The 55563-nt window shown below is 72.6% G+C and carries 53 protein-coding genes and 3 pseudogenes (2 of these 56 running past the window's edge); 26 read left to right on the top strand and 30 right to left on the bottom strand.

Annotated elements, in window-relative coordinates; genetic code table 11:
• Both VE614_RS08665 and VE614_RS08660 read right to left on the bottom strand, forming a co-directional pair.
• A protein-coding gene (locus tag VE614_RS08665; protein ID WP_324934348.1) for a DUF4232 domain-containing protein crosses the window boundary here: on the bottom strand, positions 1 to 620 show its 5' portion. Its footprint begins 352 nt before the window's first position; 620 of the gene's 972 nt are visible here — the first part of the coding sequence; it begins with the start codon at positions 618 to 620; its stop codon lies off the left edge, out of view.
• A 109-nt stretch (positions 621 to 729) separates the two neighbouring features.
• Positions 730 to 858, bottom strand: a complete 129-nt coding sequence (locus VE614_RS08660; protein ID WP_324934346.1) for a hypothetical protein — start codon at positions 856 to 858, stop codon at positions 730 to 732.
• A gap of 151 nt (positions 859 to 1009) precedes the next feature.
• Between VE614_RS08660 and VE614_RS08655 the strand changes: the two genes are divergently transcribed.
• From VE614_RS08655 to VE614_RS08645, 3 genes and pseudogenes are all read left to right on the top strand, one after another.
• Positions 1010 to 2092, top strand: a complete 1083-nt coding sequence (locus tag VE614_RS08655) for a TerC family protein (protein WP_324934344.1) — start codon at positions 1010 to 1012, stop codon at positions 2090 to 2092.
• Positions 2093 to 2143: 51 nt separating this feature from the next.
• Positions 2144 to 2374, top strand: a complete 231-nt coding sequence (locus VE614_RS08650) for a hypothetical protein (protein ID WP_324934342.1) — start codon at positions 2144 to 2146, stop codon at positions 2372 to 2374.
• A gap of 136 nt (positions 2375 to 2510) precedes the next feature.
• A pseudogene (locus VE614_RS08645) lies at positions 2511 to 2603 on the top strand (IS5/IS1182 family transposase); the annotation flags it as partial.
• Positions 2604 to 2620: 17 nt separating this feature from the next.
• Here the strand turns inward: VE614_RS08645 and VE614_RS33700 are convergent.
• Together VE614_RS33700 and VE614_RS08640 are read right to left on the bottom strand one after the other, a co-directional pair.
• A pseudogene (locus VE614_RS33700) lies at positions 2621 to 2861 on the bottom strand (hypothetical protein); the annotation flags it as partial.
• Between the two features lie 170 nt (positions 2862 to 3031).
• The gene (locus VE614_RS08640; protein WP_324934339.1) at positions 3032 to 4267 is read right to left on the bottom strand and encodes an epoxide hydrolase; all 1236 of its coding nucleotides are present in this window, start codon (positions 4265 to 4267) and stop codon (positions 3032 to 3034) included.
• Positions 4268 to 5101: 834 nt separating this feature from the next.
• On the opposite strand from VE614_RS08640, the gene VE614_RS08635 reads away from it, so the two are divergent.
• Positions 5102 to 5632, top strand: coding sequence for a hypothetical protein (locus tag VE614_RS08635; protein ID WP_324934337.1), 531 nt, complete (start codon positions 5102 to 5104; stop codon positions 5630 to 5632).
• Positions 5633 to 5640: 8 nt separating this feature from the next.
• On the opposite strand, the gene VE614_RS08630 is transcribed toward VE614_RS08635, so the two are convergent.
• The 3 genes from VE614_RS08630 to VE614_RS08620 form a co-directional block, all read right to left on the bottom strand.
• On the bottom strand, positions 5641 to 6162 hold the full coding sequence (locus tag VE614_RS08630) for a hypothetical protein (protein ID WP_324934335.1): 522 nt from the start codon (positions 6160 to 6162) through the stop codon (positions 5641 to 5643).
• A gap of 295 nt (positions 6163 to 6457) precedes the next feature.
• The gene (locus tag VE614_RS08625) at positions 6458 to 6706 is read right to left on the bottom strand and encodes a hypothetical protein (RefSeq protein WP_324934333.1); all 249 of its coding nucleotides are present in this window, start codon (positions 6704 to 6706) and stop codon (positions 6458 to 6460) included.
• A 259-nt stretch (positions 6707 to 6965) separates the two neighbouring features.
• Complete coding sequence (locus VE614_RS08620) at positions 6966 to 7352, bottom strand: DUF3662 domain-containing protein (protein ID WP_324934331.1); 387 nt, start codon at positions 7350 to 7352, stop codon at positions 6966 to 6968.
• A 415-nt stretch (positions 7353 to 7767) separates the two neighbouring features.
• Between VE614_RS08620 and dhaK the strand changes: the two genes are divergently transcribed.
• From dhaK to dhaM, 3 genes are read left to right on the top strand one after another with little or no spacing between them, the layout of a single operon-like run.
• A complete protein-coding gene (gene dhaK, locus VE614_RS08615) occupies positions 7768 to 8760 on the top strand; it encodes a dihydroxyacetone kinase subunit DhaK (protein WP_324934329.1) in 993 nt (330 codons plus the stop codon).
• Between the two features lie 46 nt (positions 8761 to 8806).
• Positions 8807 to 9406: a dihydroxyacetone kinase subunit DhaL gene (gene dhaL, locus VE614_RS08610; protein ID WP_324934327.1), complete on the top strand. Its 600-nt coding sequence runs from the start codon at positions 8807 to 8809 to the stop codon at positions 9404 to 9406.
• Between the two features lies 1 nt (position 9407).
• On the top strand, positions 9408 to 9818 hold the full coding sequence (gene dhaM / locus VE614_RS08605) for a dihydroxyacetone kinase phosphoryl donor subunit DhaM (protein WP_324934365.1): 411 nt from the start codon (positions 9408 to 9410) through the stop codon (positions 9816 to 9818).
• 134 nt (positions 9819 to 9952) lie between these two features.
• On the opposite strand, the gene VE614_RS08600 is transcribed toward dhaM, so the two are convergent.
• Entirely contained in the window at positions 9953 to 10750 is a 798-nt protein-coding gene (locus VE614_RS08600) for a glycoside hydrolase family 75 protein (RefSeq protein ID WP_324934325.1), read from the bottom strand.
• 368 nt (positions 10751 to 11118) lie between these two features.
• On the opposite strand from VE614_RS08600, the gene VE614_RS08595 reads away from it, so the two are divergent.
• Complete coding sequence (locus VE614_RS08595) at positions 11119 to 12090, top strand: fibronectin type III domain-containing protein (protein WP_324934323.1); 972 nt, start codon at positions 11119 to 11121, stop codon at positions 12088 to 12090.
• A 205-nt stretch (positions 12091 to 12295) separates the two neighbouring features.
• Complete coding sequence (locus tag VE614_RS08590) at positions 12296 to 12832, top strand: hypothetical protein (protein WP_324934321.1); 537 nt, start codon at positions 12296 to 12298, stop codon at positions 12830 to 12832.
• Here VE614_RS08590 and VE614_RS08585 read toward each other — a convergent pair.
• From VE614_RS08585 to VE614_RS08575, 3 genes are all read right to left on the bottom strand, one after another.
• Entirely contained in the window at positions 12820 to 13371 is a 552-nt protein-coding gene (locus tag VE614_RS08585) for a PadR family transcriptional regulator (protein WP_324934319.1), read from the bottom strand. The genes VE614_RS08590 and VE614_RS08585 overlap by 13 nt on opposite strands.
• Before the next feature lie 33 nt (positions 13372 to 13404).
• Positions 13405 to 15420, bottom strand: a complete 2016-nt coding sequence (locus VE614_RS08580) for an NADPH-dependent 2,4-dienoyl-CoA reductase (RefSeq protein ID WP_324934317.1) — start codon at positions 15418 to 15420, stop codon at positions 13405 to 13407.
• Between the two features lie 242 nt (positions 15421 to 15662).
• Positions 15663 to 16031, bottom strand: a complete 369-nt coding sequence (locus tag VE614_RS08575; RefSeq protein WP_324934315.1) for a hypothetical protein — start codon at positions 16029 to 16031, stop codon at positions 15663 to 15665.
• A 305-nt stretch (positions 16032 to 16336) separates the two neighbouring features.
• On the opposite strand from VE614_RS08575, the gene VE614_RS08570 reads away from it, so the two are divergent.
• Complete coding sequence (locus VE614_RS08570) at positions 16337 to 18445, top strand: SpoIIE family protein phosphatase (RefSeq protein ID WP_324934313.1); 2109 nt, start codon at positions 16337 to 16339, stop codon at positions 18443 to 18445.
• Positions 18446 to 18954: 509 nt separating this feature from the next.
• On the opposite strand, the gene VE614_RS08565 is transcribed toward VE614_RS08570, so the two are convergent.
• Both VE614_RS08565 and VE614_RS08560 read right to left on the bottom strand, forming a co-directional pair.
• A complete protein-coding gene (locus VE614_RS08565) occupies positions 18955 to 19749 on the bottom strand; it encodes a putative protein N(5)-glutamine methyltransferase (RefSeq protein ID WP_324934311.1) in 795 nt (264 codons plus the stop codon).
• Positions 19750 to 19928: 179 nt separating this feature from the next.
• Positions 19929 to 20948 (bottom strand): hypothetical protein, encoded by a 1020-nt coding sequence (locus VE614_RS08560; protein WP_324934309.1) that lies wholly within the window; start codon positions 20946 to 20948, stop codon positions 19929 to 19931.
• A gap of 105 nt (positions 20949 to 21053) precedes the next feature.
• On the opposite strand from VE614_RS08560, the gene VE614_RS08555 reads away from it, so the two are divergent.
• The 7 genes and pseudogenes from VE614_RS08555 (at position 21054) to VE614_RS08525 (ending at position 26539) form a co-directional block, all read left to right on the top strand.
• A complete protein-coding gene (locus tag VE614_RS08555) occupies positions 21054 to 21500 on the top strand; it encodes a MarR family winged helix-turn-helix transcriptional regulator (protein ID WP_324934307.1) in 447 nt (148 codons plus the stop codon).
• Positions 21501 to 21554: 54 nt separating this feature from the next.
• The gene (locus VE614_RS08550; protein WP_324934305.1) at positions 21555 to 22160 is read left to right on the top strand and encodes a sulfite oxidase-like oxidoreductase; all 606 of its coding nucleotides are present in this window, start codon (positions 21555 to 21557) and stop codon (positions 22158 to 22160) included.
• Positions 22153 to 22908, top strand: a complete 756-nt coding sequence (locus VE614_RS08545; protein WP_324934303.1) for a ferredoxin reductase — start codon at positions 22153 to 22155, stop codon at positions 22906 to 22908. The genes VE614_RS08550 and VE614_RS08545 overlap by 8 nt, the downstream gene beginning before the upstream one ends.
• A 101-nt stretch (positions 22909 to 23009) precedes the next feature.
• Positions 23010 to 23594 (top strand): DUF3592 domain-containing protein, encoded by a 585-nt coding sequence (locus tag VE614_RS08540; protein WP_324934301.1) that lies wholly within the window; start codon positions 23010 to 23012, stop codon positions 23592 to 23594.
• 140 nt (positions 23595 to 23734) lie between these two features.
• On the top strand, positions 23735 to 24703 hold the full coding sequence (locus tag VE614_RS08535) for an acetylxylan esterase (protein ID WP_324934299.1): 969 nt from the start codon (positions 23735 to 23737) through the stop codon (positions 24701 to 24703).
• A gap of 175 nt (positions 24704 to 24878) precedes the next feature.
• Positions 24879 to 25605: pseudogene (locus tag VE614_RS08530) on the top strand (serine hydrolase); the annotation flags it as partial.
• Between the two features lie 163 nt (positions 25606 to 25768).
• Positions 25769 to 26539, top strand: a complete 771-nt coding sequence (locus VE614_RS08525) for a GntR family transcriptional regulator (protein ID WP_324934297.1) — start codon at positions 25769 to 25771, stop codon at positions 26537 to 26539.
• 16 nt (positions 26540 to 26555) lie between these two features.
• Here VE614_RS08525 and VE614_RS08520 read toward each other — a convergent pair whose 3' ends face one another.
• Both VE614_RS08520 and VE614_RS08515 read right to left on the bottom strand, forming a co-directional pair.
• Positions 26556 to 27287 carry a class I SAM-dependent methyltransferase gene (locus VE614_RS08520; RefSeq protein ID WP_324934295.1) on the bottom strand — a complete coding sequence of 244 codons (732 nt, stop codon included), beginning with the start codon at positions 27285 to 27287 and terminating at the stop codon, positions 26556 to 26558.
• A 24-nt stretch (positions 27288 to 27311) separates the two neighbouring features.
• Complete coding sequence (locus tag VE614_RS08515) at positions 27312 to 27854, bottom strand: GNAT family N-acetyltransferase (RefSeq protein ID WP_324934293.1); 543 nt, start codon at positions 27852 to 27854, stop codon at positions 27312 to 27314.
• Positions 27855 to 28066: 212 nt separating this feature from the next.
• On the opposite strand from VE614_RS08515, the gene rho reads away from it, so the two are divergent.
• Both rho and VE614_RS08505 read left to right on the top strand, forming a co-directional pair.
• On the top strand, positions 28067 to 29365 hold the full coding sequence (rho, locus tag VE614_RS08510; protein ID WP_414719547.1) for a transcription termination factor Rho: 1299 nt from the start codon (positions 28067 to 28069) through the stop codon (positions 29363 to 29365).
• An 87-nt stretch (positions 29366 to 29452) separates the two neighbouring features.
• Positions 29453 to 30631: a serine hydrolase gene (locus VE614_RS08505; RefSeq protein WP_324934289.1), complete on the top strand. Its 1179-nt coding sequence runs from the start codon at positions 29453 to 29455 to the stop codon at positions 30629 to 30631.
• A 215-nt stretch (positions 30632 to 30846) separates the two neighbouring features.
• On the opposite strand, the gene aspA is transcribed toward VE614_RS08505, so the two are convergent.
• From aspA to VE614_RS08450, 11 genes are all read right to left on the bottom strand, one after another.
• Positions 30847 to 32256, bottom strand: coding sequence for an aspartate ammonia-lyase (gene aspA, locus VE614_RS08500; RefSeq protein WP_324934287.1), 1410 nt, complete (start codon positions 32254 to 32256; stop codon positions 30847 to 30849).
• 280 nt (positions 32257 to 32536) lie between these two features.
• On the bottom strand, positions 32537 to 33547 hold the full coding sequence (locus tag VE614_RS08495; RefSeq protein ID WP_324934284.1) for an asparaginase: 1011 nt from the start codon (positions 33545 to 33547) through the stop codon (positions 32537 to 32539).
• A gap of 44 nt (positions 33548 to 33591) precedes the next feature.
• On the bottom strand, positions 33592 to 35028 hold the full coding sequence (locus tag VE614_RS08490) for an amino acid permease (RefSeq protein ID WP_324934282.1): 1437 nt from the start codon (positions 35026 to 35028) through the stop codon (positions 33592 to 33594).
• On the bottom strand, positions 35025 to 35702 hold the full coding sequence (locus tag VE614_RS08485; RefSeq protein WP_324934363.1) for a FadR/GntR family transcriptional regulator: 678 nt from the start codon (positions 35700 to 35702) through the stop codon (positions 35025 to 35027). Before VE614_RS08485 ends, VE614_RS08490 begins: the two co-directional genes overlap by 4 nt.
• 388 nt (positions 35703 to 36090) lie before the next feature.
• Positions 36091 to 36465, bottom strand: a complete 375-nt coding sequence (crcB, locus tag VE614_RS08480) for a fluoride efflux transporter CrcB (protein WP_324934280.1) — start codon at positions 36463 to 36465, stop codon at positions 36091 to 36093.
• Complete coding sequence (locus tag VE614_RS08475; protein WP_324934278.1) at positions 36462 to 36809, bottom strand: DUF190 domain-containing protein; 348 nt, start codon at positions 36807 to 36809, stop codon at positions 36462 to 36464. Before VE614_RS08475 ends, crcB (VE614_RS08480) begins: the two co-directional genes overlap by 4 nt.
• On the bottom strand, positions 36806 to 37267 hold the full coding sequence (crcB, locus tag VE614_RS08470) for a fluoride efflux transporter CrcB (RefSeq protein WP_324934276.1): 462 nt from the start codon (positions 37265 to 37267) through the stop codon (positions 36806 to 36808). The genes VE614_RS08475 and crcB (VE614_RS08470) overlap by 4 nt, the downstream gene beginning before the upstream one ends.
• A 163-nt stretch (positions 37268 to 37430) precedes the next feature.
• Positions 37431 to 37691: a hypothetical protein gene (locus VE614_RS08465; protein ID WP_324934274.1), complete on the bottom strand. Its 261-nt coding sequence runs from the start codon at positions 37689 to 37691 to the stop codon at positions 37431 to 37433.
• A gap of 70 nt (positions 37692 to 37761) precedes the next feature.
• A complete protein-coding gene (locus VE614_RS08460; protein WP_324934272.1) occupies positions 37762 to 38049 on the bottom strand; it encodes an ArsR family transcriptional regulator in 288 nt (95 codons plus the stop codon).
• Between the two features lie 229 nt (positions 38050 to 38278).
• On the bottom strand, positions 38279 to 39838 hold the full coding sequence (locus tag VE614_RS08455) for an arabinogalactan endo-1,4-beta-galactosidase (RefSeq protein WP_324934270.1): 1560 nt from the start codon (positions 39836 to 39838) through the stop codon (positions 38279 to 38281).
• Between the two features lie 199 nt (positions 39839 to 40037).
• Positions 40038 to 42062, bottom strand: coding sequence for a beta-galactosidase (locus tag VE614_RS08450; RefSeq protein WP_324934268.1), 2025 nt, complete (start codon positions 42060 to 42062; stop codon positions 40038 to 40040).
• A gap of 183 nt (positions 42063 to 42245) precedes the next feature.
• On the opposite strand from VE614_RS08450, the gene VE614_RS08445 reads away from it, so the two are divergent.
• The 5 genes from VE614_RS08445 (at position 42246) to VE614_RS08425 (ending at position 47589) form a co-directional block, all read left to right on the top strand.
• A complete protein-coding gene (locus VE614_RS08445; RefSeq protein ID WP_324934266.1) occupies positions 42246 to 43574 on the top strand; it encodes an extracellular solute-binding protein in 1329 nt (442 codons plus the stop codon).
• The gene (locus VE614_RS08440) at positions 43571 to 44494 is read left to right on the top strand and encodes a sugar ABC transporter permease (protein WP_324934264.1); all 924 of its coding nucleotides are present in this window, start codon (positions 43571 to 43573) and stop codon (positions 44492 to 44494) included. Before VE614_RS08445 ends, VE614_RS08440 begins: the two co-directional genes overlap by 4 nt.
• Positions 44491 to 45396 carry a carbohydrate ABC transporter permease gene (locus VE614_RS08435; RefSeq protein ID WP_324934262.1) on the top strand — a complete coding sequence of 302 codons (906 nt, stop codon included), beginning with the start codon at positions 44491 to 44493 and terminating at the stop codon, positions 45394 to 45396. The genes VE614_RS08440 and VE614_RS08435 overlap by 4 nt, the downstream gene beginning before the upstream one ends.
• Positions 45393 to 46421: a LacI family DNA-binding transcriptional regulator gene (locus VE614_RS08430; protein WP_324934260.1), complete on the top strand. Its 1029-nt coding sequence runs from the start codon at positions 45393 to 45395 to the stop codon at positions 46419 to 46421. The genes VE614_RS08435 and VE614_RS08430 overlap by 4 nt, the downstream gene beginning before the upstream one ends.
• 334 nt (positions 46422 to 46755) lie before the next feature.
• A complete protein-coding gene (locus VE614_RS08425; RefSeq protein WP_324934258.1) occupies positions 46756 to 47589 on the top strand; it encodes an arylamine N-acetyltransferase family protein in 834 nt (277 codons plus the stop codon).
• Positions 47590 to 47604: 15 nt separating this feature from the next.
• On the opposite strand, the gene VE614_RS08420 is transcribed toward VE614_RS08425, so the two are convergent.
• The 4 genes from VE614_RS08420 to VE614_RS08405 form a co-directional block, all read right to left on the bottom strand.
• On the bottom strand, positions 47605 to 48003 hold the full coding sequence (locus VE614_RS08420) for an SseB family protein (protein ID WP_324934256.1): 399 nt from the start codon (positions 48001 to 48003) through the stop codon (positions 47605 to 47607).
• A 177-nt stretch (positions 48004 to 48180) separates the two neighbouring features.
• On the bottom strand, positions 48181 to 50403 hold the full coding sequence (gene katG / locus VE614_RS08415) for a catalase/peroxidase HPI (RefSeq protein WP_324934254.1): 2223 nt from the start codon (positions 50401 to 50403) through the stop codon (positions 48181 to 48183).
• A gap of 31 nt (positions 50404 to 50434) precedes the next feature.
• Complete coding sequence (locus VE614_RS08410) at positions 50435 to 50872, bottom strand: Fur family transcriptional regulator (protein ID WP_324934252.1); 438 nt, start codon at positions 50870 to 50872, stop codon at positions 50435 to 50437.
• A 133-nt stretch (positions 50873 to 51005) separates the two neighbouring features.
• Positions 51006 to 53066 carry a discoidin domain-containing protein gene (locus VE614_RS08405; RefSeq protein ID WP_324934250.1) on the bottom strand — a complete coding sequence of 687 codons (2061 nt, stop codon included), beginning with the start codon at positions 53064 to 53066 and terminating at the stop codon, positions 51006 to 51008.
• A 426-nt stretch (positions 53067 to 53492) separates the two neighbouring features.
• Between VE614_RS08405 and VE614_RS08400 the strand changes: the two genes are divergently transcribed.
• Both VE614_RS08400 and VE614_RS08395 read left to right on the top strand, forming a co-directional pair.
• On the top strand, positions 53493 to 54971 hold the full coding sequence (locus tag VE614_RS08400) for an alanine racemase (RefSeq protein ID WP_324934248.1): 1479 nt from the start codon (positions 53493 to 53495) through the stop codon (positions 54969 to 54971).
• A protein-coding gene (locus VE614_RS08395; RefSeq protein WP_324934246.1) for a pyridoxal-phosphate dependent enzyme crosses the window boundary here: on the top strand, positions 54968 to 55563 show its start. Its footprint extends 733 nt past the window's final position; 596 of the gene's 1329 nt are visible here — the first part of the coding sequence; its start codon is at positions 54968 to 54970; its stop codon lies beyond the right edge, outside the window. Before VE614_RS08400 ends, VE614_RS08395 begins: the two co-directional genes overlap by 4 nt.

Below are 55563 nucleotides of genomic sequence, written 5' to 3'. Positions count from 1 at the left end.
TTGTCGAGGTGCAGGCCCACGACGCGCAGACCCATGGCCGCGTCGCCCTGGTCGGCGCTGATCCGGATCCCGGAGGCGGGGCACGTGTCGGGTTCGGCCGGCGCCTCGCCCGCGGGGACCTTGGTCACTTCGAGCACCTCGACCTGGGTCACCCGCGGCGCGGCGGGTGGCAGTTCCCCGGCTCGGACCGTGCCCCGCACGCTCTGTCCAGGGCCGACGTCGCGCACGGTCTCGGTCTGGCTGGTCACGGCTCCGCCGTCACCGCTCATGAAGGTGAAGACGACCGAGTAGGTCAGGGTCTCGGTGCCCTCGTTGGTGACCTCGTAGGCGGCGGAGACCCCCGAGTCCGCGCCCATGGTGAGCTTGTCGGCGGAGACGGAGTGGCTGCGGGTGGGCGAGGGGGAGGCCGACGGGAGGGTCAGGGAGATGATCCGTACGCCGTCCTTGCCCGGATCGTCGCTCCGCGTGCCGTGCTGCGACGTGGCCGTGGCGGCGTCGGTGCCCCCGGCACCCGCGCGCTCCGCCCCACAGGCCGTGAGCAGCAGCGCCGTCGCGGCGAGAGCCGACAGCAAGGGAACGGTCGCGGCGGAAGCCGGGCGGAGGCCGGCGGGTCTGCTCATCCGGTCATCTCATCAGGGTGTGTATCCGGTGGGTGCGACGGAGGTCACAGTTCCGGTCACAGGGGTGTCACAGGTGGGGCAGGGAGGAAGCGGGCAGACGCGGCTCAGATCACCGCGCCGGCGGGGCATGGCTGCGCGTCGCCAGGTGCATCGGCGCCCCCTCGTACTGCCACTCGCGCAGTACGTCCACCGTCTCGCTCAGCCCGCCGGCTTCCGGCTCGCTCCATACGATCGCCATACGTCCGATCACACACCACCGCGCGACAGCCCGCGCCCGGTTTCCAAGGAGCGGGCGGGCAGGCCGCCGGGCAGCGAAGGGGCGACAACCTGTGAGATGCCCCAGACTCTAAGAAAGGGGGGCGATCGTTCGCGCGTGAGGGGTCGGACCCATGCATGACGTACCGCTGTGGCTGTGGCTCGTGTTCGCTGTCGCCGTGCTGGTGTCCCTGGCGGTCGATCTTCTGGCGCACCGCCAGACGCACGTCATCGGCTTTCGCGAGGCCGCCGCCTGGAGCGGAGTCTGGGTGGGCCTGGCCGTGGCCTTCGGCGTCGCCGTCTTCCTCGTGGTCGGCACGACCGCCGGGGTGGAATACACCACTGCCTGGCTGCTGGAGAAGAGCCTGTCCGTGGACAACCTCTTCGTCTTCGCGCTGATCTTCGGCTACTTCAAGGTGCCCAGGGCCTACCAGCATCGGGTCCTGTTCCTCGGAGTCCTGGGCGCCCTTGTCTTCCGGGGCATCTTCCTCGCCGCCGGCGTAGCGGTCGTCAGCCGCTTCACCGCGGTGCTGTTCGTCTTCGCGGCCATCCTCTTCTACAGCACCTACAAGATCCTCAAAGAGGAGGACGACAGCTTCGACCCCGGCAAGAGCATCGCTGTCAAGCTGCTGCGCAAGATCATCCCTGTGCGGGACGAGTACGCCGGCGCCCACTTCTTCGTGAAAGAGTCCGGCAAACGCGTTGCCACCCCGCTGCTCGCCGTGGTCGCCGCGATCGAGGCCGCCGACCTCATCTTCGCCGTCGACAGCGTGCCCGCCGTCCTGGCCGTCAGCAGCGACGCCTTCATCGTCTACACCAGCAACGCCTTCGCCATTCTCGGTCTGCGTGCCCTCTACTTCATGCTCGCCGGCCTGCTCGACCGCTTCCACTACCTCAGCAAGGGCCTGGCACTCATCCTCGCCTTCATCGCCGTGAAGCTCATCCTCCAGGCGTCCCACAAAACGATCAGCACGGCCGTACCCGAGATCCCCTCGCCCCTCAGCCTTGCCGTCATCGTCACCGTGCTCGCCGTTTCCGTCGCGCTCAGCTTGCTGCGCCCACCCCCACATGACGCCGATGGCCCGCCCCTCGCGGGCGACCTGGGGTCCGCGGACCCGGCGACCGCGGCTGTCGATGCCCCTCGCGAACCCGGCCCGACGCGACCCGGTCCCGAGGGCACGACCGAGCCGCCCGACGGTGAGCGCAAGCCGAAATAGCCAAGCCAAAGCACTCCCAAAATGGGGTAAAACAGTCTTAAAGTGGCTGGTATGAACAGTGACCGGAAACGCCGGACGGGCCGAACGTCGGGACATGCCTGCCGCTCGTGCAAGCAGCCCGTCGACACCGTCGTGGAGCGGCACAAGACCATGGGCGTCTATGTCCCCGTGTGGACCGCGGGGCCCTGCCACAACCCCCAGTGCGAGCGGTATGTGCCGGAACAGGTGGAGATCCACACCAGACGTGCCGCCGCCTGGCACGACCTGACGGGATGGAAGTAGCCGCCTCAGGGTTCGACCACGAGGACGTACCGGATCGTGACGTCGCCGACGCGGCGTTCCGCCCGGCGTCCCACCCCGGCAGGGAGAAGCCGGCGCGAGCACCGCGCCCCGGTGCCGGTTTTCCCCCTTGCCCGGCCGGATGAGGAACTACAAGATCCTGCGGGACTGCCGGGAGCGCGGCGACGGCCTCCACCACGCCGTCCAGGCCGTCGCCCGCACGCGCAGCCTCTGCGAAGATCTCCCGGCGGCGCAGCAGCCGGTGCAACCGCTTCAGCACGCGGAACGTGGAGGCCTTCCGGTCCACCGTGCCCGTGTCCAGATGCGGGGCCGACAGCACCGGCCGCCGCCATGCCCCGACCAACGGGTCGGTGTCGATCTCACCCGGGGTGACCTTCGTACGACCCGGCAGCCCAGACAGGGACCGCAACGCGGCCAGCACCGGCAGCCCCTCCGGAGTCCCGCGGAAGTCCACCACAGTGGTCAGCGCCGCCAGCTTCGCCGTGCGCGCTCCACCCGCGGCGACGTCCAGCGAGCGCGGCCCCGCAGGGAGGCCGGCTCGACAGGCGGCGTGGCGGGCGGTTCGGGCCCGTCGACCGGCGCGCACGCCCCCCAGACAACGTTCACCTGGCCCGCCGCCGGACGAGCCGGCCGGGCCGTTCAGGGCCTGCGGCCGTGGAAGGTGCGGCGCAGGTCGCTCACCCAGGCGTCGGGGTTCTCCCAGGGGATGAAGTGGCCGCCGTGGTCGTGGGCGTTGACGTTGACGTGGTTGAACCAATCGGCCTGCGGGCCGGCCTTGAACGCCCGGACGCGCTCGTCGGCGGTGTGGATGCCGGGCGGGTTCTCGTACGTGACGAAGGTGAGGCCGACCGGGGCCTGCACGACCGGGGTGCGGTCGTGGGCGGGGGTCCAGGGGTAGCGGTTGGCGTTGGCGTAGTAACGCATCGACGTGGCAATGGAGTTGTTCACCCAGTAGATCGTGGCGTGGGTGAGCAGGTCGTCCTTGGTGAAGACGGACTCGAGGTCGCCGCCGTTGTCGCTCCAGGCGTTCCAGCGCTCCAGCAGCCAGGCCAGGAGGCCGGCGGGTGAGTCGCTCAGCCCGTGGGCCAGGGTGGCACCGTCGAGCATGTGCACGGCGAGGTGGGACGCCCAGCGGTGGTCCAGCTCGATGATGCGGGCGCGGACGTCGGCGGGCTGGTCGTCGGTGAGGGGCCGGTTCCGGGCGAAGTCCCAGGCGCGGGGGCCGGTGAAGAAGTCGAGCGGCAGCCCGGAGCCGATGTGGATGCCGTACAGCTCGTCGGCGTACTTGTGGCCGAGCTGGCTGGAGACGATCCCGCCGATGTCACAGCCTCCGGCGGCGTATTTCTCGTATCCCAGGGTCTCGGTCATCAGGCTGTGCCAGAGGTCGGAGACCTTCCAGAAGTTGACGTCCGGAAAGCCGGTGAGCGGGCCGGGGAAACCGAAGCCGGGCAGGGACGGCACGATGACGTCGAACGCGTCGGCGGGGTCACCGCCGAACGCGGCCGGGTCGGCGAGCGGGTCGATCACCTTCGACCAGTGCCAGAACGTCCACGGCCAGCCGTGGGTGAGGATCAACGGGATCGGGCGGGGACCGCGGCCGGGCTTGCGCATGAAGTGCACCGGGACACCGGCGACGCTCACCTGGTAGTGCTCGTGGGCGTTGATGGCGGCCTCGGTCTTGCGCCAGTCGTAGCCGTCCCGCCAGTAGGCGACCAGCTCACGCAGATAGCTGTCCGGGACGCCGTAGGACCAGTCCGCATTCCCCTCGTCCAGCGGCGGGCGGGTCAATGTGAGACGGGTGCGCAGGTCGTCGAGGACCTCGTCGGGCACATGGACAGGGGTGGGCTCCAGGGGGAAGGCGTGCGGGATGGTCATGCCGTGATTCCTTGTCAGGTAGGGGGAAGCGGCGCCGTCGGCCTGTTGGATGGTTACGCGGGACGAACCGGCCGGGGCGGCCGGGGCGGCCAGGTCGGCCAGGTCGGCCAGGCAACTGAGGCCCTCCTTTCGCCGCGACTCGACCATCTTGGCACCGGCGGGCGTGACGTGCGCCGGCACCGCCCGGCCGCCCGAGGGGGCGGTAACCGCACCGGTGAGTACGTGACCTCACTCTCCGGAACTTGTACGCGGACTGTCCCGTCTCCTTTCGGGGGGCACACGAGGACATGGCGCATCGAGAGACGACCGAAGCAGCCCGCACCGTTCTCCGGCTGCTCCAGGCCCGACGGCGAACGCGCCCACTGCACCTGCGGCAGCGGTATGCGGCCAGGCGGGTGGTCAGGGCACCGGTACCGCGTGAACTCGCGCGGAACCTCAACCCGGGTTCGCCCGTGCCGCGGCCCGGCCCTCAGCGCCCGCAACGGCGGGACCGTCAAGTCACCTGGGAGCGTGGAGCGGTGCGATGACCTGCCGTGCCCGGTTTGCTCGGTCCGGTCGAACCGGGTGCACCGCATTCACGAGCGGCGGCCGGCAGAACCAAGGAGATGCCACCGTCGGCCGGGGCAAACTCCCACTCCTCCGCGAACGCGTCCTCCTCACCGCCCTTGCCCGATGAGGTGTCGGTGGGCTGTCGTAGGGTCCGGTCCCATGACGACGACACTGATGACGTACGCAGGACCAGGTGAGCCCGATGCGCTGGTCACGCGCACGGGAGGTACACCGCTGGCCCCCGCGGGGGCGGCATGGCCCCGCTGTGCGACGTGCGATGGGCCGATGCAGTTCCTGGCCCAGATACTCCTCGATGGCCTGGGCCGCCCGGCCGGCGAAGCCGACACTCAGGCCGACCGCGTCATGGCGATTTTCATGTGCCAGAACGATCCCGGCTTGTGCGACGAGTGGAGCCCGACGGCCGGCGGCAACCGCGCCCTGCTCTACCCCTCTGACGCGCTGCGGCCGATGGCCGCACCCGTGCCGGACGGGGACGAGGACGTGCTCCGCCTCGGGGCGGTCAACGCCGTGACCCTGGTGTCCTCGCCTGCCGCCGACTACTCCGAAGCACGCGAGGAATGGGGTAACCGCAGCGGAAACAGCCCGCGGAATGTTCTGGGACAGCTCGGCGGACAGCCCGACTGGCTTCAAGGCGACGAGACACCCGCGTGCGCGACCTGCACTCAGCCCATGATCCTGGTCGCACAGCTTGAGGAGGGACCGGATCACACCACAGCAATGAACTTCGGCGGCGGCACGGCGTTCGCCTTCGCCTGCGGGCCCTGCGCCCAGGGCGCCTTCCTGTGGCAGTGCTGAACTTCAAGTCACGGCCCTTCCACAAGCCGCTGGACTGTCCGCCAGCGCGGGGCCTCGTCATCAGGGACGTCCGGGGAAGCGAAGTGAAACGGCACGCCAAGGCGGCCGGCCAGTGCCCGGCCTGCCTCGGCGGCGGCAACGCCAGGCGGAGAGCCGTCAGGGCGGTGGCAGACGGTCGCCAGGTGGCTCTCCCCGTCTGGGGCGTCCAGGACCGCGACCAGGAGCACGAACCAGCCGCGCACGGTATCGCCGTCCCAAAGTGCCTCCACCGCCGCCACCCTGCCCGGGAGAACCGCGGCGCGGGCCGCGAGTGAGGGAAGGTCGAGCGGATCGGGCGGTGTGCGCTGTACTCGGTCGCCGAGGGCTTCGTATCGCGCGTGGACCATCTGCTCGGCCTCGTGCAGGCCCACCCCCAACGGACGCAGTGCCTCCCAGACGGACCTGACCGCCGACAGCCGGCGATCCCGCAGCACGTCGGCGTCGACCTCCCGGCAGGTCTGTTCCGTCAGGTGGGCCCACCAGTCGCTCACCGGGCCACCAGCCGGGTTTTCAGGGCGCGCGTCACTGGCCCGAACATACGTCAGGGGCGTAGCCCGCCCAGTCGTCTCTTGTCGGAGCTGTCGGATCTCAGGCTCGGGCTGACTCTGCCGGGGATCTTCTGGCGGATCACCCGGTGCGTTGCTTCCGTGAGCCGGTGGCCCGCGGGCACCGGCTCACCTACGCCCACGACCCGTTCGTGGCCGGCCGGTGCGTTGTGACGGCGCGGACCAGGAGCGGCGGACCAGGAGCGGCAGAGGAAGCTCCGCCTGGACAGCACGCTGCACGTCACTGCGGCGATGGTGTCGGCATGCTGCTGACTTCACCGCCACACGCGGCGGCGTCCCAGCCGGCCGACGGCTGAGGCGCCACCCGTCGTCTCTGGTCTTTGGGCAGGTCGGCCCACAGACGTGCGGCCATCCCATCTGCCTCGTCCTGCGGTGTCCCCGCCTGGACCAGGATGATCCCGCGGGACTGGTCCGGGAACGTGACCTCCCGCATCTCCGTACCCAGCGGGCCCATCGGCTTGTCCGCCATGGCGGCCTCCCTTCGACGGCTGCCGCCCACGCTAAAGGGACGACACACAGAAGACGAGGACCCTCCGCCAGACGGACTACGACCCTGGTGTCACAGACAGCCCGGCCCCGACGACCGGGGCTGCGGGTCTGTGGCCCGCAGCCCAGTTCGCCGGGGAGACGGGCGATGACCGTGCGCGGGGACGGCTGGGACGGCGCGGCGCAGCAGGCCGACGTTGTCCGCTCTGCCGCTCCAAGCCGGGCCTGAGCGGCGAGACCCCCTAGGGGCGCCCACGCGCCGGGCTGATGCGGCTGTGGACGCGGAACCGGGCGGACGTGACGCCTGGAGCGAGGCGCAGGTCGACGGCGACAGGGCCGGCGAAGGTGTATCCGTGCTCGGCTGCATGACGGCACACCTGATGGACGAGGACGGGTGCCACGGGCACGGGGTTGTCGGAGAGCTGCCGATGGATGTCCGGGGGCAGTTCGATGACAAAGGCATTGGGCGCCACGATGTGCTGCCGGCCGAGAATCAGGGCGTTGTCGTCGCACTGTCGCAGGAGTATCGCCACGACCTCGACCGGCTGCTGCTTGGCCGGCAGCAGGTAGCCCCGCGCATTCGTCACCCAGCGCTCCATGACGCCTTCAATCGTGCGAAAGAGCTTCATCGGGGGCTCCTCCCCTCGCGTCTGTTGCGCAGGCTCACCCACGAGAGTGGTCTCACGTGAGGCGGCCCGCACGAAGCCGTGCCGCACCGGCTCGGCTACACCGTCCGAATCGACGTCATCCGCGTCGTCCTCGGCACCGCCACGTACCCCTACCGCCGGCCCAGGGCGCCGACAGCGTGACCTTCGCTGCTGCAGGGCCGATACTGCCTTGAACAGGAGCTGCAGTCGTCCCGCAACCAATCGCCCGCAGGGCCTGACATGCTGTCACCGAGGTCAGGGTCGGGTCGGCCTCAGTACCGTCAGGACCCGCCCCGGACCGTCACGGACCACCAGGACCAATGACTGGCCATACGCGCTCTGAACCGGATCAACGCAGGTCCAGGGCTCGCCTGCCTCATCCCTTCAGGAGGTACCCATGAGGATGCTCATCAACGTTCCGGAAACCGTTGTGTCCGACGCGCTGCGGGGGATGGCCGCAGCGCATCCCGAGCTGACCGTCGACGTGGAGAACCGGGTGATCGTGCGGCGGGACGCGCCGGTCGCCGGGAAGGTGGCGCTGGTGTCGGGCGGGGGCTCGGGACATGAGCCGCTGCACGGCGGGTTCGTGGGTCCCGGGATGCTGTCGGCGGCCTGTCCCGGGGAGGTGTTCACCTCGCCGGTGCCCGACCAGATGGTGCGGGCGGCGGCGGTCGTGGACAGCGGCGCGGGGGTGCTGTTCATCGTGAAGAACTACACCGGTGACGTGCTCAACTTCGACATGGCCGCGGAACTCGCCGAGGACGAGGGCATCCAGATCGCCAAGGTCCTGGTCAACGATGACGTGGCCGTCACCGACAGCCTCTACACGGCCGGCCGGCGCGGCACCGGTGCCACGCTGTTCGTGGAGAAGATCGCGGGAGCCGCCGCCGAGGAGGGTCAGCCGCTGGAGCGGGTGGAGGCGATCGCCCGGCAGGTCAACGACAGCTCCCGCACCTTCGGGGTGGCGCTCGGCGCCTGTACGACCCCCGCGAAGGGCAGCCCGACCTTCGATCTGCCGCCCGGTGAGCTGGAGTTGGGCATCGGCATCCACGGTGAGCCGGGCCGGGAGCGGCGGGCGATGATGACCTCGGGGGAGATCGCCGATGTCGCCGTGCACGCGGTCCTGGAGGACCTGGAGCCGCGCAATCCCGTGCTGGTGCTGGTCAACGGCATGGGTGCGACGCCGCTGCTGGAGCTGTACGGCTTCAACGCGGAGGTGCAGCGCGTGCTGGCCGAGCGCGGGGTCGCCGTGGCCCGTACGCTCGTCGGCAACTATGTGACCTCCCTTGACATGGCGGGCGCCTCCGTCACCCTGTGCCAGGTCGACGAGGAGCTGCTGCGGCTGTGGGACGCGCCGGTGCGCACACCGGGCCTGCGCTGGGGCATGTGACCCGGCGGCCGACGCGTTCATCCGACCTCTCACGCAAGGAGATCCCGTGCTCGACGCCGATTTCTTCCGCCGTTGGCTGACGGTGACCGCCGCGTCCGTGGACCGCGAGGCGGAGCGGCTCACGGCCCTCGACTCCCCCATCGGGGACGCCGACCACGGCAGCAATCTGCAACGCGGATTCGCCGCCGTCACCGCGGTGCTGGACAAGGAGGCCCCGGGCACGCCGGGGGCCGTGCTGATCCTGGCCGGACGGCAGCTGATCTCGACGGTCGGCGGGGCGTCCGGACCGCTGTACGGCACCCTGCTGCGGCGTACCGGCAAGGCGCTCGGGGACGCCTCCGAGGTGAGCGAGGAAGAGCTGGCCGGGGCGCTGCGGGTGGGGGTGGAGGCGGTCATGGCCCTGGGCGGTGCAGCGCCGGGCGACAAGACCATGATCGACGCGTTGCTGCCCGCGGTGGACGCGCTCGGCGACGGCTTCGGCGCGGCGCGGGCCGCCGCCGAGCAGGGCGCGCTCGCGACCACGCCGATGCAGGCCCGCAAGGGGCGGGCGAGTTACCTCGGCGAGCGGAGCATCGGCCACCAGGACCCGGGCGCCACCTCGGCGGCGCTGCTGGTCGCGGGACTCGCGGAGACGGCCGGTGAGTGACATGACGGACGAGAAGCTCGTGGGGATCGTGCTGGTGTCGCACAGCGCGCAGGTCGCCGCCTCCGTCGCCGACCTCGCGCGGGGGCTGGCCGGTGGCGGTACGGCGGTGCCCGTGGCCCCGGCGGGCGGCACGGAGGGCGGGGAGCTGGGCACGAGTGCGGAGCTGATCGCCGCGGCCGCCGCGTCGGTGGACCGGGGTGCCGGTGTCGCGGTGCTCACCGATCTGGGCAGTGCCGTGCTCACCGTGAAGGCGCTGCTCGCCGAGGGTGACGAACTGCCCGGCCACACCCGCCTGGTGGACGCCCCGTTCGTGGAGGGCGCCGTGGCGGCGGTCGTCACGGCCGCCACCGGAGCCGACTTGGACGCGGTGGCCGCCGCGGCGATGGAGGCGTACGACTACCGCAAGGTGTGAGCCCTGCGACGCGGCGGGCCGTACGTCCCGCGCGGCCCCGCCGCCCCGCCCTGGTGCTGTCCGTGGACGACGGCTGGTCGGCCGTCTGGGGTCCGGCCGGCACCGGACCGGGCGCCGGCCGGTCCGGTGCCGCATCAACCGCCGTTCACCCACTGCCGCGCCAGCCGCTCCCCCACCGCCACGGCGGCGGCGTGGCTCTCGACGGGGGACGCCTGGGAGTTCTTGAAGACGATGTAGGTGACGCCGGAGGCGGTTCCGCCGCTGCGCGGGTCGGGGTCGATGCCGAGCCCTTCGGCCGTGGCGTACGACGCCTCGCCGATGATGTGGCCGGGTCCGACGTCGCCGACGACCGCGTACCGCACCCGGTCGCGGTACACCACGGCCGCGACCGAGCCGCCGCGTACGCCGTGGGCGCGGTAGTCCCAGACGCGGCTCGGGGCCGGCACCACGACGTAGGGCAGCCGTTCGGCGTCCAGATGGCGGCCGTCGGACTGGGTCGAGGCCGTACTGGCGGAGAAGGACGGGTCGGTGCGGCGGTTGCAGTGGCGGCCGGGGCGGCCGTCGCAGTCGATGTCCATGTCCGCCTTCCAGAAGACGGCGTCGCGCGTGCCGCAGACCGGGATGCCGGCGGGTGCGCCGTCGTCGCCGCGGTAGCGCCCGCGGGAGACGGGAGCGCAGTCCCGCGCACGGGCCAGGAGGTCGGCGGCGCGTACGGCACCCTCGCGCGGGGCGGCCGGCTCGACGCGCGCCCGGGCCGGGGCGGCGACGGAGGGGGCGGCGGCGGGGACGGGGGCGGCAGGGGCGGCGGCGCCGACGGGAGGGGCAGGGGCGGGAGCGGCAGGGGCAGGGGCGGGGGCGGGGGCGCCGGGGAGCGTCGTCGGGGCGAGCAGGGCGGCGCTGGCCGCGACCAGCGTGAGCGACTGGACACGCACGATAGAGGGGCCTCTCGGGGGCGGCTGACGGGCACTCGGCCCCATCTGTGCCCCGGGGGAATCACGCGGCCACCCCGATGGGGCCGGACGGCGCAAGCGGCCAAGGCCGTACGGAGGCCGGGTGCCTGAGTGCCTGTCGGCTCCGGCCACCCGGCCGCCCGCACCGGCGCGGCACGGAAGGGCGACGACAGCGACCCGCGCCACGCCCGCGAACCGCCTAGCCCTCGGGGCGAGTTCGGCTGCGGGAGGGTTCAGCATACGCAACCCCGCGGAGGCGTCTCCAGCGCCCGCCCTCTTGATGTGATCGCATCACTGGCGTCATATTGGTCCGGACCATTCCTCGCCCCGTCCCCCCGGGAGGCCGAGTCGTGCGACGCGTTCCCCTGCCCGCGCTGCTGGTCTGCGGCACGCTGACGCTCGTGGTGTCCTGCGGCTGGCGCGGGGAGGACGCGGGCGGCCCGGCCCCCGGCGCGCCGACCGGCGTCACCGCGGCGGCCGGCAGCGCGACCAGCGTGCACGTGATGTGGAACGCCGTCTCCACCGAGGCGGGCGTCCGCGCCTACGAGGTGTATCGCGGCACCGCCAAGGTGCGCGAGGTGCCGGGATCCCGGCACATGGTCGACGTCACCCGGCTGCGGCCCTCCACCACCCATGTCTTCACCGTGCGCGCCCGGGACGCCGACGGACGGCTCGGACCGCCCAGCCGCGAGGTGCGGGCCACCACCCCCGCGGCCGTCGCCGCCGACCGCTCGGCACCCTCCCGGCCGGCCGGGTTGCGGGGACGGACGGCCGGGAGCCGGTCGGTGCAGCTCACCTGGGACGCGGCGAGGGACGACCGGCGGGTGACGTCGTACGACATCCACCAGGGCGGCACGAAGATCCACAGTGTCGGCGGGAGCCAGACCGGGACGGTCGTCACGGGGCTGCGGCCGGGCACCCGCTACTCCTTCACGGTCCGGGCCCGGGACGCGGCGGACAACGTCTCCCCGGCGAGCGCCGCCGTCCGGCTCACCACCGCCCCCGGTGACGACGACGGCCGCGGCACCGCGCCGACCGGTTTCCGGGCGACGGCCCGCGCCGAGGGCGGCGCCCACTACCTCGACCTGTCCTGGGTGCCGCCCCGCGCCGACGGAGTGATCACCGACTATCAGATCCACCTCGACGGACGGGCGGCCACCTCTCTGGTGTGGGGCGGGACCGCACCCCGCGAGAAGGCGACGTACAGCTTCTACCTCGGCCGCGAGGACGGCGTACGGCACCGGGTGCGCATCCGCGCCAAGCTGCCGGACGGCACGTGGGGCGGATTCTCGGCGGAGCGCACGGTCACGACGGGCGAGTGAGTCCGGGCACCGCACAGTCTTGGGGCCGGAGCGGCGCCGGCCCGCCCGTATTCCCTCGGACGGGCCCATTCGTCACCCGCATGCGGGCCGCCCGCATGCGGGACACGGCCGGGGGACGTTGGCTGACCCTGAGGCAGCACGGGCGTTCCCCGACCCAGGCGGCGCAAGGGATGTACCGCCAACCGTGCAGCCGGAGGACACTTCCATGCGCAATACTCAGCCACTTCACCGCTGCGGGCTGGCCGTGGCAGCCGCCGCCGCGCTGCCGCTCGGCCTCGCCGCCCAGCCGGCCGGCGCGGTCTCCGGGATCTCGGTGAGCACCAGCGGCTCCACCGTCTCGGTGACGACCAGCGCCTGCACCCAGGTCGGCGGCAGCTGGGGCAACGCCTCCCTGCTGACCAGCAGCCAGGCGAACTTCGCCCAGGGCCGTCAGGCGGCGCTGACCGGCACCGCCAGTCTGCAGTCCGCCGCCTGGTCCAACGTGAGTCCGGGGACGTACACGGTCGTCGTGGTGTGCTCCAACGGCAGCACCGCGGGCAGCCAATCCGTCATCGTCTCCTCGTCCGCGCCCCGCACCGCCTCCCCGACCGCCTCGCCCTCACGGGGTGTGATGGGCGGCGTGGGCGGCGGCACCAAGGACTTCGGCGCCGTCACCATGGTGGCGGGCGGTGTGCTGGTCGGCATCGGAGCCATCGCGGGCGGCTGGTTCCTGCGCCGCCGGGGCAAGCCCTACCGGCTCTGATCCGGGGGCGGTTCGGCCAACTCCGCCAGCGCGTGGGTCAGCCACTGGGTCCAGAAGGTCTCCAGGTCGATGCCCGCCCGCAGGACGAGGTGCCGCAGCCGGTCCTGGGTGCTGTCCCGGCCGGGCGGGAAGTCCCGCTTCTCGATCTCCCGGTACTCGGCCAGCTGGCGCCGGTGCAGCTCCAGATGGCGGCGCAGGTCCTCCTCCAGGCCCTCGGTGCCGACCACGGCTCCGGCGCGCAGCCGCAGCAGCAGCGTGTCGCGGTGCGGCTTGGGGTCCTGGGGCGCGGCGGTCCAGCGGGCGAGTTCGGCGCGGCCGGCGGGCAGCACCTCGTAGCTCTTCTTCTGCCCGCGGGCCGGCTGCTCGCTGGGCAGCGCCCGGATCAGGCCGGCGGCCTCCAGCCTTCCCAGCTCGCGATAGATCTGCTGGTGGGTCGCCGACCAGAAGTAGCCGATCGACTTGTCGAACCGGCGGGTCAGCTCCAGCCCCGAGGAGGGCTTTTCGAGCAGAGCGGTGAGGATCGCGTGCGGGAGTGACATGGGGGCCATCCTAGGGACGGCCCCCGGCCCGGCTCAGAGCGCCGCCGCGAGTTCGGTGCCCTGCTTGATGGCGCGCTTGGCGTCCAGCTCGGCCGCCACGTCGGCACCGCCGATGAGGTGGGCCGGGCGCCCGGCGGCGATCAGCGCCTCGTACAGGTCGCGGCGCGGCTCCTGGCCGGTGCACAGCACAACGGTGTCGACCTCCAGGACGGTGCTCTCCTCGCCCACGGTGATGTGCAGTCCGGCGTCGTCGATCCGGTCGTAGCGCACGCCGGGCACCATGGTGACGCCGCGGTGCTTCAGCTCGGTGCGGTGGATCCAGCCGGTGGTCTTGCCGAGGCCCGCGCCGACCTTGCTGGCCTTGCGCTGGAGCAGGTGGACGGTGCGCGGCGGGGCGGGCCGCTCGGGGGCGGCGAGGCCGCCGGGCGCCGCGTAGTCCATGTCGACGCCCCAGTGGCGGAAGTACGTCGCGGGGTCCTCGTGCGCCTTGTCGCCGCTGTCGGTGAGGTACTCGGCGACGTCGAAGCCGATGCCGCCGGCGCCGAGGACGGCGACGCGCTCGCCGACGGGGGCGCGGTCGCGCAGCACGTCGAGATAGCCGACGACGCTCGGGTGGTCGACGCCGGGGATGTCGGGGGTGCGCGGGGTGACGCCGGTGGCCACCACGACCTCGTCGTAGCCGGCGAGGTCCGCGGCGTCCACCCAGGTGTTCAGCCGTACGTCCACGCCGTGGGCGTCGAGCTGGTGGCGGAAGTAGCGCAGGGTCTCGTCGAACTCCTGCTTGCCGGGGACCTGGCGGGCCACGTTGAGCTGGCCGCCGATCTCGGCGGCGCCGTCGAACAGGGTGACCGCGTGTCCGCGTTCGGCCGCCGTGACCGCGCAGGCGAGGCCGGCCGGTCCGGCGCCGACGACGGCGACGCGCTTGCGCAGCCGGGTCGGGGAGAGCACCAGCTCGGTCTCGTGGCAGGCGCGCGGGTTGACCAGACAGGAGGTGATCTTGCCGCTGAAGGTGTGGTCCAGGCAGGCCTGGTTGCAGCCGATGCAGGTGTTGATGGCCTCGGGGGTGCCGGCGGCGGCCTTGTTCACGAACTCGGGGTCGGCGAGCATCGGGCGGGCCATGGAGACCATGTCGGCGGTGCCGTCGGCGAGCAGCTGCTCGGCGAGTTCGGGGGTGTTGATGCGGTTGGTGGTGACCAGCGGGACGGAGACCTCGCCCATCAGCCGCTTGGTCACCCAGGTGTAGGCGCCGCGCGGCACGGAGGTGGCGATGGTGGGGATGCGGGCCTCGTGCCAGCCGATGCCGGTGTTGATGATGGTCGCCCCGGCCTCCTCGACGGCCTTGGCGAGGGTGACCACCTCGTCCAGGGTGGAGCCGCCGGGCACCAGGTCCAGCATGGACAGCCGGTAGACGACGATGAAGTCCTCGCCGACCGCTTCGCGCACCCGGCGGACGATCTCCACGGGGAAGCGCATGCGGTTCTCGTAGGAGCCGCCCCAGCGGTCGGTGCGGTGGTTGGTGGGCGCGGCGATGAACTCGTTGATGAGGTAGCCCTCGGAGCCCATGATCTCGACGCCGTCGTAGCCTGCCCGGCGGGCCAGGCGGGCGGTGCGGGCGTAGTCGTCGATGGTCCGCTCGACCTCGGCGTCGGTCAGCTCGCGCGGCGGGAACGGGCTGATCGGGGCCTGGAGCGGGCTCGGGGCGACCAGGTCGCGGTGGTAGGCGTAGCGGCCGAAGTGGAGGATCTGGAGGGCGATCCGGCCGCCCTCGCGGTGCACGGCCTCGGTGATCACCCGGTGCTGCTCGGCCTCCGCGTCGGTGGTGAGCTTGGCGCCGCCCTCGTACGGCCGCCCCTCGTCGTTGGGCGCGATGCCGCCGGTGATGATCAGGCCCACTCCCCCGCGGGCGCGCTCGGCGTAGAAGGCCGCCATGCGCGCGAAGCCGCCCTCGGCCTCTTCCAGGCCGACGTGCATGGAGCCCATCAGGACGCGGTTGGGCAGGGTGGTGAAGCCCAGGTCGAGCGGGCTCAGCAGGTGCGGGTAACGGCTCATCGACGCCTCCGTGCGCGGTCTGGTGCCCTGTAGTTGTAGAGGACCGCTGACCGTTTGTGCAACTAGTTGCACAAGCGTGGGGGCAAGACGTGACGGGTCGCACAGACCGCCGGGCTACGGACTCCGCCCGGCCGCCGGGCCCGCCGGATACGGCTCGGGTCGCGCACCGGCTCCCGGGGGCGGGAGGCACGACTGGGGGCGGTCACCGATCGCTGCCGGTGACCGCCCCCGGGTCGCGTGGATCAGCGGCTTTCCAGAATCAGGCGCAGTTCGCGCTCCTGGTCGCCGGAGGCCGTGCTCTGGTCGTGGACCGAGAACAGCGAGTCGAGGGTCGCACGGAACCGGTCGATCGCCCAGTAGCCGCCCTGGACGTCGGCCGTGACCGGGGCCGAGAGCCGGGCGGGACGGGCGCCCTCGTGGGGCTCGGACACGTCGAAGGTGCCGAGCCAGACCATCGGACGCGTCTCGTGCCACTGCTCGGGGATGTCGTCCTCGCACCGGTCGGACGCGAAGCTCGCGCACAGGGTGTCGAAGACCACCCGGGCGTCTTCCTTGCTGCACCCGCTGATCTCAACGGAGACGGACTCCGGGTGCGACCGTTCGCCGTTCATGGTGACCGCTCCTCTCGTGGCAGTGCCGGGAATGCGCGAGTGCCCCGCGCGGCCGCCCGCACTCCTCACCTCAGGAAAGCACCCGCCCCGGCGGGGCACCACCGGCGGGATCTCATCGGTACGAACCCGCCCCATGTGGGTCATAACGCCCCTCTTGCACCACGCCCGGGTGATTCTTCCGGCCGGTCGGGCCATGTCGGGGGATGGTGGAGTAGGGCGAGGTGGCGTAAGAGAGATGGTTGAGCGCAGGACGAGACGGGGAGTCGGCACGGGGCGGGCGTGCCGAGGCGAAGGCGGTGCGTGGGATGAGTGCGACCGGGCCACCGGCGGCCGGCGGAGCCGGGTCGGACCATGATGCGGGACGCCCCAGCGGTCTGGAGCGCGCCACGGAACGCCCCAGCGGGCTGCTGGACGTGCTGGGCGTGGCCTCGGTCGTGCTCGACGCCGAGGGGCGCATCGTGCTGTGGAGCCCCCAGGCCGAGGAGCTGTTCGGCTATCCGGCCCACGAGGCGCTGGGCCGGTACGCGGCCCGACTGATGGTGCACGAGCAGCACCTCGAACTGGTGATCAAGCTGTTCGCGGACGTGGTGGCCACCGGCCGGGGCTGGGCAGGGGCCTTCCCGGTGCGGCACAAGGACGGCAGCACCCGGCTGGTGGAGTTCCGCAACATGCGGCTGCTGGACGACCGGGGCGACGTCTACGCCCTGGGGCTCGCCGCCGACCAGTCGACCGTGCGCCGGCTGGAGCGGGACGTGGCGCTGTCGTCCCGGATGGTGGCGCAGTCGCCGATCGGGCTGGCCGTGCTGGACACCGGGCTGCGCTATGTCTCCGTGAACCCGGCGCTGGAGCGGATCGACGGCCTGAGCGCCGAGCAGCACCTGGGCCGTACGGTGCCGGAGGTGCTGCCGAGGATGGACGCCGACGCGCTGGAGGCGGCGGCACGCCGCGTGATGGACACCGGGCGGTCGGTGGTCGACCGGCCCTCGGTCGGGCGGACCCCGGCCGATCCCGACGAGGACCACGTCTGGTCGGTCTCGCTGTACCGGCTGGAGGACGCGTTCGGCACCGTGCTGGGCGTGGCGCTGTCGGTGGTGGACGTCACCGAGCAGCACCGGGCGGGCGTGGAGGCGGAGACGGCCCGGCGCCGGCTCGCCCTGATCGCCGACGCGTCCGCGCGGATCGGCACCACCCTGGACCTGGAGCTGACCGCCCGCGAGCTGGCCGAGGTCGCGGTGCCGGAACTGGCCGACGTGGCCGCCGTGGATCTGCTGGCGGCGGTGGTGGAGGGGCGGCGCAGCAGCCTCGGCCCGGCCGAGGCCGCGGTGATCCGGGCCCTGGCGGTCCGCGCGGAGGGGTCACCGGAGGCACTGACGGCCGCCGACCCGCCGGGGCAGGTGGCCCGCTACGGGCCCGACCGGCTCGTCACCCAGTGCGTGCGCACGGGCCGGCCGGTGCTGGTGCCGCACGTCAAGGACGAGGACCTGCCCCGGATCGCGCGCTCGCCGGAGGCGGCCGTGCTGCTCGGCCGGGCGGGCGTCCACTCGTATCTGGCCGTGCCGCTGATCGCCCGGGGGGAGGTGCTGGGCGCCCTGGACCTGAAGCGGACCGGCAATCCGGTGCCGTTCGGCCAGGACGACCTGCTGCTGGCCCGGGAGCTGGCGGCCCGGGCGGCGGTGCAGATCGACAACGCCCGCTGGTACCAGAACGCCCGCGACACCGCCCTCACCCTCCAGCGCAGCCTGCTGCCCAGCCATCCGCCGGTCACCGGCGGCCTGGAGGTGGCCTCCCGCTACCAGCCCGCCGGGGCCACCACCGAGGTAGGCGGCGACTGGTTCGACGTGATCCCGCTGGACGACGGCAGGACGGCGCTGGTCGTCGGCGATGTGATGGGCAGTGGGATCAACGCCGCCGCGACCATGGGCCGGCTGCGCACCGCCACCAACACGCTCGCCGTGCTCGGCCTCGACCCGGCCCGGCTGCTGGAGCACCTGGACCGGATCACGGAGGGCCTGGACCACTCGATCGCCACCTGCCTGTACGCCGTCCACGATCCCCGGCGGCGGCAGTGCCGGATCGCCAACGCCGGGCATCTGCCGCCGGTCCGGGTGCGCTCCGGGCACGGGCCGGAGCTGCTCGACCTGCCCACCGGGGCGCCGCTGGGCGTGGGCGGCGTCGCTTTCTCGACCACGGAGTTCGACCTGGACCCGGGCGACCTGCTGGTGCTCTACACGGATGGCCTGGTCGAGACCCGCCGGCACTCCCTCGACGAACGTCTCGGCACCCTGCTGAGCCTGCTCGATGGCCCGGCCCGCCCGCTGGACGAGATCTGCGACCTGCTGCTGCGCACCCTGCACCACTCCGACAACCACGACGACGTCGCGGTCCTCATCGCCCGCGTACACGCCGGGACCTGAGTCCCCGTCAAACCGGGTCGCCCCTCCCCTGCCACGCCTTCGGAGGACACCGGACGGCCGGTGGAGGCGTCCAGCAGCAGCCGGTCGGCGAGCGGCCGGTCGAGCTTCACCGTGACGTCCTCGGCGGGCGACGGGGCGGCGCGGGGTCCGCGTCGGTGCGACGACCGGCGCGGACAGCACCACGCCGCCCGCCGTCCAGCACAGGGACGGCGGGCCCGTCGTCACAGCGGCCGTGGCCGGCGCCGACGGTGACGGACCGTCCTCCCCGGCGACTCCGGCGAGCCCGAGCAGCGGCCCCAGCTCGCCGGCCGGGGTGTCCCGGGCCGGCCCGGCCGGCGGCCCCGGCGGCTCGGACGGGCTGAGCGCGACCCGCTCCAGCGGAGTGCCGTAGCCCTCCGGGGCGAACAGCCAGGCGCGCCGAACGGTCGGCTACGGCTTCTTCACCGATGTGCTGCTGCCACGGCCTCGATCCGGCCCAGGCGGACCGGGTCACCGACGCGCTGCAGGGGTCAGGCCACGCCGATGACGACTTGGGCGTACAGCTCCTCGGAGACCGCCAGACGGGGCGTCAGGCCCGCCTCGGCGAACGCCTCCAGCGCCGCCGGGGCCTGGCGTTCGCTGGTCTCGGTGAGCAGGCAGCCACCGGGCGCCAGCCAGTGCGGGGCCTGGGCGGCGACCCGGCGGGCGATGTCGAGGCCGTCGGCGCCGCCGTCCAGGGCGGTCAGGGGCTCGTGGTCACGGGCCTCGGCGGGCAGCAGGCCGACCTCGCCGGTGGGCACGTACGGCACGTTGGCCGCGAGGATGTCGATCCGGCCACGCAGTGCCGCGGGCAGCGCCTCGAACAGGTCGCCCGCGTGCACCCGGCCGCCGGCGTCGGCGAGATTGCGGCGGGCGCAGCGCACCGCGACCGGGTCGATGTCGGCGGCGTGCAGTTCGACGGGGCCGAGCGCGTCGGCGAGGGCGGCGCCGACCGCGCCGGAGCCACAGCACAGATCGACGACGACCCGTGCCTCCGGGGCCTGGGCGAGGGCCTGTTCGACCAGGAACTCGGTGCGGCGGCGGGGGACGAAGACGCCGGGTTCGACGGTGATGCGCAGGCCCCGGAACTCGGCCCAGCCGAGGACGAGTTCCAGCGGCAGGCCGGCGACCCGGCGGTCCACCAGGACGGTCAGTTCGGCGGGGGTGCGGGCGGCGTCGAGCAGGAGATCGGCCTCGTCCTCGGCGAACACGCAGCCCGCGGCACGCAGGGCGTCGATGACGGACGCACGGGAGGAGAGGGACGGGAAGGAACGAGAAGCGGGCATGTACCCAGAGCCTTTCGGGGACCGAAGGGCGCCCTCGTGGTCAGTCGGGCCGGCGATCCGCGCCGGGGTGAGGTGAGGGCACCCGTGCCGTTGCAGCGGTCATGGGTCTCACCTCCCTGATCTGGCGCGGCCGGGTCCGTCCGCAGCCGACGGCAACCCTACCCCAGGGGGTCGAACGGTCAGACGCCGACCGCCTCTTCGGCCTCCTCCTCCGCCTCCTGGGGGGCCGGGGAGACCGGGGCGCTCCGGCCCCGCTCGTACGCGCCCGCGACCGCCGTGACGGCGAGGCCCGCCACCAGCCAGGCGACCAGCGTCCCCACGGTGCGGCCGAGTCCGTCGCCGCCGAAGTACAGCAGGCCGCGGGCGCCCTCCACGAACCCGGCACCGTTCCAGAGGGCGTGCAGGGTGCCGAAGAAGCCGTTCTGCAGCTCGGGCCGGAGCAGACCGCCGGAGCTGGTGAAGTTGAGCATGACGAAGAGCACCATCATGGCGAGCGTGGTCCAGCGCTTGAGGAAGGTGTGCAGTCCGACGCCGATCATGAGGATGCCCGCCGAGTAGAGCCAGGCCAGCCCCCAGATCCCGGTGAGGTCGTGGTGGGCGAGGTGGAAGACGGGCCCGGCGAGCAGCGCGCCGATGCCGCTGACGACGACGGAGACACCGAGGGTCAGCAGCGCGCGCAGCCGCATCGGGAGCGCGCCGCCCGCGCCGCCGAGGACCGCGACCGAGGCGTAGGAGCCGATGCTGACCGCGATCATCAGGAAGAACAGGCCCTGTCCGGTGGGGTCGTCGTCGACCGGCTTCACCACGTCGGTCACCTTCAGCGGGACGCCCTGGGCTTCTGCGACGGGGGTGAAGACCTTCTCGGCCGCCATGGCGCCCAGGTCGGAGGCGGCGGTGGCGACCAGGACCTCGGGCGCCCGCGTGCTCGGGACGTAGGCGCCGGTGATGTCCCGGGACCGGAGCAGGGCGACGGCCTGTTCCCGGTCGGGGACGGTCCGCACGTCGAGCGCGTCGCCCGCCCGGTCCTTGACCGACTGGGCGAAGACCTTGGCCTCGGCGCCGCTGCCGACGACGGCGACGGGCAGGTGGTTCGGTTCGGGGGTCACGAACGCCCCCATGTACGCGAGCCCCATGCCCACGCACATCAGCAGCGGCGTGACCAGGTGCGTGAGCACATGGCGCAGCGCGGGTGACCGCATCTTCGCATCCTCCTCCGGTTCGCCGACCCGGCCCGCAGAACCAGTTGGCATATACAACTTTCTGTTTGAGTTGTACTATACAACTAGATCTGGGAGGGAGGTCCCGTGACAGCAGCCGAGGCCGTGGAGGCCATCCAGCGCGAGATGACGGTCTTCGCCCGGCGCGCCCGCGCCTCGGCGGGGCGCATGCACCCGGAGCTGTCGCTCGTCTCGTACACCCTGCTCGGCCACCTGGAGGAGCGCGACGGCTGCCGTGCCACCGACCTGGCCGCGCACTACGCCCTGGACAAGTCCACCGTCAGCCGCCAGGTCGCCACCCTGGAGCGGGCCGGGCTGATCGAGCGGCGGCTCGCCCCGGACGACCACCGGGTGCAGGTACTGCATCTCACCGGTCCCGGGCGGCAGCTGCTCGCCCAGGTCACCGAGAGCCGCCGGGCGGCGTTCCGGGAGCGGCTGGCGGACTGGCCCGAGGAGGACCTGGCCCGCTTCGCCGGGTATCTGGTCCGCTACAACGCCTGGGCACCACCCGAGCCCGAGCCCGAGGACACCTGACCGGTGATCCCCCCGGGCGTCGGAGCACCCGTCACGGGCACGTACGGTTGAACCATGAACGTCACTCGAGGCTTCACCGGACGCCCGCGCGTCCACCGTCCGGGCCTGCCGCCCGGGCAGTACGACGCGGGCGACGACTGGCCCGTGCTGTCCGCCGAGGTCACCCCCGACCTGACCCCCGCCGACTGGACCTTCCGCGTCGACGGACTGGCCGAGGCGCCCCGCACCTGGAACTGGGAGCAGGCGCACGCGCTGCCCGGCTCGGTGTACGAGGGCGACATCCACTGCGTGACCAGCTGGTCGAAGTTCGGGGTGCGCTTCGGGGGCGTGTCGCTGGACGCGTTCCTGGACGCCGTGCGGCCCCTCCCGACCGCGACGCACGCGGTCGCCTACTCGCACACCGGGTACACCACCAACCTGCCGCTGACCGACCTGACCGGCGGGAAGGCGTGGATCGCCTTCACCTACGACGGGCAGCCGCTCGCCCCCGAGCACGGCGGCCCGGCGCGGCTGCTGGTGCCGCACCTGTACTTCTGGAAGAGCGCCAAGTGGATCGCGGGCCTGACCCTCCTCGACCACGACGAGCCCGGCTTCTGGGAGCAGAACGGCTATCACGCGCGGGGCAACCCGTGGGAGGAGCAGCGGTACTCCGGTGACTGAGACCTTCACTCCCCCGACCCGGTTCGCCATCCCCGGCCGGATCGCCGTGACCCACCGGGGCGCGAACGTCTGGCAGACCGCCACCCTCACCGAGATCCGGCGGGAGACTCCGCGCGCCGCCACCTACCGGTTCGCGGTGCCCGCCTGGGTGGGCCATGTCCCCGGCCAGCATCTGCAACTGCGGCTGACCGCCGAGGACGGCTACTCCGCCCAGCGCCACTACTCGCTGGCGTCCGCGCCCGACGACTCCGGGCACATCGAGCTGACCCTGGACCACGTCGAGGGCGGTGAGGTCTCCGGCTGGTTCCACGCCGAGGCCCGGCCCGGCGACCGCGTCGAGGTGCGCGGCCCGGTCAGCGGTTTCTTCGCGTGGCCCGGCGACCGGCCCGCGCTGCTGATCGGCGCCGGCTCCGGTGTCGTCCCGCTGATGTCGATGGTCCGGCACCACCGGGCGCGCGGGCTCGACGTGCCGCTGCGGCTGCTGGTGTCCGCGCGCAGCCCCGAGGAGCTGATCTACGCCCGGGAGTACGGCGCCGAGACCACCCCCGTGTTCACCCGGAGCGCCCCGCGGGGCACCCCGGTGGGCCGGATGACCGCCGCGCATCTGGAGCCCGTGCTGGCCGAGCGGCCGCCGGGTGGCTGGGAGGTCTACGTCTGCGGCTCCAACGCCTTCGCCGAGCACGCCTCCCGGCTGCTGGTGGCGGCCGGCCAGCCGGTGGACCGGATCCGGATCGAGCGCTTCGGCTGAGTCCCGCCCCCGCCCCTCCCCCTCTGCGTGAGCGAACTCCACCGGACGGGTACGAGGACGCACAGGGGTGCTCGCGCGCGAGGGCGGCGAGGAGGCGGCAGATGCGGACCCGGGTGCTCGGCTGGCGCTGGCGGCGCAATCCGCTGCGGCGCCGGTCGGACGTCGTGGAGGCGTGGACGGTGCTGGTCGTCGCCGTCCTGCTCGTGGTGGGCGCACCCTTGGCGGGAGCGGGCGCGGCCTGGTGGGCACATCAGGACGCCCGGGCGACGGCGGCCGAGCAGCGCGCGGAACGGCACCGGGTGCGGGCCGAGGTGGTCGACCACGGCCCCGACTCGATGTCCGCGCTGCAGGGCGGCCGTGCGTACGCGTACCGGGCGACCGTGCGCTGGACCGACCCCGGGGCCGGGGTACGGACGGCCGTAGCCCGGGTCCCCGCGGGCACCGAGCGGGGCGAGCGGGTCGACGTGTGGTTCGACGGCCGGGGCCGCACGGTGCCGGCACCGCCGGACGACAGCGTGATCTGGCAGCACTCCCTCGCCATGGGCGGCTGCGCGGCGGGCGTCACGGCCGGGACGGTGCTGCTCGGTCACACGCTGGTCCGCCGGGCCGCGCTCCGGCGCCGGCTCGCCGAGTGGGACCGGGAGTGGGCGCGCACCGAGCCGCAGTGGACCCGGCGGCGGGCCTGAGAAACCCCGTGACCAGCGAAGTCAACGTCATGTTCGACCTGTCGGACAGTGTCCGAGGCGTGGGCCGGGTCTGGCGAGCGAACGTGACGTGACCCTACGGTGTGATGGTCAACGGCCCTCTCCAGCGAAGGCGGTCCTCCATGGCCCTGTTCGACCTCCCGCTCGACGAACTGCGCGAGTACCGCAGCGACTCCACCGAGCCCGGGGACTTCGACGCCTTCTGGTCCAAGACCCTCCAGGAGGCGCGCGAGCACGACCTGGACGCCCGGTTCGAGCCCGTCGAGACGGGCCTGGCCACGGTGCGGGTGTACGACGTGACGTTCGCCGGATTCGGCGGCCACCCGGTGAAGGGCTGGCTGGTCCTGCCCGCCGCGGCCGAGGAGCCGCTGCCCCTGGTGGTGGAGTTCGTCGGCTACGGCGGCGGGCGCGGTCTGCCGCACGAGCATCTGCTGTGGGCCTCCACCGGCCGCGCGCACTTCGTGATGGACACCCGCGGCCAGGGCAGCGCCTGGGGCGGCGGGGGCGGCACCGCCGACCCGGTGGGCGGCGTCCCCGCCTACCCCGGGTTCATGACCCGCGGCATCGACGCGCCGGAGAACTACTACTACCGCCGGGTCTTCACGGACGCCGTGCGGGCCGTCGAGGCCGCCCGCTCGCACCCGCTGACCGACGCCTCCCGCACCGTCGTCCTCGGCGGCAGTCAGGGCGGCGGCATCGCCATCGCGATGGGCGGGCTGCTGCCGGATCTGGCGGCGGTCGCGCCGGACGTGCCGTTCCTGTGCGACTTCCCGCGCGCGACCACCATGACGGACCGCCACCCGTACCGGGAGATCGGCCTCTACCTCAAGACGCACCGCGGCCGCACCGAGGACGCCCTGCACACCCTGTCCTACTTCGACGGCGTGCACTTCGCCGCCCGCGGCCGGGCGCCGGCGCTGTTCTCGGCGGCACTGGAGGACCAGACCTGCCCGCCCTCGACGGTCTTCGCGGCGTTCAACGCCTGGGCGCACGAGGACAAGGCGATCGAGGTGTACGACTTCAACGACCACGAGGGCGGCGGGCCGTACCAGGAGCGGGCCAGGATCGGCTGGCTGCGGTCGTACGCCTGATCTCCCGGACGCCTCCCGCCCCGGACACCTCCTGCCGGGCCGCTGTCCAGGACACCTCCTCCCCTCCGGTCCGACCGGTCGGTACATTCGGCGGCGACTCGGCGCGCGCCGGGCGTTCCGACGGACGACGGACGACGGACGACGGAGGGTGCATGTCCTAGCACGGGTCCGCGGTCCACGGCCCCGGTCCGGCTACCACGCGCTGACCTACGGCCACTCGTCGGCGAGGTGGTGTGCCGGGTCTCCGGGCTGCGGCCGCGCGCCTTCCTGGAGCGGGAGGTGACCGGGCCGCTCGGCACCGACTTCACCATCGGCCCGCCGGAGCGGGAGGCAGGGCGCACCGCCCGGCTGGTGCGCGCGCCGACCGCACCGCCCGGCTGGTGCGCGCGCCGACCGCGCCGCGCGGCGAACGGGCGCCGGTCCTCGGCCGGTCGGCGCCCGCCGTGCTGGCGGCGCTGACCAACCCGGTGGTGGGCGCGCGGGAGGGCAACACGCCCGAGTGGCGGGCCGCCGAGATACCCGCGGTCAACGGCCACGGCACCGCCCGGGCGGTCGCGGCCTGTACGGGGTGCTGGCGGGGCGGGGCAGCCCCGGCGGGCGGCGCCTGCTGTCCGCCGCCGCGGCCGAGCGTGTACGCGAAGGGCAGGGCGCCTGGGACCTGGTGCTCGGCGCCGGGTCCGACCGGGACACCGAGGCCGGGCTCGGCTGTGGCTGAGCGGCGCGAACGGCTCGTACGGGCCGAACCCGCGCACCTTCGGCCATGACGGCTTCGGCGGCTCCTGCGGTCTCGCGGCCCGGGGGCGGGGGTATCGCCGGGTCATGTGATGAACCGCATGGGCCCGCGCATCGCGGACGACCCGCGGAAGATGGCCCCGGTGGAGGCTCCGTACAGCGCCAGGTGACGCCGCCCGAGGGGCGGTCCGGCGCCCCCCGAAGGGCGGACCGCGCGGTCCGGTTTCGGCCGAACCGCCGGGCCGCCCTTCCCTGCTGGTTTAGACCAATGCTAGATGTGGTGGCGCAATGAGCCCATGCGGCTACGGCACGTCACCAACAGGAGGGCGCGGCATGGCCCGCACCACCCCGCACAACCACCCGCAGACCGCCGGCCGGCCCGCCCACCGGTCCGACGACCAGCCCCTTTACTGGCGGATCGCCACCAAGTTGCTGGGCGAGCTGCGCGACGGCACCATCCCGCCCGGCGAACGGCTACCGGGAGAGCGGCAGTTGGCCGAATACTTCCGGGTCAGCCGGGAGACCGTACGGCAGGCGCTCGACGTCCTGCGCCGCGACGGCCTGGTCGCCACCGACCGGCGGGGCAGCCACGCGACCCTGCCCGGCCCCCCGGTCGAGCACCCGACCTCGCTCGCCTTCCCGGTCGGCGCCCGCCGCCCGGCCGACCCGCGCGCCGTCGACCGGGCCACCGTCGCCTGGGAGACCCCGCCGCCCGCGCACGCCGAGGCCCTGGGGCTGGCCCCGTACCGGCCCACCCTGGTGCACCGCTACGAGTCGGCAGGCGCCGACGGCCGGGGCCGGCGCACCGCGGTGACGTCCTTCTCGGCGGTGGCGCTCACCGAGGTAGAGGAGCTGGGCCGCTACCGCGACCGCGCCGACGGGACCTCCTCCGCACAGCTGCGGCGCGCCTACGACTGGATGCGCCGGTCCGGCCTGACGCTGCACCACCGGGACACCATCACCCGCCTCCCGGACACGCCGTCGGTCCGGGTGACCCGGCTCGTGCAGGACCAGTACGCCCGGCCGCTGGAGATCACCGACCTCCTCCTGGACGCCCAGCAGGACGCGCTCGTCTACGAGTTCACCCTCCCGGCGGCGGTCTGACCGGCGCCGCCGCGCGCTACGGGAGCCGCCGGGCCGCCACCGTCCGGACCCGTGGGCTCCCGTCCCGCCGGTACCCGAACTCCGGCAGGGCGTACAGCTCCACGGCGAAACCGGCCCGCTCCAGCTCCCGCCGCACCCGGCCGAGCCCGAAGGTCCGGTAGTACATCACGAACGGCGGCCGCCGGACGGCGTTGCGCACCCGCATCACGGCGTCGAAGCCCAGCAGCGTCCAGTAGGCCCGTGAACCGGGCCCGGGCGGGGCGACGACCGGGAAGGCGAACCGGCCGCCCGGCCGCAGCACACCGTGGACCTGCGCGAACAGGCCGGGCAGCTCCTCCGGCAGGAAGTGCCCGAACGCCCCGAAGCTGACCACGAGGTCGAAGGCGGGACCGAAGGGCAGCGCGCGGGCGTCCGCGTGGACCCAGGAGAGGCGCGGCCCGCCCCGCGGAGGGAGGACCCGCCGCCGGGCCACCGCCAGCATGCCCGCGCTGAGATCCACCCCGGTGACGCTCTGCGCGCACATCCGGGCCAGCACGCCGACGCCCGCGCCGGTGCCGCAGCACAGGTCGAGCCCCGTCCCGAAGGGGCCGATCGGGGCCAGTGCCGCGGCCACCGCGTCCAGGACGGAGTCCGGCGTGCGGAACGGGGTGTGGTCGAATTTCGGCGCGAGCAGGTCGTAGCCGCGCTCGACCGACGACAGCGCCTGGACGGCGAGTTCGCGCAGGCTGGGGCCTTCAGGACCGAACATCACCCCCAGCTTACGGCGGCGGCTTCACCCGGACAGGCCGGACAGGTCGCCGGGGCGGATCCGGTAGACCTGAAGGCGCAGGCCGTAGTACTTGGTCGTCTCGCCGACCCACTGCATGCCGAGGCGTTCCGCGGTGGCGACGGCCCGCTTGTTGGCGGGCCGGGCGACCGCGAACAGCTCGTCGGCGTCGTGGTCGAAAGCCCAGCCGATCAGCGCTCGGGCGGCCTCGACGGCGTACCCCTGGCCCCAGGCCTCGGGCGCCAGTTGCCAGCTGACCTCCAGATCGTCCTCGTAGGGCGGCAGCAGCCGGATACCGAGTCCGCCGACGACCGTGCCGTCGTCCCGGCGCTGCACCGCCCAGCGCCCCCGGGGCGGCACCAGGTTGGGCTGGCTCTCCCGCCAGGCCTGGAGCAGACAGCGCATGGCGGCGGCGTCCCGGACGCGCTCCATCGCGGGGGTCAGCCAGTGGGCGACGTCCGGCGAGCCGTAGATGTGGAGGGCGGCGTCGGCGTCGTCGACGGTCCAGTCACGGATGACCAGCCGGCCGGTGGTCAGCGGAGTGTCCATGGTCCGATGTGTACCGCGTCCACGGCACGGCCATCCCGCCGGGCGGGCGGGCGGGGCGGGCTGCGTGCAGTCACCCGGGGCGGAAGGGCCACGGCGGGAATGAGGGAGCGCGTCGGTGCGTTCTCTCGTACGGCACGCGCAGTAGGTGCTACAGTGCGATCGGTACATGTGTCACGCCCTGTCTTGGGCGCCGGTACCGGTTCTTCTCTCTCATCTCTTCTCTCACCTCGTCGCCGTACGGCTGTCGATCCGTACGCCGAGGTGTTCCCGCCGCCCGCGGGTGCGCTGTGCGCCCGTCTCCTCCGCGGCTTCTCCCCCTCCCCTTCCGCATGACCTCCGCCCGCGTCCTCGAAAGGACCGACCTCATGACCACCACTCTCGAACACCCTCTCCTCCAGCAGCGGTCCCCGGCCGCGCGAGCCGTCACCGGCGTCCTCGACGTCGACCCGGACGGGAAGGGCCGTCTGCGCGCCGAGCACTGTCTGCCCTCGCCCGCCGACCCGCAGGTACCGGCCGCGCTGATCCGCCGGCACGGACTGCGCAAGGGCGACCTCGTCGACGGCGTGAGCGACGCGCGGCGCACGCTGACCGGCGTCGAACGCGTCGGCGGCCGGGCGCCCGGCGCGCTGCGCGGCCGGCCCCACTTCCGGGAGCTCATCCCGCTGCACCCGCACCGGCGGCTGCGTCTGGAGCATCCGGCGGCCGGGCTCACCGGACGGCTCGCCGATCTGATGGCGCCGCTCGGCAAGGGGCAGCGCGGGCTCATCGTGGCCCCGCCCAAGTCCGGAAAGACCGTCCTGCTCCAGCAGACCGCCGCCGCGATCGCCGGGAACCACCCCGAGTGCCGGCTGATGGTCGTCCTGCTCGACGAACGCCCCGAGGAAGTCACCGACATGCGCCGCTCGGTGCGGGGCGAGGTGTACGCCTCGACGTTCGACCAGGCGCCCCGTCAGCACATCGCGCTGGCCGAACTGGTCGTGGAGCGGGCCAAGCGGCTCGTCGAACAGGGCCAGGACGTGGTGATCCTGCTCGACTCGCTGACCCGGCTGTGCCGGGCGTACAACAACGCGGCCTCCTCGGGCGGGCGCACGCTCAGCGGCGGTGTCGACGCGGCGGCCGTGCTCGGCCCCAAGCGGTTCTTCGGAGCCGCGCGGCAGACCGAGGAGGGCGGCTCGCTCACCATCCTCGCGACGGCGCTGGTGGAGACCGGCTCCCGGGCCGACGAGTACTTCTTCGAGGAACTCAAGAGCACCGGCAACATGGAGTTGCGCCTCAGCCGCGAGCTTGCCTCGCGCCGGCTCTTCCCGGCCGTCGACATCACCGCCTCCGGCACCCGCCGTGAGGAACTGCTCCTGACACCGGCCGAATCGGCCGCCGTCCGCGGTCTGCGCCGGGCGCTGCGGTCCCGGGACGCGGCGGCCGACCTGGAGACGCTGCTGCGGCGGATGCGCGAGACCCCGGACAACGCGACGTTCCTGCGGCGCGTCCAGCCGACCCTCCCGGCCGGGTGACGACCGCGTGTGGCATCCGGGTGCACGCGCTCCGGACAACGGCCCGGGCAGCGCGGCCCACGCCGGGGGCGTTCCTAGGTTGCTTGTATGACGATCGGATTCTCATCTCGGGTGACGGTGTCGACCTGCGGTTTCTGCCTGGTGGGCGTCCTCGCCGTGGCGCCGGCCGCGGTGGCCGCCCGCTCCGGCACCGACCCCGGCGCGCCGGTCGGACCGGCGGCGGCCCCCCGGCCGTCGCTGCTGTACCGGCCCGGAACCCACGTCCGCCCGCGCGCCGGGGCCCCGAAGCTCCCGGACGTCTCCGCCCGGTCCTGGCTGGTCGCCGACGCCCGCACCGGCGACGTGCTGGCCGCGCACGACGCACACCGCAAACTGCCGCCGGCGAGCACTCTGAAGACCCTGTTCGCGCTCACCGTGCTGCCGACGCTGCCCGGCGGCATCCGGCACCGGGTCGAACCGAGGGAACTCAAGGGCATCGGGTCGGGCAGCAGCCTGGTCGGCGTAGCCGAGGGCCGCACCTACCGGGTCACCGATCTGTGGCGCGGCGTCTTCCTCAGCTCCGGCAACGACGCCGTACGGGTGCTCGCCGCGCTCAACGGGGGCTGGCGGGCCACCGCCCAGCGGATGCAGGCGAAGGCGCGCTCGCTGGGCGCGCTCGACACGCGGGTGGTGTCACCCGACGGGTACGACGCGCCGGGCCAGGTGTCCTCGGCGTACGACCTGGCGGTGTTCGGGCGGGCCGGGCTGCGCAGCGCGGAGTTCGCGCGGTACTGCGGCACGGTCGAGGCCGGCTTTCCGGGGCGCGGCGGATGGGTGTACCCGATCCGGAACACCAACCGGCTGCTGACCGGCGCCGACGGCGTCGAGCGGTACCGGGGGCTGATCGGCGTCAAGAACGGCTACACCAGCCGCGCGGGCCACACCCTCGTCGCAGCGGCCCGCAAGGGCGGGCGGACCCTCGTGGTGACGGTGATGAATCCGCGCGAGGGCGGCGGGTTCGCCGTCTACGAGGAGGCCCGCTCGCTGCTCGACTGGGGGTTCGGCGCGGCCGGCCGGGTCGAACCGGTGGGGTCGCTGGACGCCCTGCGGGCCCGGCCGCGGCCGGGCCCCGACCCGGTACCGGCCGCCGTGGCCGTCGCCGCCCCCGATCCCGGGCCCGGCTGGGCGGAGACGGCGGCGATCGCGGCCGCCGCGGGGCTGGGCGCCGGGGCGGTCACGCTGGCGTTGCGGTCCCGGGCCGTCCGGGCCCGTACGGTGCGGGGATGACCGGCCGGCAGCCGGGGCGGCAGCCCGAGGGCGGGTCAGGCACGCGCCCGTCCGGCGCGGTCCAGCACCGCGAACGACGGCTGTGGCCGTACGAGATGGCGCACCCAGGTCTCGCGAGCCGCGCGCGCCGGGACGTGGCCGACGGGCCGGCCCGCGGCCGGGGGTGTGCTCCAGAACCCGGTGGAAGGCCGGGTGTTCGCCAGGGAAGGCGCAGGTCAGACGGTGAGTGAGCCGTTGCCCGCGACCACCTCCGGCCGCAGCAGCGCGGTCAGCCTCTCCTGCGGCAGCAGTCCCTTCTCCAGGACCAGTTCGGCCACGCCCCGGCCGGTGGCCAGGGCCTCCTTGGCGATGTCGGTGGCGGCCGTGTACCCGATGTGCGGGTTCAGGGCGGTGACCAGGCCGATGCTGTTCTCCACGCTCGCGCGCAGCACCTCGGTGTTGGCGGTGATGCCTGCCACGCAGCGCTCGGCGAGGGTGACGCAGGCGTTGCGCAGGTGGGTGATGCTCTCCGAGAGGGAGTGCAGGATGATCGGTTCGAAGGCGTTCAGCTGGAGCTGGCCGGCCTCCGCCGCCATGGTGATGGTGACGTCGTTGCCGATCACCTCGAAGGCGACCTGGTTGACGACCTCCGGGATCACCGGGTTGACCTTGCCCGGCATGATGGACGAACCGGCCTGCACCGGGGGGAGGTTGATCTCGCCGAGGCCCGCGCGCGGGCCGGAGGAGAGCAGGCGCAGGTCGTTGCAGCTCTTGGAGAGCTTGACGGCGATCCGCTTGAGCACGCCGGACATCTGGACGAAGGCGCCGCAGTCCTGGGTGGCCTCGACCAGGTTGGCGGCGGTGACCAGGGGGAGGCCGGTGATGTCGGAGAGGTGGCGGCGGGCCGCCTCGGCGTAGCCCCTCGGCGCGTTGAGGCCGGTGCCGATGGCGGTGGCCCCCAGGTTGATCTCGTGGATCAGCTCGACCGCCTCGGCCAGGCGGCTGCGGTCCTCGTCGAGCATGACGGCGTACGCCGAGAACTCCTGGCCGAGCGTCATCGGTACGGCGTCCTGGAGCTGGGTGCGGCCCATCTTCAGTACGTCGCGGAACTCCACCGCCTTGCGGGCGAACGCGTCCTGAAGCACCGACATCGCCTTGAGCAGGCCGCGTACCGCGAACACCGTCGCGATCTTGACGGCGGTCGGGTACACGTCGTTGGTGGACTGGCCGAGGTTCACGTCCTCGTTGGGGTGCAGGTACGCGTACTGGCCCTTCTCGTGGCCCAGCAGCTCCAGCGCCCGGTTGGCCACGACCTCGTTGGCGTTCATGTTGGTCGACGTGCCGGCGCCCCCCTGCACCACGTCCACCACGAACTGGTCGTGCAGCTCTCCGGCCCGGATCTCGCGGCAGGCCGTGACGATCGCGGCCGCCTTCTTCGGGTCCAGCAGACCCAGCTCCTCGTTGGCGCGAGCGGCGGCCTCCTTCACCGCGGCCAGGGCGGTGATCAGATGGGGATAGGCGGAGATCGGGGTGCCGGTGATGGCGAAGTTCTCGGTCGCGCGCAGGGTGTGGACGCCCCAGTAGGCGTCGGCGGGGACGTCGCGGTCGCCGAGGAGGTCGTGTTCGCTGCGGGTGGCGGCGGTCATGGGTGCGGGGCCTCTTTCAGAGGGTGGGGTGAGGTGAGGTGGGGGTGGCCGTGGCCGGTGGGCTGCCTGCGGCGGCCTGCGCGGGTGTGCTGTGGCGTGCGTTGCGCCGGGGGCGGGTGGAAGGTCGGGGCCGCGGCGGGGGTGTCCGTCCTCGGTCCGGCGGCTCGGTGGGACGTCATGTCGCCCTGGGTTGCCGCCGGCCGCTGGGGGCGGACACCCCCCGCAGCGTCCCCTGCTCGCCGTGCGCAGCTGCCGGCCGTCCCGCCTCGTCCTGGGTGGGTCAGGCCGCGTGGGCCAAGGGGTCCAGGGCCCGGGCCGGGCGGATCTCGCCTACGGGGGTGCCGCCGCCGAGCAGGGGTTCGCCGGCGAACTCGGTGAGGCGGGTGGGGTCGACGCCGGCGCGGGCGAGGGCCGCGGCGGCTACGGGGATGCGGGCGCGGTTCGCCCCGTCGGCGATCTTGACGGCGATCGCGCGGCCGTCGGGCAGCGCCGCGACCTGGACGCCCTCGAAGCCGTCCTTGGCGAGCAGGCCGGGGACGGCCCGCATCAGGGCGGCCACGTCACGGCCGGAGCCGGAGGCCAGCTCGGCGTGGTCGCGCACGGCGTCGGCGACGCGCGCCTCGGGCGTGCCGGGGGCGGCGGTGGTGAGGCGGGCGGCGGCGCGGGCGAGGCCGTGCAGGGACAGGGCGAAGAGCGGTGCGCCGCAGCCGTCGACCGTCACCGCGGCGATCTGCTGGCCGGTCAGGTCCTCCACTGTCTCGGCGATCGCCTGCTGGAGGGGGTGAGCCGGGTCGAGGTAGTCGTCCAGCGACCAGCCGTTGAGCGTGCAGGTGTAGAGCATGGCCGCGTGCTTGCCGGAGCAGTTCTGGGCGAGCCGGGACGGGAGCCGGCCCTCGCGCACCCAGGTGTCCCGGACCGTCGGGTCGAACGGCATGTCGGGCGTGTTGCGCAGATCGTCCTCGGTGAGCCCGGCCAGTTCCAGGATGCGGCGGGTGCCGGCGAGGTGACGTTCCTCGCCGGAGTGGCTGGCGGCGGTGAGTGAGAGCAGTTCGCCGTCGAGCGGCAGACCTGCCCGGACCATGGCGACGGCCTGGACCGGCTTGATGGCGGAACGGGGATAGAAGGCCGCCTCGATGTCGCCGAGCTGGAAGGCGACGCCTCCGTCGGTGCCGAGGACGACTACGGAGCCGTAGTGGATGCCCTCCACCATCCCCCCGCGGACGAGGTGGGCGACTGGGGCGTGGAGGGGCTCACGGACCTGGGGTGCGTCCGCAACGGAACTGCTGTACATCACTGCCTGGTTCTTCGGTGGGTGGGCGTCGGCCGGGGCGTGGTTCACACGTCGGCCTTGGTCGGGTTTCCGATGCGGCCGCGGATGGCGTACCAGCCGGCGACCAGGGCGGCGACGATCAGCGGCAGGCACAGCACGGTGGTGCGTCCGGCGCCGCCGTCGGCGTACATGAGGACCAGGACGGAGGCGAGGAACGCCAGCGTCACGATCTCGGTCCAGGGGGAGCCCGGCAGCCGGTAGCCGGGGCGGTCGAGTTCGCCGTTCCGGGTCTTCCGCCAGAACAGCAGGTGGCAGACCATGATCATGCCCCAGGTGGCGAGGATGCCGAGCGCGGCGAAGTTCAGCACGATCTCGAACGCCTCGGCGGGGACGACGAAGTTGAGGCCGACGCCGAGCACGCAGACGCCGCTGGTGAGGAGGATGCCGCCGTAGGGGACCTGGCTGCGGCTCATGGCGCCGGTGAACTGCGGGGCGGAGCCGTGCACGGCCATGGAGCGCAGGATGCGGCCGGTGGAGTAGAGGCCGGAGTTGAGGGAGGACATCGCCGCGGTGAGCACGACGAGGTTCATGATGCCGCCGGCGGCGGGGATGCCGATGTTGGAGAGCACGGTGACGAAGGGGCTCTCCCCCGCCTTGTACGACGACCAGGGCAGCAGCATCGAGAGGAGCACGACCGAGCCGACGTAGAACAGGCCCACGCGCCACATGATCGAGTTGATCGCCTTCGGCATGATCTTCTCGGGGTTCTCGGTCTCGCCCGCGGCGACGCCGACCAGTTCGACGGAGGCGTAGGCGAAGACGACGCCCTGGATGATCAGCAGCATGGGCAGCAGGCCGTTGGGGAAGACGCCGCCGTTGTCGGTGATCAGCGACGGGCCGGGGGTGCGGCCGTCGACGGGGTGCTGGGTGACCAGCAGGAAGATGCCGATGCAGAGGAAGACGACGAGCGCGCCGACCTTGACGATGGCGAACCAGAACTCCAGTTCGCCGAAGATCTTCACCGAGATCAGATTCACCGTGAGCACGACGGCGAGCGCGATGAGCGCCAGCGCCCACTGGGGGATGTCGGAGAACATGCCCCAGTAGTGGGTGTAGGTGGCGACCGCGGTGATGTCGGCGATGCCGGTGGTGGCCCAGTTGAGGAAGTACATCCAGCCCGCGGTGTAGGCGCCCTTCTCACCCATGAACTCGCGGGCGTACGAGACGAAGGCGCCGGAGGAGGGGCGGTAGAGCACGAGTTCGCCGAGGGCGCGTACGACGAGGAAGGCGAAGACGCCGCAGACGGCGTAGGCGATGAAGAGGGAGGGGCCCGCGTCGGCGAGGCGGCCGCCGGCGCCGAGGAAGAGGCCGGTGCCGATGGCTCCGCCGATGGCGATCATGTTGACGTGCCGGGACTTGAGAGACTTGCTGTAGCCCTCGTCTCCGGCGTCGACATGGCCGGAACGTTTCTGCACGTCCTTGCGCAGGGACTGCTCGCTCACGCCGCGGGTCCGCCTTCCGTGGGGGTGTCCGTGCGCGTGGGGCGCACGATGTCGGTCAGGGTGGTCTCCACTCGGTCGAGGTGGTGCGACATCGCCTCGACCGCGTCGTGCTCCGAACCGTCGATCAGCGCCTCGACGATCGCCCGGTGCTCCCGGTTGGACTGCTCGCGCCTGCCGCCCAGCTCGTTCAGGAACGCGGACTGGCGGGCGAGGGCGTCCCGGATCTCCTCGATCACCCGGCGGAACACCGGGTTCTGGGCGGCCTCGGCCACGGCCAGGTGGAAGAGGGTGTCCATCGCCACCCACGCCGTGGTGTCGGTCTCCCGTTCCATGCGGTCGAGGAGATGGGCCAGGTGGTCGAGGTTCTCGGGGGTGCGGCGCAGGGCCGCGTACCCGGCGACCGGGATCTCGACGTGGCGGCGCACCTCCAGCAGGTCGCTGGCCGCGTAGTCGCCGAAGGTGGGGTCCTCGACGCTGTGGGCGACCACGAAGGTGCCCTTGCCGGTCTTGGCCACGGTCAGCCCGAGTGCCTGGAGAGCCCGCAGCGCCTCGCGCAGCACGGGCCGGGAGACCTCGAGGGTCCGGCACAGCTCGGCCTCGGAGGGCAGCTTGTCACCGATCGCGTACTCGCCGCGCTCGATGGCGCCGCGAAGGTGGCCGAGCACCGCTTCCATGGCGCTGACGCGCCGCGGGCCACGCCCGGCTGTCTGGCTGTCTGACAGGTTCACGGAGGACGATCCTGCGGGGACCTCGGCGCGCTGTCAAGGTGAGGGAAAGAAGAAATTCATGCCGGGTGTTCCGTGGAAGAATACTTTTCGACGCCGCGGCGGTACGCCCGGTTCCGCCGGCCACGCCCCGGCAGGTCGACCGCCAGCCGTGCCACGGCAGCCGCCGGTTCGGTCAGCCGCGCCACCGGGCAGCCGGTCCCGCCGCCGTGAGTGTGGGGGCACTCGCGTCCGGTGTCGCGTCGTGCAGCGCTTCTCCCTGTCGTGCAGCGCTTCTCCCTGTTGTGGTGGGCTCACCCTGTTGTGGTGGGCTCACCCCGTCGTGGTGGGCGTCCGTTCACGCGCACAGCGCCTCGGCCAGCGCGAACCCCCCGAACGCGGCCCCGAGTCCGGCCGCCACGCTGCCCACCGCGTTGGCCGCGGCGGGCAGCCGGGCCCCGGACTCGGCGAGCCGCAGGGTCTCGTAGGAGAAGGTCGAGTACGTGGTCAGGGCGCCGCACAGGCCGGTGCCGAGGAACAGCCGGAGGGCGGAGTCGGCGGCTCCGGCGGCGGTCGCACCGGTCAGCAGGCCGAGGGCCAGGCAGCCGGTGACGTTGACGGCGAAGGTGCCCCAGGGGAAGACGGAGTCGCGGCGGGACTGCACCGCGCGGTCGGTGAGATAGCGCAGCGGGGCGCCGATCATGCCGCCGACGACGACCAGCAGCCAGTTCACGGTGTCTCCCTGCGAGGGGTGGGCCGCACGATCTCGCACGCGTCGAGGGTCACCAGCCCGTCGCCGACCAGCTCGTCCAGCTCCGGCAGGAAGGCCCGTACGCGATCCTCGGTGTCCACGATCACGACGGCGACGGGCAGGTCCTCGCTGAGCGACAGCAGCCGGGAGGTGTGCACCACGGAGGAGGCGCCGAAGCCCTCGACGCCGCGGAAGACGCTGGCGCCGGCGAGGCCCGCCACGTGCGCCCGGTGCACGATCTCCGTGTACCGGGGCCGGTGGTGCCAGGTGTCGCTCTCGCCGACGAGAACGGTCAGCCGCAGGGCGCGGCCGGTCGGTCGGGTCATCGCTGCCTCCGGAGCAGAAGCCGTCGGGTCCCGGTGGCGGCCAGCCAGACGGCGGCGAGGGCCGCGCACAGCGTCGCTGCGAGGTAGGCGGCCGCCGTGCCGGGGCGGCCGGCCTCGACCAGCCGCTGGATGTCGACGGCGTATGTCGAGAAGGTGGTGAACCCGCCGAGCACCCCGGTGCCGAAGAACGGGCGGAGCAGCGGGTGGGCGGGGCGGCCCTCGGTGACGGCCACCAGGAAGACCCCGATCACCGCGCAGCCGACGACGTTGACCCAGAAGGTCGCCCAGGGGAAGCCGTCCGGGGCGGCGGGCCACCCCAGGGAGGCCGCGTAACGGGCGGTGGCGCCGATGCCGCCGCCGAGCGCGATCACGGCGACGACCGGCGCCTGGGCGCGCCGGGCGGAGCGCCGCCGTACGGGGGCGCGCGTTGCGGCGTCGTCGGTGTCCGGGACTGTCATGGCCGTGCTTCTCCTACTCGCCTGGACCCGGCATGCGGGCGCCGCCCTCGCAAGTAGGGACCGTTGGCGGCCTGGCCGCCGCGGTTCGATGACGGCGGGCCCCACCGCCGCGCCGCGAGGTGATAGCGGCCGGCCAACAGCGTAACTCCGGGCCGGTACCCGGTCACGTCGGGGCCCGTGCCGCGCAGACGGCGACACCTCGTTCCCGGACGCTGCCCGGCACCGGCACCTCCCCGGTGCGGCAGACGCTGGTCGCCCACGCGGAAGCCGGAACGGCGGCGGGTGAGGTGGTGCGCGCTCGCGCACGTACGGCGATCCGCGCGGCGCGGTGTTCGGCGGGTGCGGCGCGGTGCGGCAGGCCGAGGGGCGGGACGCGGCCGCCCCCGGCACCGGGCAGGGCCCGGCCGTCCGTGTCCAGGATCACCGGCCGGCTGGAGCGCCACCTCGGCGGCCGTGCCCCGTCCGCGCGGGCGACGCCGCGTCGCCCGCGGCCGCTACCAGCCCTTTTCGAACATCCGCGCCACCTCCGCGACGCGCACCTCGTCGCGCCGGTAGTGGACCCGGCCGTCGATCCGGCGGGAGCGGAGCAGGCCGAGGGCGGTGAGGAGGGCGAGATGGGTGTCGGTGACCGGGCCGGGGAGACCCAGTTTGGCGGCCACCGCGTCGCCCGGGACGCCGTCCGCGAGGAGGTCGGTGCCGTGGCGCGGCGGGAAGTGGGCGGCCGGGTCCTTGAGCCATTCCAGGATGCGCAGCCGGGTGTCGTGGGCGGGAGTCCTCAGCATGTGTCCCCCTCGGTCGGGCCCCTCACTGGTCCGTTTTCCCTGCGTGGCGGGGTGTGAGACATCGCTTCCCGGACGTGTCGCCGTCCTGTCCGGCATCGGACGGCCTTCGACCCCGGTGCGGGGCAACGCGCGAGGGCCCGGCCGCGGAGGTGCGCACTCACGCGGCCGGGCCCTCGGGACCGTGGGGCGGCGGTGGCCGAACCGATTCAGTGCACGCCGGCCGTGCGGGTCAGCGGTGGCTGAACCACGCCATCGCCGGGAGCGCCCGGTCGTCGTAGCCGAACAGGGCCTGGTTCTCCCAGCCGTTCCCGGAGGACGGGTCGGTGGGGTCCCAGCCGTTGCCGGTCACGGCCGTCCAGGTGGCCTCCCAGTAGAAGACGCCGAGGCCACGGCCGTTCGGTACGGCCTCCACGATGCTCGCGATGTCGTTCATCCACCTGGTCTGCCCGGCGGTGGTGGCCGGGTAGCCGGAGACCAGCTCGCCGGGGAGGTCGATGATGTTCTCGTGCGCGTCCTCGCTGTCGAGCCGGAAGGGGTAGGCCGTCTCGGCGACGAAGACCGGCTTGCCGTAGCGGGCGGCCGCGTCGTCCAGGGTGGTCTGGAAGTCGTACAGCGAGCCGTGCCAGTAGCCGTAGTACGACAGGCCGATGGCGTCGAACTTCACGCCGTTGGCCAGTGCCGAGTCGAACCACCAGCGGGTGCCGGTCAGGTCGCCGCCCTTCGCGAGGTGCAGAGCGACAGGGGTGGACGAGCTGACCGCCTTGACCGCGTCGTAGCCGGAGTTGAGCAGTCCGGCCAGCTGCGGCCAGTTGCTGGTGGAGCCCTCGCTCCAGAGCATGCCGCCGTTGATCTCGTTGCCGACCTGGACCATGTCGGCGGTGGTGCCCTGGGCCTTCAGCGCGCTCAGCACGTCGTACGTGTGGTGGTACACGTCCGTCTTCAGCTGGCTGTAGGAGTGGCCCGCCCACGCGGCCGGCTTGGACTGGGCGCCCGGGTCGGCCCAGGTGTCCGAGTAGTGGAAGTCGACGAGCAGCTTCATGCCCTGCGCCTTGATCCGCTTGGCCATGGCGAGTACGCGGGTCTTGTTGTTGTAGCCGTCGGCGGGATTCACCCAGACCTTCAGCCGGGCATAGTTCATGCCCGCGGACTTCATGACGGCGAGCGGGTCGGCGGTGGAGCCCGAACTCGTCCGGTACGCGCCGCCCTTGGCCTCGCTCTTGGGCAGGGAGGACACGTCGGCGCCGTGGATCGTGGTGCCGGACGTGCCCGAGGTGAACGTCAGGTCGTCGACGTTGATCCAGTTGCCCGCGTTGGCGTCGCTGTTGACGCTGATCGTGCACTGGTTGGTGGTCACGTCGACCGGCACGACGATCCGGATCCAGCCGCTCGCGGAGACCGGGAGGTCGGTGCGCTGTTCGGCGCCGCCGCAGTTCTTCAGGGCTATGTACGCCGCGTTCTGGCCGCCGCCGGAGCGGACCCAGGCGGTCAGCTTGTACGTGCCGTTGGTGAGGCCGGAGAGGTACTGGTACGTCTCCACCTTGTACGCGGTGGACGCCCAGTGGCTCAGCCGGTAGCTCCCGCCGTGGCCCCCGGCCTCGGTGAAGGAGGCGCCTGTCGAGCCGTACTCGGACCAGCCGGCGGGTGTGCCCGTGCCGGCGCCGCCGGACTCGAATCCGCCGTTGGTGAGGGTGCTCGCCGCCTCCGCGGTCTGCGCCGGGAGGGCGGTGAGGGCGAGCCCCGCGGTGAGCGGCAGCAGCAGGGCTCTGAGGGTGCGTCTGGGATGGAACATCGTTGTCCGTCGTCCCTTCGACGTAACGGGGATGGGGAACCTCCGCTGTCTCGGGCAGCTGCCCGGGGATGCTGGAGGCGGCCCCTCCGCCCGCGGCTCGTAGGGCTCGCGCGGGCGGAGGGGAGTCGGTCGGTCCTGGGGCCGGGTTGGCCCGGGGCCGGGCCAGGCCTGGGGGCCGGGTCGGTCCTGGAGGCCGGGTTCAGCCGTCGAGCCGGACGACCCGTACGGCTCCCGCGGGGATCTCGACGCCGCCCGCGGCGCGTTCACCCGTCAGCAGCTCGGTGCCGGGCGCGTCCAGCGGCACCTTGGCGTCGGTGCCGGTGTGGTTGAGGGCGAACAGATAGGTGCCCGACTCGCCGGCGCGCAGCACTACTTCGACGTCGCGTGGCAGTTCGGTGCGCGGGGCGAGACCCGCGTCCTCGGCGGCCCGGGCGAGCACCGCGTCCAGGCCCTCGGTGGCGAGGCGGGTGGAGACGTACCAGGCGGTGCCCTCCCCGAGGCGGTGCCGGGTGACGGCGGGGCGGCCGGCGGTGAGGCCGTCGGCGTAGGTCCACACGGTCTCGGCGCCGCGCGGCACCACGAACTCCGTCCACACGTCGGCGCCCAGCTCGGGGACGCCGCCGGGGCCGGTGATGCGGACCGTCTCGCCCTTCAGCAGCGGGGAGAACTCCTCGACGGTCAGGCCGAGGACATCGCGCAGCGCGCCGGGGTAGGCGCCCTCGTGGACGGCGTCGTGCTCGTCGACGATGCCGGAGAAGTACGAGACCAGCAGGGTGCCGCCGTTCTCGACGTAACCCTTCAGATTGCGCCCCGCGGCCTCGGTCATCAGATACAGCGCGGGCACCACGACCAGCGGGTAGGCCGACAGGTCGGCCTCCGGGTGGGCGAAGTCGACGGTGAGGTGGCGGTCGTAGAGCGCCTCGTAGAAGCTGTCGGCGCGCTCGCGGGCGTCGTGGTCCTCACTGGGCCGCCAGTCGAGGTTCTGCGCCCACCAGGAGTGCCAGTCCCAGAGCACGGCCACGTCGGCGCGGGTGCGGGTGCCGCGGATCTCCTCCAACGCGTCCAGTGACGCGCCGAGTCCGACGACCTCGCGCCAGACGCGGGTGTCGGTGCCGCCGTGCGGGACCATCGCCGAATGGAACTTCTCGGCGCCGCGCCGGGACTGCCGCCACTGGAAGAACATGGCGCCCTCGGAGCCGCGCGCCACATGGGCGAGGGAGTTGCGGGCCATCTGGCCGGGGGCCTTGGCGGGGTTGCGGGCCTGCCAGTTCACCCCCGAGGTGGAGTGCTCCAGGAGCAGCCAGGGGGCGCCGCCGGCCACCGAGCGGGTGAGGTCGGCGGCCATGGCGAGGTTGACGTGGGTGCGGCGGCCGTCGGTGATGAGGTAGTGGTCATTGGTGACGAGGTCGACCTCGCGGCCCCAGGCCCAGTAGTCGAGGGAGTCGCACTGGCTGAGCGCGGTCATGAAGTTGGTGGTCACCGGGACGCCGGGCGAGAGGCGGTGCAGGATGTCCCGCTCCGCCACGAAGTTCTCGCGGATGGTGGCGTCGGCGAACCGCTTGTAGTCCAGGGCCTGTGCCGGATTGCCGACGGTGGGGGTCACGCGCGGCGGGTTGATCTGCTCCAGATCGGTGTAGTGCTGGCCCCAGAAGGCGGTGCCCCAGGCCTCGTTGACCGCCTCGACCGTGCCGTAGGTGTCCGCCAGCCAGCGGCGGAAGTGGGCGGCGCAGGAGTCGCAGTAACAGGCGGAGACCGGGACCCCGTACTCGTTGTGGACGTGCCACATCGCGAGGGCGGGGTGGTCGCCGTAGCGCTCGGCCAGCTTGGTGGTGATGTGCGCGGCGGCGGCCCGGTAGTCGGCGTTGCTGTGGCAGATGGCACCCCGGGAGCCGAACTCGTAGCGGGTGCCGTCGGCGGTCACCGGGAGCGCCTCGGGGTGCTCGCGGTAGAACCAGACCGGGGGCACCACGGTGGGGGTGCCGAGGTCGACGCGGACGCCGTGCTCGTGCAGCAGGTCCAGGAGCCGGTCCAGCCAGCCGAAGTCGTACTCCCCGGGCGCGGGCTCCAGCAGCGCCCAGGAGAAGATCCCGACACTCACCATGGAGACGCCGGCCTCCCGCATCAGCCGGACATCCTCCTGCCAGACGCTTTCCGGCCACTGCTCGGGGTTGTAGTCCCCACCGAAGGCGAGCCTGGTGAGGCCCCTGGGGGTGGTCTCCGGCATGGATGTCTCCCGAGTAATCGATCATTTGGGAACGTGCACACACAACGGTGGCGGTACAGGCCCAACATAACCGCACAGCAACAACCATTGACAAGTGTCCGGGATGTTTCTCTACTGTGAACGCTCACAGAAGCATGGCAGGTCCTCGCGACGGGCGAGGGCCCCAGGTCAGGGGAGATATCCATGCCGATCACGAAGCGCCGGCGGCTTTTCAGAGGCGCGGCGACCGCCGTTGCCCTCACCCTCGGCACCACCGCCCTCGCCGCGTGCGGCTCCGAGGACGGCGACGGCGAGGCCGGGGCGGGGCCGGTCTCGCTCACGTACTGGACCTGGACGCCCGGCATGGACAAGGTCGTCGACCTGTGGAACAAGGGCCCGGGCAAGAAGGACCGGATCACCGTCACGGTGAAGAAGCAGGCCTCCGGGGACACGCTGGTCACCAAGATCCTCACCGCGCACAAGGCGGGCCAGGCGCCCGACCTGGTGCAGGCCGAGTACCAGGCGCTGCCCACCCTGGTCAGCAATGACGCGCTCGCCGACATATCGGACGAGGTCGGCGGGGTGAAGGAGAAGTTCGCCGAGGGCGTCTGGCAGCAGACCACGCTGGGCACGGACGCGGTCTACGCGGTCCCGCAGGACATCGGCCCGATGATGTTCTACTACCGCGAGGACCTGTTCGAGCAGTACGGCCTGAAGGTCCCGACCACCTGGGACCAGTTCGCCGAGACCGCCCGGGCGCTGAAGAAGAAGGCCCCGGACAAGGACCTCACCACCTTCTCCGCCAACGACTCCGGCCTCTTCGCGGGCCTCGCCCAGCAGGCCGGAGCGAAGTGGTGGACCACTCGGGGCGAGCAGTGGAAGGTCGGCATCAACGACCCGGCGACCCGGAAGGTCGCCACGTTCTGGGGTGACCTCGTCGAGGAGGGCGCCATCGACAACCAGCCGATGTACACCCCGGCCTGGAACAAGGCGCTCAACACCGGCAAGCAGATCGCCTGGGTCAGCGCCGTGTGGGCCCCGGGCACGCTGACCACCGCCGCGCCCGACACCAAGGGCAAGTGGGCCATGGCCCCGCTCCCCCAGTGGTCCGCCGACGAGAACGTCACCGGCAGCTGGGGCGGCTCCTCCACCGCCGTCACCACCGACTCCAGGAACAAGGAGGCCGCCGCCAAGTTCGCCGCCTGGCTGAACACCGACGGCGCGGCGCTGAACGCGCTGGCCAAGGAGAGCGGCATCTACCCGGCCTCCACGGCGGCTCAGCTCAGCGGCGCCTTCACCGAGTCACCGGAGTACTTCTCGAACCAGGCCGACTTCTACACCAAGGCCGCCGAGATCGCGCAGACCACCGCGCCGTCCGCCTGGGGCCCGAACGTGAACGTCGCCTACACCGCCTTCAAGGACGCCTTCGGCGCCGCCGCCAAGAACAAGTCGGACTTCACGGCCGCCCTGGACACCATGCAGGAGGCCACCGTCGCCGACATGAAGAAGCAGGGCTTCGAGGTTTCCGAGTGACGACCGCACGCCGGAGGTCGTACGGGGTCAAGGGAGCCCCGTACGGCTTCCTCCTCCCCGCGACGATCCTGTTCGCCCTGTTCTTCGCGCTGCCCATCGGCTACGCGGTCTGGCTCAGCTTCCGCAAGGTGAAGGTCTCGGGCCTGGGCCTCGGTTCCGGCGCCCGCCGCGAGGTGTGGGCGGGCCTGGAGAACTACACCGCCGCCCTCACCGACAGCGAACTGCTCGACGGCGCGCTGCGCGTCCTCGGCTACGGCTGCATCGTCGTCCCCGTCATGCTGGGCCTCGCGCTGCTGTTCGCGCTGATGCTCGACTCCGAGAAGGTGCGGCTCGCCCCCTTCACCCGGCTCGCGATCTTCCTGCCGTACGCCGTCCCCGGTGTGGTCGCGGCGCTGCTGTGGGGCTTCCTGTACCTGCCGGACGTCAGCCCGTTCTACTTCGTCCTCGACAAGCTCGGCCTGCCGCAGCCCGACCTGCTGGACGGCGGTCCGCTCTACCTCGCCCTCTCGAACATCGCGGTCTGGGGCGGCACCGGCTTCAACATGATCGTCATCTACACCTCGCTGCGGTCCATCCCGGCCGAGGTCTACGAGGCGGCGAAGCTGGACGGCGCCACCCCGCTGCAGACCGCGCTGCGGATCAAGATCCCGATGGTGGCGCCCTCGCTGGTGCTGACCTTCTTCTTCTCGATCATCGCGACGCTCCAGGTGTTCAGCGAGCCGACCACCCTCAAGCCCCTCACCAACTCCGTGTCCACGACGTGGAGTCCGCTGATGAAGGTGTACCAGGACGCCTTCGGCAAGGGTGACATCTACGCGGCGGCCGCCCAGGCCACGATCATCGCCCTGGCCACGCTGCTGCTGTCCTTCGGCTTCCTGCGGGCCGCGAACCGTCGTCGGGAACAGGAGGCGGCACGATGAGCACGCTGGCCATCCGCAAGACCGAGCCCGCCGCGGGCACCACCCCCGGCACCGCCCAGGGTCCGCCGCTGCGCCGCCGGATCGCCCTGATCCCCACCGTGACGCTGCTGCTCGGCGCGCTGTACTGCCTGCTGCCGGTGGCGTGGGTGGTGATCGCCTCCACCAAGTCCGGCAGCGAGCTGTTCTCCACGTTCACCTTCCTGCCGGGCACCGGCTTCGCCGAGAACCTCTCCGACCTGAACGCCTACCGCGACGGCGTGTACTGGCAGTGGATGGGCAACTCCGCCCTCTACGCGATCCTCGGCGCCCTGCTGTCCACGGCGGTGTCGTCCTTCGCGGGCTACGCGCTGGCGACGTACCGCTTCCGCGGGCGCGAGACGATGTTCAACGTGCTGCTCGCAGGTGTGCTGATGCCGCCGGTGATCCTGGCGATCCCGCAGTACCTGCTGCTGGCGGAGGCCGACCTGACGGACTCCTACCTGTCCGTGCTGCTGCCGCAGATCCTCTCGCCGTACGGCGTCTACCTCTCCCGGATCTACGCGGCCGCCGCCGTGCCGGCCGACGTGGTGGAGGCCGGGCGGATGGACGGCGCGAGCGAGTGGCGGATCTTCACCCGGATCGCGCTGCCGATGATGGTGCCCGGTCTGGTGACGGTCTTCCTGTTCCAGTTCGTGGCCATCTGGAACAACTTCCTGCTGCCGTACATCATGCTCAGCGACGACGAGAAGTTCCCGATCACGCTCGGCCTGCACACGCTGCTGGAGCAGGGCGCGAACACGCCCGCGCTGTACACCCTGGTGATCACCGGCGCGTTCCTCGCGGTGCTCCCGCTGGTGGCGCTGTTCCTGGTCATCCAGCGGTTCTGGAGCCTGGATCTGCTGTCCGGGGCCGTAAAGTCATGACCATGAGCCATACGGGGGGTCGGCGCAAACCGCCGACGATTCACGATGTGGCGCGCGAGGCCGGTGTCTCGCGCGGCACCGTCTCGCGCGTGCTCAACGGCGGGCACTACGTCAGCCCGGCCGCGCAGGAAGCGGTCAACGCCGCGATCCGCCGGACGGGATACGTCGTGAACCGGCACGCGCGCTCCCTGATCACCGGTCGTTCGGACTCCGTCGGCTTCCTGCTGACGGAGCCCCAGGAGCGGTTCTTCGAGGATCCGAACTTCAACGTCCTGCTGCGCGGCTGCACCCAGGCGCTGGCCGCGCACGACATCCCGCTGCTGCTGATGCTCGCGGGTACGGAGGACGAGCGGCGGCGCATCACGCGGTACATCACCGCCGGGCACGTCGACGGGGTGCTGCTGGTCTCCAGCCACTCCGGCGACCCGGTCGCACAGGAGCTGCGCGAGGCGGGCGTCCCGCTGGTCGCCTGCGGCAAGCCGATCGGACTGGGCAAGGTGAGCTATGTGGCCGCCGACGACCGGGACGGCGCCCGGGACATGGTCCGCCATCTGCTCTCGCTCGGGCGGCGCCGGATCGGCGTGGTCACCGGCCCGCTGGACACACCCGGCGGTGTGGAGCGGCTGGCCGGTTACAAGGAGGTGCTGGGCGAGGCGGGCCTGCCGGTCGACGACGCTCTCATCGTCTCCGGCGACTACAGCCGGGCCAGCGGCGAGGCGGGCGCCGAGCGGCTGCTCGCCCGGGCCCCCGACGTGGACGCGGTGTTCGTCGCCTCCGACCTGATGGCGCAGGGCGTGCTCACCGCGCTCCAGCGCGCCGGGCGCCGGGTGCCGCAGGACGTGGCGGTCGGCGGCTTCGACGACTCCCCCGCCGCGGTGGCCGCGAGCCCCGAGCTGACGACGATACGGCAGCCCTGGGACCGGATCAGCGCCGAGATGGTGCGGGTCCTGCTGGCCCAGATAGGGGGCGAGGACCCGGCCGCGGTGATCCTTCCGACGGAGCTGGTGAAGCGGGAGTCGACCTGACCCGTCCGGCGGCGGGCGCCGCGCCGGTCACGACGAACCCCGGCACGGCCGTGCACACCCGGTCCCGGCCGGCCCGAGCGCGCTGCCCGGCGGTCCAGCCGGCGGCGCGTTCGTCGTCCACGGCACCCGGCCGCGCCGCCGTCCGGGCCGGCACTCCAGCACCTCCCGTGCCCCGGGCAGCCGGTCGGCGAGGTCGATACGGGCGGGGCGGTTGCGCCGGGCGGTCGCTGAGCCCGTGCGGCCTCGACGCCTCTCCGCCCTAGGACCAAGGCCCGAGGGCGGCTCCGACCGTGGGCCGCCGACGGCGGGCCCTCGGCCGCCTAGGGTGAGGCGCATGTCCGAAACGACGCCATTAGTGGATCTCGACGCCTACTTCCGCAGGATCGGCTGGGAGGGGCCGCGCCGCGCCGACACGGCGACGCTGCGGGGGCTGCATCTGGCCCATGCCCGGTCCGTTCCGTTCGAGAATCTGGAGGCCCTGCGGCTCAGGGCTCCGTCCCTGGCCCCGGACGATCTCATGGCCAAGCTGGTGCACAGCAGGCGCGGGGGCTACTGCCACGAGCAGAACCTGCTGTTCTCGTACGTCCTGGAAGCGCTCGGTTTCCGGGTGACCCGGCTCGTCGCGCGGGTCGTCCTGGGCGCCGACCGTATCGAGAGCCGCCCGCGCGGCCACATGATCCTGCTCGTCACCGCCGCGGACGATCCACGGCCGTATCTCGCCGACGTGGGGTACGGGGCCGCCGGGGCACTGCTGGAGGCGGTGCCGCTGGTCTCCGGGACCGAACTCCACGACGCGGGGCGCCGCCACCGGTTCGTCCACGCGCCGCACAGCGGGCCGTCGGAGCTGTGGGTGCTGGAGGCGTACGACCGGGTCGGGGACGAGTGGGTGGCGCAGTACGTGTTCACCCTGGAGCCGTTCGAACTGTGCGACTACGAGGTGCTCAACTGGGAGGTGGCGACGAACCCCCGGTCACCGTTCACCCGCCGTCTGTTCGCCCAGCGGACCACGTCCGACGGGCATCTCCTGCTGGAAGGCCGGCTCCTCACCGAGACCGGTGCCGACGGCACGGTGCGCAAGCGCGAGCTGGCCGGTGAGGCCGAGGTGCGCCAGGTGCTGGACGCTGATTTCGGCATCACCGTGCCGGACGGGATGACGCTCTCGCTCTGATCCCGGGCGCCGCCGTCAGGGGCGGGCGAGGAGGGTACGCACCCCGGCCGAGGTCAGGGTCAGCCCGTGGGCGGAGCTGGCGTCGATGGTGAGCGACAGGTCGTCGGAGGGCCACTGCGCGGCCAGCACGCCCAGCGGGACCAGGCGGTAGCGGGAGACGAAGGGCAGCAGCCCGGCCATCTCCAGCTCGGAGGTGAAGACGGGCACGACCGGCACCCCGTCCGGCTGCTCCAGGACGGGCAGCGCCACGGCGGTGGGATCGGTCGCGTCCTCCTCCGGGACGTCGTCGGGCACGGGGACGAGCACATCGCTGTGGGCGAGGGTGTCCAGCGCGGCGGTGTCCTCGGTGTCCCGGGCGAGCGCGTCGAGCGCCTGCTGGGCGGGGTTGGTGCCGTTGCCGGCGGGTGTGTCCATGGCGGGTTCCCCAGGTAGCTGCGGTCGTACACCGGCGTCCGGCCAAGATCGGTCGGGCGGGTGTTCCTCGCGTACCCGAAGCCGCCCGGACCATGCGCGCCCGCGCCCCTGCGTCGCACAAACCGAGCGGCCCGGACCGGTGGGCCGAGACGGCTCACCGGTCCGGGCCGGAGCCCATCAGGCCAGGTCGAAGCGGTCCAGCTCCATGACCTTGACCCACGCGGCGACGAAGTCCTTGACGAACTTCTCCTTCGCGTCGTCGGCGGCGTAGACCTCGGCGAGCGCGCGCAGCTCGGAGTTCGAGCCGAAGACCAGGTCGGCACGGCTGCCGGCCCACTTCAGCTCACCGGTGGCGGCGTCACGGCCCTCGAAGGCGGTCTGGTCCTCGGAGGTCGACTTCCAGGTCGTGCCCAGGTCGAGCAGGTTGACGAAGAAGTCGTTGGTCAGCGCGCCCGGGGTCGTGGTGAAGACGCCGAGCTGCGACTGCTGGTGGTTGGCGTCGAGCACGCGCAGGCCACCGACGAGCACGGTCATCTCGGGGGCGCTCAGGGTGAGCAGGTTGGCCCGGTCGAGCAGCAGGTATTCGGCCGGGAGGCGGTTGCCCTTGCCCAGGTAGTTGCGGAAGCCGTCGGCCGTGGGCTCCAGCGCGGCGAAGGACTCGACGTCGGTGTGCTCCTCGGTCGCGTCGACGCGGCCCGGGGTGAAGGGCACCTCGATGTCGAACCCGGCGTCCTTGGCGGCCCTCTCGATCGCGGCGCAGCCGCCGAGGACGATCAGGTCGGCGAGGGAGACCTTGCGGGGGCCGGTGTTCCACTCCTGCTGGACGGTCTCCAGGGTGCGCAGGACGACCGCGAGCTGGTCGGGGTCGTTGACCTCCCAGTTGCGCTGCGGCTCCAGGCGGATGCGGGCGCCGTTGGCGCCGCCGCGCTTGTCGCTGCCGCGGAACGTGGAGGCCGACGCCCAGGCGGTGGCGACCAGCTGGGAGACGCTGAGGCCCGAGTCGAGCAGCTTGGCCTTCAGGGCCGCGACGTCGGCGGCGTCGATGAGCTCGCCCTCGCGCTCCGGCAGCGGGTCCTGCCACAGCAGGGTCTCCTCCGGGACCTCCGGGCCGAGGTACAGCGACTTCGGGCCCATGTCGCGGTGGGTCAGCTTGTACCAGGCGCGGGCGAAGGCGTCGGCGAACTGGTCGGGGTTCTCCAGGAAGCGGCGGGAGATCTGCTCGTAGACCGGGTCGAAGCGCAGCGCCAGGTCGGTGGTGAGCATGCCCGGCGCGATCTTCTTCTGCGGGTCGTGGGCGGAGGGGACGGTGCCCTCGCCCGCGCCGCCCTTCGGCCGCCACTGCTTGGCGCCGGCCGGGGACTCGGTCAGCTCCCACTCGAAGCTGAAGAGGTTCCAGAAGAAGTTGTTGCTCCACTTGGTGGGCGAGCTGGTCCAGGTGACCTCCAGACCGGAGGTGATGGTGTCCGCGCCCTTGCCGGTGCCGTAGGTGTTCTTCCAGCCGAGGCCCTGCTCCTCCATGGTGGCGGCCTCGGGGTCGGCGCCGACGTGGTCGGCGGGGCCGGCACCGTGGGTCTTGCCGAAGGTGTGGCCGCCTGCGATGAGGGCGACGGTCTCCTCGTCGTTCATCGCCATGCGGCGGAAGGTCTCACGGATGTCGCGGGCCGCGGCCAGCGGGTCGGGGTTGCCGCCGGGGCCCTCGGGGTTGACGTAGATGAGGCCCATCTGGACGGCGCCGAGCGGGTTCTCCAGCTCGCGGTCGCCGGTGTAGCGCCGGTCGTCGAGCCAGGTGGTCTCGGGGCCCCAGTAGACGTCCTCCTCCGGCTCCCAGACGTCCTCGCGGCCACCGGCGAAGCCGAAGGTCTTGAAGCCCATGGTCTCCAGGGCGACGTTGCCGGCGAGGATCATCAGGTCGGCCCAGGAAAGGCTCTGGCCGTACTTCTTCTTGACCGGCCACAGCAGGCGGCGGGCCTTGTCGAGGTTGGCGTTGTCCGGCCAGCTGTTCAGCGGGGCGAAGCGCTGCTGGCCGGCGCCGGCGCCGCCGCGGCCGTCGCTGATCCGGTAGGTGCCCGCGCTGTGCCAGGCCATGCGGATGATGAACGGCCCGTAGTGGCCGAAGTCGGCCGGCCACCAGTCCTGGGAGGTGGTCAGCACCTCGGCGATGTCCCGTTTCACGGCCGGGAGGTCGAGGCTCTTGAAGGCTTCGGCGTAGTCGAAGTCCTCGCCGAGCGGGTTCGCCACGGCGGGGTTCTTCGCGAGGATCTTCAGGTTGAGGCGCTCCGGCCACCACTGGCGGTTGCCACCGCCCTGGGTGGGGTGCGGGGCCCGCCCGTGCGCGACCGGACAGCCACCGGTTCCCTCCGTCTTCGGGTCGGTGACGATCGCATCGGGGTTCTCAGCCATGGGAAACCTTCCGGACTAGTGATCACGGTGCTCAGGAACTGCTGGTGGTGGAACAGCCGGGGCACAGACCCCAGTAGATGACCTCGGCCTCGTCGACGAGGAAGCCGCGGTCGTCCGAGGCGGTGAGGCAGGGGGCGTGGCCGACCGCGCAGTCGACGTCGGCGACGACGCCGCACGAGCGGCACACGAGGTGGTGGTGGTTGTCCCCGACGCGGCCCTCGTAGAGGGTCGGGCTGCCCGGGGGTTCGATACGGCGGACGAGTCCTGCCGCGGCCAGCGCGTGCAGCGCCTCGTACACGGCCGGGAGGGAGATGTGGCCCACGCGCTCGCGGACGCCGGAGGCGATGGCCTCGGCGTCGAGGTGGTCACCGGCCCGCACGGTTTCGAGCAGCGCGACACGGGCGGCCGTCACCCGCAGGCCGGCTCCCCGCAGTTCGTCGGCGGTGGTCGGGGTCCCGGGTGCGGTCATGCGGTCAACCTACCGCCTAAACACGAACAATTAAAGAAAACAATGCGTTCAAGTTGGGTGGCCGTGGGAAGCCACCCCGGCGGCGCCGGGGTGGCGCGGGGACGGCCTGGTCAGAGCGGTGCGGGCGGGAGCGTCAGCCGCTGTGGACGCTCACCTCGTGGAGCGAGTAGCCCCAGTCGGTGCCCCGGGCCAGGCCCTGGACGCGGACATACCGGGCGGGAATCGGCGTGAACCGCGCGGTGTCCAGCCCGCCGTCACCGGCCGTGGTGGACCACGCGGCCCGCCAGGTCTCGCCGTCGGCGGACAGCTCGACGCGGTACGCCTTCGCGTAGGCGCGTTCCCAGTCGAGGGTGACGCGGCCGACGAGGTGGGTGGCGCCCAGGTCGAGACGGAGCCACTGGGCGTCGCTCCACTCGCTGGCCCAGCGGGTGTCCCGGGCGCCGTCGACGGCCCGGCCGGGCGCGAAGCCGGTGAAGGGGTTCCACCACTCGGTGGAGCTGGCGGTGGCCGTGGCGCCCGCGGCCAGGTTGGTCTCCGCGCGGTGCCGTTCGGTGCCGCCCCAGGTGCCGAGGTAGGACTCGGCGCCGCGGAACAGGTCGTCGACGACGTCCTGGCCGCCGACCAGCCGGATGTCCTCGATCCAGTCGGGGACGAGCCCGTAGTGGGCGGCGCCGTCGGTGTTCAGGTCCCAGGTGCGCTCGCCGGTGGTCTGCCGGTCGATGAGGGAGCCGCCGTCGACGCTGCGGAACGGGTAGCGGACCGGGTTGCCGGTGCCCGTGCCGCGCGGGCCGGGCCAGCCGCCGACGCCGTTCATGTCGGTGCCGTAGCCGTAGCCGACGCCGTACTTGTCGCGCAGCGCGTCGGTGCGCTCCGCCTCCGCGGTGAAGCCCTCGGAGCCGTGCATGTACTGGGCGACGAAGCCGCCGAGGCGGTAGACCCGCTCGGTCCAGTTCAGGTCCATCCAGCTGTGCGAGGAGAGCACGCCGGGGTAGGACTCGGCCTCGAAGATGTCGAGCACCCGGCCGGTGGCCTTGACGCTCATGTGGTCGATCTCCAGCATCATCTTGCGCTGCATCATGCCGCGCACGGCGTACTCGCCGAGTGCGGTCAGCCCGCGCGCGTTGCAGCGGGCGTCCGCGGCGTACGACGGGACGGACACGCCCGCCGGCAGCCGCTTCTCGGCCCCGGGGGCGGCGGCGAGGCCGATGGGGTTGTCGGCCTGCGGGCCCGCGCACTTCTCGGTCTTCCAGAACGTGCCGGTGGACAGGAACTGCCCGACGTTGATCGCGGTGCCGAGCGCACCCGAGTCGAAGCGGACGCCGCACAGCGCGTTGTCGAACTTGTGGCACAGGAACATGCTGCGCACGCCGAGCGCGTACAGCTCGTCCAGCCCCTTGTCGATGTCCTCCTTGTCGCACTGCGGCACGTCCAGGACCTGCTTGCAGCCGAACGGCTCGGAGGTCTCCACGCCCAGAATGACGGCCAGCTTGCCCTGCTCGATCACCCGGCGGGCCTGCGCGCTGTCGGTGACGATCCGGAACCAGCCCTTGCCGGGGCCGCCGTACATCCGGTCGACGTAGGCCTGGAGGTCGTACGTCAGCTTCGCCTGGAGCCGGATCGACGTCATCTCGTCGCAGCTGCGGTCCTTGAAGAAGTACACCGAGCAGATCACGCCGTTGGTGACGAGGTCGTTGACCATCACCCGCTGGCCGCCGCGCCAGGCCCGCTCCACCCAGGCGTAGTAGTTCTGCTGGTGGGTGAGCGAGTCGTGCGCGGGCCAGTCCTCGAACGTGGGCCAGCCGACCGGGTCGTGCTTGCCGTCACCGCCGTTGGTGATGAAGTCGAAGATCGCGAGGGAGCCGTCGGGGTAGTGCTCGGGGCAGTCCTTGAGGGCGTCGGCGATGCCCGCCTCGGAGAAGGTCCTGCCGCAGATGAGACGTCCGCCGAAGGCCTCGTTGGAGAACAGGTGGTTGTGCGCGTCGACGAATCCGCGCACCTCTCCCTTGCCGTCGGCGCCGGTGAACGGTTCGCCGGTGACGTTGATCTGCGAGTCGGGCGCGGGGCGCGCGGCAGGGTTCCACCAGTCGTCGCCCGCGGCGGAGGTGGGTGCGGGGCCGAGGGCCAGGGCGAGGACCAGGAGGAGCAGCGTCACCACGGTGACGTGTTTCCGGCTGCGGTACGAGCGTCGCGCCATGGCCACTCCTCGGATTGTCATGCCCACGCAAGGGATCCGAAGAGAATCGCGACCGGCGGCGCAGGAGTCAAGAAGCCCACCGGCGCCCAAGGGAAACGGGTCCTCCAGGATGCTCGCGCACCCCGGCTGCTCGCGTCCCCCGGCCGGGAGTCCGCCGCGCCTTGGCGCACCAGTCCGCCAGGCCCGGCGGAATGCGCTCGGTCTCCCGGCCCTCCATGATGCGCCTCGGGATTCGAGCACGACAGGCCTCAAGCAGCCATGCGAGTCCAGAAGTTGCGCATACGCGGCAGCGGCGGATCGTCCGACGGGCAGGCCGTACCGGGCGTAAAGCGACCGGAGATTGGAAAGGGGGCTATACGGCAAAGCTCGGGAGTGGTGGGGGCGTGCCCGGGATGCCGGGTCTGACGTGCGGGTGGAGGGGCGGGCATGGGCGGGCATCCCTTGTTTCTGGAACCGCGGCTGGGTCCACGCCTCGGCTCGCTGCTGGCGTCCCCCGACGTCCTGCACCCGCTGGTCGACGCGCTCGGCTCGCCGCTGAACGTGGTGATCCCCGAGCAGATCGCCGCGAACGCCGAGCGCTTCCGCGCGGTGTACGCCGGTCACCATCTGTCCGGCCAGGTGTACTTCGCCCACAAGGCCAACCGGTCCAGCGCCCTGCTGCGCCGGCTGGCCGCCACCGACGCCGGGGTGGACGTCGCGTCGCTGGGCGAGTTGCAGCACGCGCTCGGCGCCGGATTCACGCCCGACCGCGTCCTCGCCACCGGCCCGAAGAACCCCGAGTTCCTGTGGCTGGCCGCCCGCACGTCCGTCACCGTCAGCGTCGACAGCCGGGAGGAGCTGGAGCAACTGGCCGCGGTGGTGCGGCATTTCACTCTGCCCCGGGTGCGTGTGCTGCTGCGATTATCCGGGTTCGAGGCGGCGGGCGTCCGGGTGCTGAGCCGCCGCAGCCGGTTCGGTACGCCCGTGCGGGACTGCGAGCCGCTGCTGGACGCGGTCGAGCGGCATCAGGACGCGGTCGAGCTGATCGGGGTGGCCTACCATCTGGACACCACGAGCCTCGACGAGAAGGCGACCGCGCTCGAAGGCTGCCTGCGGGCGCTGGAGGAGGCGCGCCGGAGAGGGCTGCGGCCCCGGGCCGTCGACATCGGCGGCGGATTCGGGCTCGGCTATCTCGCCGACGGTGAGCAGTGGGAGCGTTACACCAGCGCGCTCACCGACGCCGTGCTGGGCAACCGGCCACCGCTGACCTGGGGCGGACACGGCTACGGGCTGCGCAACGAAGGCGGCACGCTGCGCGGTTCCCTCGGGCTGTACCCCGCCCACCGGCCGGTCTCCGGCGCGCGCTACCTCGACGAGCTGCTCGCGCGTCCCTCGCCGTCCCTGGGCGGCCGGCCGCTGGGCGAGCTGCTGGTGGAGCATCTTTACGACCTGTACACCGAGCCCGGCCGGGCCCTGCTGGACCAGTGCGGGCTGACCCTGGCGAAGGTACTGGAGGTGCGCGAGCAGGAGCCCGGCGGCGAACTGCTGGTACGGCTGGCGGCGAAGGCCCCGGACGTGGCCCTGGAGGAGCACGGCGTCCTGATGGACCCCGTCGTCGTCCCCCGCGCCCGACGGCCTCCGGCACCCGCCGGCGGAGGCGGACCGGTCGCCGTCCACCTCTTCGGCAGCCTGTGCCTGGAGGCCGACCTGATCACCCGCCGCACGGTGTTCCTGCCGGGCCGGCCCGAACCGGGTGACCTGATGGCCTTCGTGAACACCGCCGGCTACTGCATGGACTTCCACGCCACAGCCGCCCAGCGGCAGCCCGTCGCCCGCAAGGTCGCCGCCTGGCAGGAGGCCGGCGCGTGGCGCTGGTGCCTGGACGATCAGTACTGGCCGACCACCTCCGTGGGGGGAGCACAGTGAGGTACGACAGCATCACCGAGGCCATCGGCAACACCCCGCTGGTGCGCATCGACCCGTCCGTGCACGGTCTGCGCCGCATCGACCTGTACGCCAAGCTGGAGCTGCTCAACCCGTTCGGCTCGGTGAAGGACCGGGCCGCCTGGAACATGGCCCGCCCGCACCTGGCCACGGCCGCCGCGCGGGGCAGCCAGGTCGTCGAACTGTCCAGCGGCAACACGGCGAAGGCGCTGGCCGTGCTCGCGGGCATGCACGGCCTGGCCTTCAAGAGCGTCACCAACCGGATGCGGGTGCCCGAGATCAAGGATCTGCTGCTGTTGCTCGGGGCGGAGATCGAGGAGCTGCCGGGCCAGAGCGAGTGCCTGGACCCGACCGCCACCGACGACCCGCTGACCCTGTTCCACCGGACGATCTCCGAGCAGGGCAGCGCGTATCTCCACACGGACCAGTACTTCAACCCGCGCAACACCGAGGCCCATCTGACCGGCACCGGGCCGGAGATCGTCAAGGATCTGGACGGCCGCGCCCCGGACTGGTTCGTGGCCTGTGTGGGCACCGCCGGGTCGTCCACCGGTGTCGCGCGCGTACTGCGGGA

Origin of the sequence: Streptomyces sp., assembly GCF_035645055.1 — a bacterium.
Classification (GTDB): domain Bacteria; phylum Actinomycetota; class Actinomycetes; order Streptomycetales; family Streptomycetaceae; genus Streptomyces.
The sequence above is the reverse complement of the archived record's forward strand: the minus strand, read 5'-3'. Positions and strand labels throughout refer to the sequence as shown.

Excerpts from the sequence above, each read along its gene's own strand:
- VE614_RS08660 (WP_324934346.1), bottom strand. The coding sequence starts at position 858 with ATGGCGATCGTATGGAGCGAGCCGGAAGCCGGCGGGCTGAGCGAGACG.
- VE614_RS08655 (WP_324934344.1), top strand. The coding sequence starts at position 1,010 with ATGCATGACGTACCGCTGTGGCTGTGGCTCGTGTTCGCTGTCGCCGTG.
- VE614_RS08650 (WP_324934342.1), top strand. The coding sequence starts at position 2,144 with ATGAACAGTGACCGGAAACGCCGGACGGGCCGAACGTCGGGACATGCC.
- VE614_RS08640 (WP_324934339.1), bottom strand. The coding sequence starts at position 4,267 with ATGACCATCCCGCACGCCTTCCCCCTGGAGCCCACCCCTGTCCATGTG.
- VE614_RS08635 (WP_324934337.1), top strand. The coding sequence starts at position 5,102 with ATGCAGTTCCTGGCCCAGATACTCCTCGATGGCCTGGGCCGCCCGGCC.
- VE614_RS08625 (WP_324934333.1), bottom strand. The coding sequence starts at position 6,706 with ATGGCGGACAAGCCGATGGGCCCGCTGGGTACGGAGATGCGGGAGGTC.
- VE614_RS08620 (WP_324934331.1), bottom strand. The coding sequence starts at position 7,352 with ATGAAGCTCTTTCGCACGATTGAAGGCGTCATGGAGCGCTGGGTGACG.
- dhaK (WP_324934329.1), top strand. The coding sequence starts at position 7,768 with ATGAGGATGCTCATCAACGTTCCGGAAACCGTTGTGTCCGACGCGCTG.
- dhaM (WP_324934365.1), top strand. The coding sequence starts at position 9,408 with ATGACGGACGAGAAGCTCGTGGGGATCGTGCTGGTGTCGCACAGCGCG.
- VE614_RS08590 (WP_324934321.1), top strand. The coding sequence starts at position 12,296 with ATGCGCAATACTCAGCCACTTCACCGCTGCGGGCTGGCCGTGGCAGCC.
- VE614_RS08585 (WP_324934319.1), bottom strand. The coding sequence starts at position 13,371 with ATGTCACTCCCGCACGCGATCCTCACCGCTCTGCTCGAAAAGCCCTCC.
- VE614_RS08580 (WP_324934317.1), bottom strand. The coding sequence starts at position 15,420 with ATGAGCCGTTACCCGCACCTGCTGAGCCCGCTCGACCTGGGCTTCACC.
- VE614_RS08575 (WP_324934315.1), bottom strand. The coding sequence starts at position 16,031 with ATGAACGGCGAACGGTCGCACCCGGAGTCCGTCTCCGTTGAGATCAGC.
- VE614_RS08570 (WP_324934313.1), top strand. The coding sequence starts at position 16,337 with ATGAGTGCGACCGGGCCACCGGCGGCCGGCGGAGCCGGGTCGGACCAT.
- VE614_RS08565 (WP_324934311.1), bottom strand. The coding sequence starts at position 19,749 with ATGCCCGCTTCTCGTTCCTTCCCGTCCCTCTCCTCCCGTGCGTCCGTC.
- VE614_RS08560 (WP_324934309.1), bottom strand. The coding sequence starts at position 20,948 with ATGCGGTCACCCGCGCTGCGCCATGTGCTCACGCACCTGGTCACGCCG.
- VE614_RS08550 (WP_324934305.1), top strand. The coding sequence starts at position 21,555 with ATGAACGTCACTCGAGGCTTCACCGGACGCCCGCGCGTCCACCGTCCG.
- VE614_RS08540 (WP_324934301.1), top strand. The coding sequence starts at position 23,010 with ATGCGGACCCGGGTGCTCGGCTGGCGCTGGCGGCGCAATCCGCTGCGG.
- VE614_RS08535 (WP_324934299.1), top strand. The coding sequence starts at position 23,735 with ATGGCCCTGTTCGACCTCCCGCTCGACGAACTGCGCGAGTACCGCAGC.
- VE614_RS08525 (WP_324934297.1), top strand. The coding sequence starts at position 25,769 with ATGGCCCGCACCACCCCGCACAACCACCCGCAGACCGCCGGCCGGCCC.
- VE614_RS08520 (WP_324934295.1), bottom strand. The coding sequence starts at position 27,287 with ATGTTCGGTCCTGAAGGCCCCAGCCTGCGCGAACTCGCCGTCCAGGCG.
- VE614_RS08515 (WP_324934293.1), bottom strand. The coding sequence starts at position 27,854 with ATGGACACTCCGCTGACCACCGGCCGGCTGGTCATCCGTGACTGGACC.
- VE614_RS08505 (WP_324934289.1), top strand. The coding sequence starts at position 29,453 with ATGACGATCGGATTCTCATCTCGGGTGACGGTGTCGACCTGCGGTTTC.
- aspA (WP_324934287.1), bottom strand. The coding sequence starts at position 32,256 with ATGACCGCCGCCACCCGCAGCGAACACGACCTCCTCGGCGACCGCGAC.
- VE614_RS08495 (WP_324934284.1), bottom strand. The coding sequence starts at position 33,547 with ATGTACAGCAGTTCCGTTGCGGACGCACCCCAGGTCCGTGAGCCCCTC.
- VE614_RS08485 (WP_324934363.1), bottom strand. The coding sequence starts at position 35,702 with ATGGAAGCGGTGCTCGGCCACCTTCGCGGCGCCATCGAGCGCGGCGAG.
- VE614_RS08475 (WP_324934278.1), bottom strand. The coding sequence starts at position 36,809 with ATGACCCGACCGACCGGCCGCGCCCTGCGGCTGACCGTTCTCGTCGGC.
- crcB (WP_324934276.1), bottom strand. The coding sequence starts at position 37,267 with ATGACAGTCCCGGACACCGACGACGCCGCAACGCGCGCCCCCGTACGG.
- VE614_RS08460 (WP_324934272.1), bottom strand. The coding sequence starts at position 38,049 with ATGCTGAGGACTCCCGCCCACGACACCCGGCTGCGCATCCTGGAATGG.
- VE614_RS08455 (WP_324934270.1), bottom strand. The coding sequence starts at position 39,838 with ATGTTCCATCCCAGACGCACCCTCAGAGCCCTGCTGCTGCCGCTCACC.
- VE614_RS08450 (WP_324934268.1), bottom strand. The coding sequence starts at position 42,062 with ATGCCGGAGACCACCCCCAGGGGCCTCACCAGGCTCGCCTTCGGTGGG.
- VE614_RS08445 (WP_324934266.1), top strand. The coding sequence starts at position 42,246 with ATGCCGATCACGAAGCGCCGGCGGCTTTTCAGAGGCGCGGCGACCGCC.
- VE614_RS08435 (WP_324934262.1), top strand. The coding sequence starts at position 44,491 with ATGAGCACGCTGGCCATCCGCAAGACCGAGCCCGCCGCGGGCACCACC.
- VE614_RS08430 (WP_324934260.1), top strand. The coding sequence starts at position 45,393 with ATGACCATGAGCCATACGGGGGGTCGGCGCAAACCGCCGACGATTCAC.
- VE614_RS08425 (WP_324934258.1), top strand. The coding sequence starts at position 46,756 with ATGTCCGAAACGACGCCATTAGTGGATCTCGACGCCTACTTCCGCAGG.
- VE614_RS08420 (WP_324934256.1), bottom strand. The coding sequence starts at position 48,003 with ATGGACACACCCGCCGGCAACGGCACCAACCCCGCCCAGCAGGCGCTC.
- katG (WP_324934254.1), bottom strand. The coding sequence starts at position 50,403 with ATGGCTGAGAACCCCGATGCGATCGTCACCGACCCGAAGACGGAGGGA.
- VE614_RS08410 (WP_324934252.1), bottom strand. The coding sequence starts at position 50,872 with ATGACCGCACCCGGGACCCCGACCACCGCCGACGAACTGCGGGGAGCC.
- VE614_RS08405 (WP_324934250.1), bottom strand. The coding sequence starts at position 53,066 with ATGGCGCGACGCTCGTACCGCAGCCGGAAACACGTCACCGTGGTGACG.
- VE614_RS08400 (WP_324934248.1), top strand. The coding sequence starts at position 53,493 with ATGGGCGGGCATCCCTTGTTTCTGGAACCGCGGCTGGGTCCACGCCTC.